51 protein-coding genes are annotated in these 57,671 nt (G+C 72.9%); 21 read left to right on the top strand and 30 right to left on the bottom strand.

Annotated elements, in window-relative coordinates:
• Positions 1–279 precede the first annotated feature (279 nt).
• From E4P39_RS17105 to E4P39_RS17090, 4 genes are all read left to right on the top strand, one after another.
• On the top strand, positions 280–1,791 hold the full coding sequence (locus E4P39_RS17105; RefSeq protein WP_167761912.1) for an alpha/beta hydrolase: 1,512 nt from the start codon (positions 280–282) through the stop codon (positions 1,789–1,791).
• A 96-nt stretch (positions 1,792–1,887) separates the two neighbouring features.
• Positions 1,888–2,391 carry an SRPBCC family protein gene (locus tag E4P39_RS17100; RefSeq protein ID WP_209306581.1) on the top strand — a complete coding sequence of 168 codons (504 nt, stop codon included), beginning with the start codon at positions 1,888–1,890 and terminating at the stop codon, positions 2,389–2,391.
• A gap of 314 nt (positions 2,392–2,705) precedes the next feature.
• Positions 2,706–3,029, top strand: a complete 324-nt coding sequence (locus tag E4P39_RS17095) for a hypothetical protein (protein ID WP_167761910.1) — start codon at positions 2,706–2,708, stop codon at positions 3,027–3,029.
• A 373-nt stretch (positions 3,030–3,402) separates the two neighbouring features.
• Entirely contained in the window at positions 3,403–3,843 is a 441-nt protein-coding gene (locus E4P39_RS17090) for a VOC family protein (protein WP_135137780.1), read from the top strand.
• Positions 3,844–4,263: 420 nt separating this feature from the next.
• Here E4P39_RS17090 and E4P39_RS17085 read toward each other — a convergent pair whose 3' ends face one another.
• The 4 genes from E4P39_RS17085 to E4P39_RS17070 all read right to left on the bottom strand — a co-directional run bounded on the left by E4P39_RS17085 (position 4,264) and on the right by E4P39_RS17070 (position 9,862).
• On the bottom strand, positions 4,264–7,143 hold the full coding sequence (locus E4P39_RS17085) for a vitamin B12-dependent ribonucleotide reductase (protein ID WP_135137779.1): 2,880 nt from the start codon (positions 7,141–7,143) through the stop codon (positions 4,264–4,266).
• Between the two features lie 93 nt (positions 7,144–7,236).
• Entirely contained in the window at positions 7,237–7,794 is a 558-nt protein-coding gene (nrdR, locus tag E4P39_RS17080) for a transcriptional regulator NrdR (protein WP_135137778.1), read from the bottom strand.
• A gap of 509 nt (positions 7,795–8,303) precedes the next feature.
• Positions 8,304–9,266: a hypothetical protein gene (locus E4P39_RS17075; RefSeq protein ID WP_135137777.1), complete on the bottom strand. Its 963-nt coding sequence runs from the start codon at positions 9,264–9,266 to the stop codon at positions 8,304–8,306.
• 200 nt (positions 9,267–9,466) lie between these two features.
• On the bottom strand, positions 9,467–9,862 hold the full coding sequence (locus E4P39_RS17070) for a LysM peptidoglycan-binding domain-containing protein (RefSeq protein WP_167761908.1): 396 nt from the start codon (positions 9,860–9,862) through the stop codon (positions 9,467–9,469).
• A gap of 508 nt (positions 9,863–10,370) precedes the next feature.
• On the opposite strand from E4P39_RS17070, the gene lexA reads away from it, so the two are divergent.
• A complete protein-coding gene (lexA, locus tag E4P39_RS17065) occupies positions 10,371–11,012 on the top strand; it encodes a transcriptional repressor LexA (RefSeq protein ID WP_348633823.1) in 642 nt (213 codons plus the stop codon).
• Between the two features lie 241 nt (positions 11,013–11,253).
• Here lexA and E4P39_RS17060 read toward each other — a convergent pair whose 3' ends face one another.
• The 3 genes from E4P39_RS17060 to hflX all read right to left on the bottom strand — a co-directional run bounded on the left by E4P39_RS17060 (position 11,254) and on the right by hflX (position 14,582).
• Positions 11,254–12,318 carry a hypothetical protein gene (locus tag E4P39_RS17060; RefSeq protein ID WP_245159911.1) on the bottom strand — a complete coding sequence of 355 codons (1,065 nt, stop codon included), beginning with the start codon at positions 12,316–12,318 and terminating at the stop codon, positions 11,254–11,256.
• Positions 12,290–13,012 (bottom strand): phosphatase PAP2 family protein, encoded by a 723-nt coding sequence (locus E4P39_RS17055; protein ID WP_245159910.1) that lies wholly within the window; start codon positions 13,010–13,012, stop codon positions 12,290–12,292. The genes E4P39_RS17060 and E4P39_RS17055 overlap by 29 nt, the downstream gene beginning before the upstream one ends.
• A gap of 61 nt (positions 13,013–13,073) precedes the next feature.
• Positions 13,074–14,582, bottom strand: a complete 1,509-nt coding sequence (gene hflX, locus E4P39_RS17050) for a GTPase HflX (protein WP_245159909.1) — start codon at positions 14,580–14,582, stop codon at positions 13,074–13,076.
• Positions 14,583–14,765: 183 nt separating this feature from the next.
• Here hflX and E4P39_RS17045 point away from each other — a divergent pair, with 183 nt between their 5' ends.
• Positions 14,766–14,996, top strand: coding sequence for a hypothetical protein (locus tag E4P39_RS17045; protein WP_135137773.1), 231 nt, complete (start codon positions 14,766–14,768; stop codon positions 14,994–14,996).
• Between the two features lie 19 nt (positions 14,997–15,015).
• Here E4P39_RS17045 and dapF read toward each other — a convergent pair whose 3' ends face one another.
• The 3 genes from dapF to E4P39_RS17030 are packed head-to-tail and all read right to left on the bottom strand — an operon-like array spanning position 15,016 to position 17,530.
• The gene (gene dapF / locus E4P39_RS17040) at positions 15,016–15,888 is read right to left on the bottom strand and encodes a diaminopimelate epimerase (RefSeq protein WP_135137772.1); all 873 of its coding nucleotides are present in this window, start codon (positions 15,886–15,888) and stop codon (positions 15,016–15,018) included.
• The gene (miaA, locus tag E4P39_RS17035) at positions 15,885–16,808 is read right to left on the bottom strand and encodes a tRNA (adenosine(37)-N6)-dimethylallyltransferase MiaA (RefSeq protein WP_135137771.1); all 924 of its coding nucleotides are present in this window, start codon (positions 16,806–16,808) and stop codon (positions 15,885–15,887) included. Before miaA ends, dapF begins: the two co-directional genes overlap by 4 nt.
• Positions 16,805–17,530, bottom strand: coding sequence for a hypothetical protein (locus E4P39_RS17030; RefSeq protein WP_135137770.1), 726 nt, complete (start codon positions 17,528–17,530; stop codon positions 16,805–16,807). Before E4P39_RS17030 ends, miaA begins: the two co-directional genes overlap by 4 nt.
• Before the next feature lie 40 nt (positions 17,531–17,570).
• Between E4P39_RS17030 and E4P39_RS17025 the strand changes: the two genes are divergently transcribed.
• Together E4P39_RS17025 and E4P39_RS17020 are read left to right on the top strand one after the other, a co-directional pair.
• Complete coding sequence (locus E4P39_RS17025) at positions 17,571–19,367, top strand: DUF349 domain-containing protein (protein WP_245159908.1); 1,797 nt, start codon at positions 17,571–17,573, stop codon at positions 19,365–19,367.
• A gap of 33 nt (positions 19,368–19,400) precedes the next feature.
• Entirely contained in the window at positions 19,401–20,105 is a 705-nt protein-coding gene (locus E4P39_RS17020; protein ID WP_135137769.1) for an alpha/beta hydrolase, read from the top strand.
• Between the two features lie 15 nt (positions 20,106–20,120).
• Here E4P39_RS17020 and miaB read toward each other — a convergent pair whose 3' ends face one another.
• Together miaB and E4P39_RS17010 are read right to left on the bottom strand one after the other, a co-directional pair.
• Positions 20,121–21,581, bottom strand: a complete 1,461-nt coding sequence (gene miaB / locus E4P39_RS17015; protein ID WP_135137768.1) for a tRNA (N6-isopentenyl adenosine(37)-C2)-methylthiotransferase MiaB — start codon at positions 21,579–21,581, stop codon at positions 20,121–20,123.
• A gap of 114 nt (positions 21,582–21,695) precedes the next feature.
• Entirely contained in the window at positions 21,696–22,442 is a 747-nt protein-coding gene (locus E4P39_RS17010) for an SRPBCC family protein (RefSeq protein ID WP_135137767.1), read from the bottom strand.
• Positions 22,443–22,605: 163 nt separating this feature from the next.
• On the opposite strand from E4P39_RS17010, the gene E4P39_RS17005 reads away from it, so the two are divergent.
• From E4P39_RS17005 to ctaD, 5 genes are all read left to right on the top strand, one after another.
• Complete coding sequence (locus E4P39_RS17005; protein ID WP_280790871.1) at positions 22,606–23,361, top strand: amino acid ABC transporter ATP-binding protein; 756 nt, start codon at positions 22,606–22,608, stop codon at positions 23,359–23,361.
• Positions 23,362–23,378: 17 nt separating this feature from the next.
• The gene (locus tag E4P39_RS17000) at positions 23,379–24,269 is read left to right on the top strand and encodes a glutamate ABC transporter substrate-binding protein (protein WP_135137765.1); all 891 of its coding nucleotides are present in this window, start codon (positions 23,379–23,381) and stop codon (positions 24,267–24,269) included.
• A 76-nt stretch (positions 24,270–24,345) separates the two neighbouring features.
• The gene (locus E4P39_RS16995; RefSeq protein ID WP_135137764.1) at positions 24,346–24,996 is read left to right on the top strand and encodes an amino acid ABC transporter permease; all 651 of its coding nucleotides are present in this window, start codon (positions 24,346–24,348) and stop codon (positions 24,994–24,996) included.
• On the top strand, positions 24,993–25,895 hold the full coding sequence (locus tag E4P39_RS16990) for an amino acid ABC transporter permease (RefSeq protein ID WP_135137763.1): 903 nt from the start codon (positions 24,993–24,995) through the stop codon (positions 25,893–25,895). Before E4P39_RS16995 ends, E4P39_RS16990 begins: the two co-directional genes overlap by 4 nt.
• A 269-nt stretch (positions 25,896–26,164) precedes the next feature.
• On the top strand, positions 26,165–27,922 hold the full coding sequence (gene ctaD, locus E4P39_RS16985) for a cytochrome c oxidase subunit I (protein ID WP_135137762.1): 1,758 nt from the start codon (positions 26,165–26,167) through the stop codon (positions 27,920–27,922).
• Positions 27,923–27,929: 7 nt separating this feature from the next.
• On the opposite strand, the gene E4P39_RS16980 is transcribed toward ctaD, so the two are convergent.
• The 5 genes from E4P39_RS16980 to E4P39_RS16960 all read right to left on the bottom strand — a co-directional run bounded on the left by E4P39_RS16980 (position 27,930) and on the right by E4P39_RS16960 (position 32,622).
• On the bottom strand, positions 27,930–28,583 hold the full coding sequence (locus E4P39_RS16980) for a regulatory protein RecX (protein ID WP_135137761.1): 654 nt from the start codon (positions 28,581–28,583) through the stop codon (positions 27,930–27,932).
• 8 nt (positions 28,584–28,591) lie between these two features.
• Complete coding sequence (gene recA / locus E4P39_RS16975; protein WP_135137760.1) at positions 28,592–29,623, bottom strand: recombinase RecA; 1,032 nt, start codon at positions 29,621–29,623, stop codon at positions 28,592–28,594.
• 173 nt (positions 29,624–29,796) lie between these two features.
• A complete protein-coding gene (locus E4P39_RS16970; RefSeq protein ID WP_135137759.1) occupies positions 29,797–29,991 on the bottom strand; it encodes a DUF3046 domain-containing protein in 195 nt (64 codons plus the stop codon).
• A 166-nt stretch (positions 29,992–30,157) separates the two neighbouring features.
• Positions 30,158–31,444, bottom strand: a complete 1,287-nt coding sequence (locus E4P39_RS16965) for an MFS transporter (RefSeq protein ID WP_135137758.1) — start codon at positions 31,442–31,444, stop codon at positions 30,158–30,160.
• 32 nt (positions 31,445–31,476) lie between these two features.
• Positions 31,477–32,622 carry an acyl-CoA dehydrogenase family protein gene (locus E4P39_RS16960; RefSeq protein ID WP_135137757.1) on the bottom strand — a complete coding sequence of 382 codons (1,146 nt, stop codon included), beginning with the start codon at positions 32,620–32,622 and terminating at the stop codon, positions 31,477–31,479.
• Positions 32,623–32,722: 100 nt separating this feature from the next.
• On the opposite strand from E4P39_RS16960, the gene E4P39_RS16955 reads away from it, so the two are divergent.
• Positions 32,723–37,303: an ATP-dependent helicase gene (locus E4P39_RS16955; protein WP_135137756.1), complete on the top strand. Its 4,581-nt coding sequence runs from the start codon at positions 32,723–32,725 to the stop codon at positions 37,301–37,303.
• Between the two features lie 54 nt (positions 37,304–37,357).
• On the opposite strand, the gene E4P39_RS16950 is transcribed toward E4P39_RS16955, so the two are convergent.
• On the bottom strand, positions 37,358–37,942 hold the full coding sequence (locus E4P39_RS16950) for an antibiotic biosynthesis monooxygenase (protein WP_245159907.1): 585 nt from the start codon (positions 37,940–37,942) through the stop codon (positions 37,358–37,360).
• A gap of 95 nt (positions 37,943–38,037) precedes the next feature.
• Between E4P39_RS16950 and E4P39_RS16945 the strand changes: the two genes are divergently transcribed.
• Positions 38,038–38,892, top strand: coding sequence for a DNA-formamidopyrimidine glycosylase family protein (locus E4P39_RS16945; RefSeq protein ID WP_135137754.1), 855 nt, complete (start codon positions 38,038–38,040; stop codon positions 38,890–38,892).
• A gap of 61 nt (positions 38,893–38,953) precedes the next feature.
• Here the strand turns inward: E4P39_RS16945 and E4P39_RS16940 are convergent, their stop codons facing one another.
• Entirely contained in the window at positions 38,954–39,802 is an 849-nt protein-coding gene (locus E4P39_RS16940) for a PspA/IM30 family protein (RefSeq protein WP_135137753.1), read from the bottom strand.
• Between the two features lie 122 nt (positions 39,803–39,924).
• On the opposite strand from E4P39_RS16940, the gene E4P39_RS16935 reads away from it, so the two are divergent.
• The gene (locus tag E4P39_RS16935) at positions 39,925–40,965 is read left to right on the top strand and encodes a PfkB family carbohydrate kinase (protein WP_245159906.1); all 1,041 of its coding nucleotides are present in this window, start codon (positions 39,925–39,927) and stop codon (positions 40,963–40,965) included.
• A complete protein-coding gene (locus E4P39_RS16930) occupies positions 40,962–41,453 on the top strand; it encodes a GNAT family N-acetyltransferase (RefSeq protein WP_135137752.1) in 492 nt (163 codons plus the stop codon). The genes E4P39_RS16935 and E4P39_RS16930 overlap by 4 nt, the downstream gene beginning before the upstream one ends.
• Here the strand turns inward: E4P39_RS16930 and E4P39_RS16925 are convergent.
• The 5 genes from E4P39_RS16925 to E4P39_RS16905 all read right to left on the bottom strand — a co-directional run bounded on the left by E4P39_RS16925 (position 41,428) and on the right by E4P39_RS16905 (position 47,261).
• Positions 41,428–41,955, bottom strand: coding sequence for a TetR family transcriptional regulator (locus tag E4P39_RS16925; RefSeq protein WP_135137751.1), 528 nt, complete (start codon positions 41,953–41,955; stop codon positions 41,428–41,430). The genes E4P39_RS16930 and E4P39_RS16925 overlap by 26 nt on opposite strands.
• 19 nt (positions 41,956–41,974) lie before the next feature.
• On the bottom strand, positions 41,975–42,403 hold the full coding sequence (locus E4P39_RS16920; protein ID WP_135137750.1) for a helix-turn-helix transcriptional regulator: 429 nt from the start codon (positions 42,401–42,403) through the stop codon (positions 41,975–41,977).
• A gap of 177 nt (positions 42,404–42,580) precedes the next feature.
• Positions 42,581–43,252: a CDP-diacylglycerol--glycerol-3-phosphate 3-phosphatidyltransferase gene (gene pgsA, locus E4P39_RS16915; RefSeq protein WP_245159905.1), complete on the bottom strand. Its 672-nt coding sequence runs from the start codon at positions 43,250–43,252 to the stop codon at positions 42,581–42,583.
• A 5-nt stretch (positions 43,253–43,257) separates the two neighbouring features.
• A complete protein-coding gene (locus E4P39_RS16910; RefSeq protein ID WP_135137748.1) occupies positions 43,258–44,724 on the bottom strand; it encodes a MiaB/RimO family radical SAM methylthiotransferase in 1,467 nt (488 codons plus the stop codon).
• 56 nt (positions 44,725–44,780) lie between these two features.
• Positions 44,781–47,261 carry a DNA translocase FtsK gene (locus tag E4P39_RS16905; RefSeq protein WP_135137747.1) on the bottom strand — a complete coding sequence of 827 codons (2,481 nt, stop codon included), beginning with the start codon at positions 47,259–47,261 and terminating at the stop codon, positions 44,781–44,783.
• Between the two features lie 89 nt (positions 47,262–47,350).
• Between E4P39_RS16905 and E4P39_RS16900 the strand changes: the two genes are divergently transcribed.
• A complete protein-coding gene (locus tag E4P39_RS16900) occupies positions 47,351–49,312 on the top strand; it encodes a S9 family peptidase (RefSeq protein WP_135137746.1) in 1,962 nt (653 codons plus the stop codon).
• A 159-nt stretch (positions 49,313–49,471) separates the two neighbouring features.
• On the opposite strand, the gene E4P39_RS16895 is transcribed toward E4P39_RS16900, so the two are convergent.
• From E4P39_RS16895 to thyX, 5 genes are all read right to left on the bottom strand, one after another.
• Positions 49,472–51,172 carry a ribonuclease J gene (locus E4P39_RS16895; RefSeq protein WP_135137745.1) on the bottom strand — a complete coding sequence of 567 codons (1,701 nt, stop codon included), beginning with the start codon at positions 51,170–51,172 and terminating at the stop codon, positions 49,472–49,474.
• 13 nt (positions 51,173–51,185) lie between these two features.
• Complete coding sequence (dapA, locus tag E4P39_RS16890) at positions 51,186–52,085, bottom strand: 4-hydroxy-tetrahydrodipicolinate synthase (RefSeq protein ID WP_209306580.1); 900 nt, start codon at positions 52,083–52,085, stop codon at positions 51,186–51,188.
• A 9-nt stretch (positions 52,086–52,094) separates the two neighbouring features.
• A complete protein-coding gene (locus tag E4P39_RS16885; RefSeq protein ID WP_135137743.1) occupies positions 52,095–52,619 on the bottom strand; it encodes a dihydrofolate reductase in 525 nt (174 codons plus the stop codon).
• Between the two features lie 73 nt (positions 52,620–52,692).
• Positions 52,693–53,496, bottom strand: coding sequence for a thymidylate synthase (locus tag E4P39_RS16880; RefSeq protein WP_245159904.1), 804 nt, complete (start codon positions 53,494–53,496; stop codon positions 52,693–52,695).
• 75 nt (positions 53,497–53,571) lie between these two features.
• Positions 53,572–54,324, bottom strand: coding sequence for an FAD-dependent thymidylate synthase (gene thyX, locus E4P39_RS16875; protein WP_135137741.1), 753 nt, complete (start codon positions 54,322–54,324; stop codon positions 53,572–53,574).
• 61 nt (positions 54,325–54,385) lie between these two features.
• Here thyX and E4P39_RS16870 point away from each other — a divergent pair, with 61 nt between their 5' ends.
• The gene (locus tag E4P39_RS16870) at positions 54,386–54,814 is read left to right on the top strand and encodes a DUF1232 domain-containing protein (RefSeq protein WP_245159903.1); all 429 of its coding nucleotides are present in this window, start codon (positions 54,386–54,388) and stop codon (positions 54,812–54,814) included.
• Here E4P39_RS16870 and E4P39_RS16865 read toward each other — a convergent pair.
• Positions 54,780–56,006 carry a crosslink repair DNA glycosylase YcaQ family protein gene (locus tag E4P39_RS16865; RefSeq protein WP_209306579.1) on the bottom strand — a complete coding sequence of 409 codons (1,227 nt, stop codon included), beginning with the start codon at positions 56,004–56,006 and terminating at the stop codon, positions 54,780–54,782. The two genes, E4P39_RS16870 and E4P39_RS16865, sit on opposite strands and share 35 nt — an antisense overlap.
• 66 nt (positions 56,007–56,072) lie before the next feature.
• Between E4P39_RS16865 and E4P39_RS16860 the strand changes: the two genes are divergently transcribed.
• A complete protein-coding gene (locus E4P39_RS16860) occupies positions 56,073–56,666 on the top strand; it encodes a GNAT family N-acetyltransferase (protein ID WP_135137740.1) in 594 nt (197 codons plus the stop codon).
• The gene (locus tag E4P39_RS16855) at positions 56,663–57,325 is read left to right on the top strand and encodes a DUF2461 domain-containing protein (protein WP_135137739.1); all 663 of its coding nucleotides are present in this window, start codon (positions 56,663–56,665) and stop codon (positions 57,323–57,325) included. Before E4P39_RS16860 ends, E4P39_RS16855 begins: the two co-directional genes overlap by 4 nt.
• The last annotated feature ends 346 nt before the right edge of the window (positions 57,326–57,671 follow it).

The following is a 57,671-nucleotide window of genomic DNA, read 5'->3' as shown; positions in this document are numbered from 1 at the left end:
GGTTCGAGCCCTCCTGCGGCCGAGGTGAGTTTCGGCAGCAGGCGCTGAGATCAGGCGTCCGAGTGGGTGCGCCGGCACCCGAACACCGCGGGGGTCCGCATGCTCCACTCAGCGCTGCCGCGCGTTCCCTTTCGCGCCGCACTCGCCACCATCGTGACCGCAGCACTGAGCGGAACTCTGCTCGCGCCCCCCGCCCACGCCACACCGCCCGCGAGCAGCACCGCCGCGGCCGCCGAGCCTCCCTGGTCGGACTGCCGGGACGGCTTCCGATGTGCCGAGGTGCCGGTCCCACTGGACTACGGCGACCCACAGGGCGAGCAGATCGGCATCTCGGTGATCCGGCTTCCTGCGGGCGACCCGAGTCAGCGTCTCGGCTCGTTGATGCTGAATCCGGGCGGCCCTGGCGGATCCGGCGTCGAGTTCGTCCGGTTCGTGGCCAAGGTCCTGCCGCTGGAGCTGCGGGCCCGGTTCGACATCGTCGGGTTCGACCCTCGCGGGATCAACCTCAGCACGCCGCTGCGCTGCTTCGACACCTTCGACGAGGCGCTCTCGATCCTCCCGCCGTTCGCGTTCCCGGTCACCCCCGCCGAGGAGGAGACCCTCCGGGAGTCCGACGACCAGCTGGCCGCCGCCTGCGCCGAACGCGGCGGCGCCATCCTCGACCACATGTCCACTGCCGATGTGGCCCGCGACATGGACCTGCTGCGCGGAGCGCTGGGGGACGAGAAGGTGAACTACGTCGGCAACTCCTACGGCTCGATCCTCGGTCAGAACTACGCGAACCTGTTCCCCTCGCGGGTCGGTGCCTTCGTCATCGACGGCGTGACGGACCCGATCGCGTGGACCACTGGGCAGGGTCAGGACGCCGAGACCACGCCGATCGGCACCCGGATCGGCAGCGCCGACGGGGCGCAACGCACCCTGGAGGAGTTCTTCCGGTTGTGCGACGCGGCCGGTCCCGACTGCGCTCTCGCCGGGGACTCGAGCGGTCGGTTCGCGGCACTGGCCGAGCGACTGCGCGGGGACCCGACGTCGATCACCGACCCGCTCACCGGCGACACCTTCACGGTGACCTACAACGACCTGATCGGCCTGACACTGGGCGCCCTGTACGCGCCGTTCATCTGGCCGGACCTCGCCTTCATCCTCGCCGACCTGGAGCAGCGGCTCTCTCCAGAGGTGCTCGGGCAACGCCTGGCCGCGATCCGCACCGAGCTCGGGTTGGCGGCCGCGCCACAGGAGGAGTACCCCAACTTCGTCGAGGGGCTTCCTGGAGTCGGTTGCTCGGACAGCATCAACCCGCGGTCCTTCGAGGCGTGGCAGTCGGCCGCGGACGCCGCCGAGGCCACGTACGGCTATTTCGGCCGGCTCTGGAACTGGGCTCTGAGCGCATGCCGCGCATGGCCGAGCACCGCCGGTGAGGACCGCTACCTGGGTCCATGGACGGCCCAGACGTCATCGCCCGTGCTGATCGTCGGCAACCAGTTCGACCCGGCAACCCCGTACCACGGCGCTGTGACGGCTTCGGAACTGCTGCCCAATGCGGCGCTGCTGACCTACGGCGGCTGGGGCCATACCGCCTACCTCAGCGCCGGCAACTTCTGTGTGGACAGTCACGTCACCCGGTATCTGCTGACCGGTGAGCTGCCCGAGGCGGGGACCGTGTGCCCGCCGGAGGGCTCACCGTTCGGACCGACATCGGCGGCGGCGCTGAGCACGGCTCAGGTCGGGGCTGCGGTGCACGCATCGACCCTGCCGGAGGCGGTCCGTCGCGCGTTGCGCGCCGAGTGATCCGTGCGCGGTGCTCGCGTCGGCCGAGCATGTCCGGGGCCGGTCCGTCCGGGACGCGGGACTGAGCGGGTCGTCCCTGTCGCCCCTGGTGGCAGGGTGACGGAGCCGCTGGACGGCGGCGCGGGGAAGCCGACGGAGCGAGGCAGCATGCAGGACGTGGAGGTCCGCCGGCACACGGCGGCACCGGTGCAGCGGGTGTGGGACGTGGCGACCGACCTCGCGGGCGCACCGCGGGTGATCCAGGGGATCGACGCCGTGGAGGTGCTCACGCCGGGGCCGTTCGGCGTCGGGACGCGCTGGCGGGAGACGCGCACCATGATGGGCCGGTCGGCGACCGAGGAGATGACGGTGACCGCGGTGGAACCGCAGCGGTCCTACACCGTCGAGGCGATGAGTTCGGGCGCCCACTACGTGTCGACCTTCGCGTTCGCGCCGGCCGCCGGCGGCGGCACCGACGTGACGACGACCTTCGGCGGCCGGCCGACCAGCACTGTGGCGCGGGTCCTCGCGGCGGTCACCGCACCCCTGGGCCGGCGCGTCGTGACCAAGGCGCTGGAGCAGGACCTGCGCGACATCGCGGATGCGGCTGAGCGGGGCTGACCCCGGTTCGACCCCGTGCGCTGTCCACGGTGGTGGCAGGGCGCGTGGGCCGGGTCCCCTCGTGATCAAGCTCTGGGCTCGCCGGCAGGGACTCATGTCGCAGCACGTGCTCCCGCGGCCTCGGTTCGGGGCGGACACTGACGCGTCCGGGGACGGCACGTGCAGAGGGAGGGGGCGCGGTCACGCTTGAGGCGTCAGCACGTGCCAAGGCCTGCCCGGCCTTCCGGTGCGGGCTCGGGCCAGGGCGACGGGGGCTCAGTTCCTGGCGCCGCGACTGAGCTCCCCCGTACTGTGATCTTGTGACGCCGACCCGGGTGAGCAGCACACCGGTGGGGCCGGTCGTGGCGCTCGCGTTGGCCGCAGGCGCGGCGGCCTCGTTCTCCGTCAGCGATGCGCTCGGATCCGTCGATCCGGGCACCGAGCAGCTGTTCGTCGGGACGTGGCTCCTGGGGTGGGTGCTCCTGTGCTGGGCATCGCTCGTGAGCGCAGCGTCCGCCGTTCCGCTCCTGCGAAGAGCGGTGACGCGGCAGCCCGTGTCGCGCTCCGGAGCCGGTCTCCTCGGCGCGACCCTCGCGCTCATCGTGGTCTTGGTGTCGACGCATCCGCTCTGGGGGTCGGGGTCGGGATACGGGGCCTGAACGAGCGCCGCTCCGCGCTGGGAACGCGGTGGGAGACGCGCCCGCGGGCGGACGCCATTGGATTCGTTGTCCGTGTCCGTGTCTGACCATTGCGGCACTGCTTCGGTGGCAGGGAGAAGTCAATTGCGCGCCGCGCCCCGCTTTCACCCGAGGTGGCCTCGGGGTTGGGCGCCCGTCGTACTTCACGCACGCATCTGCCGCTGATCGTGGGACCGCGTCGAGATGTGCGCACTGCACGCCGTGCCTGGAACCCGCTGACCAGGCTCGGACGAACGGTCGCGCCTGAAAGGGCTGCGGCTGCGGGCATGTCGAGAACGCTTCGGCAGCTTCGTCCCTGAAACGAGGACCGAGGAAGCGCCGGAGGTTGGCAGTCATGTCACAGATCAGGCAGTTGGACCATGTCGGAATCACCGTCGCCGACCTCGACTCGGTGACGGCGTTCTTCGTCGGCCTGGGTCTCGAGGTCGAGGGCCGCACGCTCGTGGAGGGCGAGTTCATCGACACGGTCATCGGCATCCCGGACTCGCGGACGGAGATCGTCATGCTGCGGCCGCCCGGCGGAGGAACCGGGATCGAGCTCGCCAGCTTCGTCAGGCCCGAGCACGAGCCCGGATCGCCCACTGCGATGGCCAACGAGCTGGGTCTGCGCAGCGTTTGCTTCGAGGTCGACGACCTCCGAGCGGCCGTTGACGGCCTTGCTGCGGACGGATACGGACTGGTCGGCGGTATCGGTCAGCACGAGAACACCTGGCGCATGGCGCACGTGCGCGGACCGGAGGGGATCGTCCTCTCGCTGACCGAGCGGATCGACTGACGCCGCGTCGTCGCCCGCTGCAATAGGTCTCCCGCAACGTGCGGCTCGACGTCGGCGACGACACGGAACGGCCAGGTGTTCCCGCCGCCGGCCCCCGCCAGGGCCGACGGCGCGTAGGCCGTGCCAGCGCCCCGGCCGCCGCTGCGGGCACGCCGCGGGTAGGCCGTCCGGGCGCTGGTGCCGGCGACCGCACGCGGCCGCCGCTGCGGTGAGCGGGGCTCCGTCACGCCCCTGTCCTTCTGGGTACATGCAGAGCCGCCCCGACCCTCCGAAGAGGGCCGGGGCGGCTGGGTGCCGTACACCAGGACACGAACTGGCACGAGCTCGGTATGTGGTGTCAGTGCGCGCCGCGCTGCCATTTCGGCAGGCCCGCCGGGACATCAGGCGAGAACCGCGCTGACATCCCGGCGAGCCTCGCCATCAGCTGCAGCCGCTGGTGGAACCGCAGCCCTCGCAGACGTAGCAGCTACCGGCCGGACGCATCTTCGTGCCGCAGGTCATGCACAGCGGTGCGTCGGTGGCGGTCCCGGTGACCAGCTCGAGCAGCTCGGCCGAGGAATGGGCCTCCTTGACCGACTTCGGGCCCTCCGGGGTGACCTTCTCCGCCACCTTGGCGGTCTCGATCGGCGCGGAGTTGCGCAGCTGCTCCAGGTCGACCTCCTCCTCCTCGGTGACCGCAGGGGTCGAGGCCGAGGTGCCGTAGGACCCGGCGACCTGGGCGGCCCGCTCCTCGGCGGTGAAGATGCCGAGGTTCGCCCGCTTGTCGACGGGCAGGTGGTCGAGCGCCAGACGCCGGAAGATGTAGTCCATCACCGACTGGGCGATCCGGATGTCCGGGTCGTCGGTCATGCCGGCCGGCTCGAACCGCATGTTCGTGAACTTCTGGATGTAGGTCTCCAGCGGAACACCGTGCTGCAGCGCGATCGACAGCGAGATCGAGAAGGCGTCCATGACACCGGCCAGGGTCGAGCCCTGCTTGCCCAGCTTCAGGAACACCTCACCGAGGCTGCCGTCCTCGTACATCCCGGCGGTCATGTAGCCCTCGGCGCCGGCGACGCTGAACGACGTCGTGACGCTCGTCCGCTTCTTGGGCAGCCGCTTGCGCACGGGGTGGGACATGGCGGCCGGTGCCGCGACCTCGGCCTTGACGTCGGCCTTGCCCTCGTTCTTGCCCTTGCCGCCGGACAGCGGCTGGCCGACCTTGCAGTTGTCCCGGTAGATGGCCAGCGCCTTCAGGCCGAGCTTCCAGCCCTCGAAGTAGATCTTCTCGACGTCCTCGATGGTCGCCGACTCCGGCATGTTGACCGTCTTGCTGATGGCGCCGGAGATGAACGGCTGGACCGCCGCCATCATCCGGACGTGGCCCATCGGGGAGATGGCCCGCTCGCCCATCGCGCAGTCGAAGACCTCGTAGTGCTCCGGCCGCAGGGTCGGCGCGTTGACCACGTGACCGTGCTCGGCGATGAACTCGACGATCGCCTCGATCTGCTCGTCCTGGTAGCCCAGGCTCTTCAGCGCCCGCGGCACCGTCTGGTTGACGATCTGCATGGAGCCGCCGCCGACCAGCTTCTTGAACTTGACCAGCGAGAAGTCCGGCTCGATGCCGGTCGTGTCGCAGTCCATCATGAAGCCGATCGTGCCGGTGGGGGCCAGCACCGAGGCCTGCGCGTTGCGCCAGCCGTTGTCGGCACCGATCTCCAGGCACTCCTGCCACTGGGCCGTGGCGGCCTTGAGCACGTCGGCGTCGTCGGCACCGACGGGACGGATCGCGTCGTTGGCCGCGGCGTGCTTGCGCATGACCCGGGCGTGGGCCGAGGCGTTGCGGGCGTAGCCGTCGTAGGCCCCGACGATGCCGGCCAGCTCGGCCGAGCGCCGGTAGGCGGTGCCGGTCATCAGGGAGGTGATGGCCGCGGCCAAGGTCTGACCGCCCCGCGAGTCGTAGGCGTGACCGGTGGCCATGAGCAGCGCGCCGAGGTTGGCGTAGCCGATGCCCAGCTGGCGGTAGGCCCGCGTGGTCTCGCCGATCGGGTCGGTCGGGAAGTCGGCGAAGCAGATCGAGATGTCCATCGCGGTGATGACCAGCTCGACGGACTTCACGAAGTTCCTCGTGTCGAACGTGCCGTCGCTCTTGAGGAACTTCATGAGGTTCAGCGACGCCAGGTTGCACGAGCTGTTGTCCAGGCTCATGTACTCCGAGCAGGGGTTGGACGCGTTGATCCGGCCCGTCTCGGGGTTGGTGTGCCAGTCGTTGATCGTGTCGTCGTACTGGATGCCGGGGTCGGCGCACTCCCACGCGGCCTGGGTGACCTTGCGGAAGAGGGTCTTTGCGTCGACGGTCTCGATGACCGAGCCGTCGAGACGGGCGCGCAGCCCGAACTCCTCGCCCTCCTCCACCGCGCGCATGAACTCGTCGGAGACGCGCACGGAGTTGTTGGCGTTCTGGTACTGGACGCTGGTGATGTCCTTGCCGCCGAGGTCCATGTCGTACCCGGCGTCGCGGAGCGCGCGGATCTTGTTCTCCTCGCGCGCCTTGGTCTCGATGAACTCCTCGATGTCGGGGTGGTCGATGTCGAGGACGACCATCTTGGCCGCGCGACGGGTGGCACCACCGGACTTGATGGTCCCGGCCGAGGCGTCGGCGCCACGCATGAAGCTGACCGGCCCCGAGGCGGTGCCGCCGGAGGACAACAGCTCCTTGGAGGAGCGGATGCGCGAGAGGTTGAGGCCGGCGCCGGAGCCGCCCTTGAAGATCAGGCCCTCCTCGCGGTACCAGTTGAGGATCGAGTCCATCTGGTCGTCGACGGCGAGGATGAAGCAGGCGCTGACCTGCTGCGGGGCGCTCGTGCCGACGTTGAACCAGACGGGGCTGTTGAAGCTGAACACCTGGTGCAGCAGCATCCAGGTCATCTCGTGCTCGAAGATCTCGGCGTCACCCTCGGTGGCGAAGTAGCCGTGCTCACGGCCGGCCGCGCCGTAGGTGAGCACGACCCGGTCGATGAGCTGACGCAGGCTGCTCTCCCGCTGCGGCTGGCCGACGGCCCCGCGGAAGTACTTCGTGGTGACGATGTTGGTGGCGTTGATGCTCCACTCGGAGGGGAACTCCACACCGCGCTGCTCGAAGTTGATCGAGCCGTCGCGCCAGTTCGTCATGACGACGTCGCGGCGCTCCCAGGTCACCTCGTCGTACGGGTGCACACCGGCGGTGGTGAAGACGCGCTTGATCTTCAGACCCTTCCCCCGCGTCGGCACCTTGGCGGCACGACGCGTACGGCCTGACAAGCGATCCTCGGTTTCGGTCACGGAGCTCTCCTTGGTGTCGTGACTCGGCGGCTGGGGAAGAGCCGCTTTCTGGTCGTGCGCTGGTTGTGTTGTAGCGGTAGGTACTGACAGTTCTCAGGTGCCGGAAGGGCCCGCGGCGGAGGCGGCCTGGCGGGGCGCGGGACCGCGCCGACGGACGAGCGGCGGGCTGTCCTGCATGCCTGGCAGCGGTGGGGTCCCCCCGCTGAGGTGGCGCGCCCGGAGCTCGGTGATCTCCTTCTCGAAGTCCTCGAGCGAGGTGAACGCGCGGTACACGCTCGCGAAGCGGAGGTAGGCCACCTCGTCGAGCTCGCGCAGCGGCCGGAGGATGGCCAGACCGACCTCGTTGCTCGGCACCTCGGCCGCACCGGTCGCACGGACGGCGTCCTCGACCTGCTGGGCCAGCAGCTGCAGCTGGTCCTCGTCGACGGGCCGGCCCTGGCAGGCACGTCGCACGCCGGCGACGACCTTGGACCGGTTGAAGGGCTCGCTGACGCCGCTGCGCTTGACGACGGCGAGGACCGCTTCCTCCACGGTGGTGAACCGGCGTCCGCACTGGGGGCACGAACGGCGGCGACGGGTGGTCGCGCCCTCGTCGGCCTCCCGCGAGTCGATGACCCGGCTGTCGGCGTTGTGGCAGAACGGACAACGCACCGGGGGTCACCTCCTTCCGGGATTCCGACCGCTCGTCCGGCCCTTCTGTGGACCCTCCTGGGGACATCCGGTGGATGTCCCGGGGAGAACCTGAGGACGGGCTTGTGGACGGGCTTACAACTCTGTAACTACTAGATGTAGGGGAACCCTAGGCCGAGCTACACAAGATATGCAAGCGATCGGCCGCCCGGCGTGTTCCGCCCAGACACTGCTGTCACCAGGGGGAACACCCCTCCCCACGCGTCACACGACACGCCGGAACGGCGCGCCGGAGATGTGGCCCGGAGCGCCCGACGACACCGTCCACCGGGATGCCGCTCGACCCGCCGGGCCCGCCCGGCGAGGCCTGAGCCGCCGGCGAAGCGTCGGACCCCTTGGATCCCCCGGCCCGGCCGAGTGGGTCACGGACACTGCGGCACGGGATGCCCTCGGCGAGGTCCGGACGATGGGCGGCGAGCGACGGGACCCCGACGACCGCGGGCAGCGGACCCGGGTTCCGCAAAGGTGGCTCAGGTGCTCCGGGGCGCGCCCCCGGGACGAGGACGCCGGGCGTGCGGAACGTGGTCGCTCAGCCGCATGGGCCGGGTCAGCAACTCGGATTCCAGGCCGCTGGGCGCTGACCACGTGCCCGAGGAACCGCTCACTGCGATGGCGGCCACCGTGGACGGGCCCGCCGACTCGACCGCCCGGCCGCGCGCGAGGGTCGCCGGTGCCGCGGGCGGGCGGCTGTTGCTGAGCGTCGTGGTCACGTCCGAGACGGCCGGGAACAGGCCGGTGTCGGCCGTGCGGTGCCGGCCGGCGTCGGCAGCAGCGGCCACCGGTGCCGGGACGCTGTGTCGCCCGAGCAGGGCTGCCGGCCCGGCGGGGCTCGACGTGGCACTCTCCGGCGCACGGCGCCGACCGGGGGCCGCAGCCGCCACGGACTCCTCGGGCGCGCGGCGACGACCCCCGCTGCCTGCGGCGGCCGGAGCCTCCGGAGCACGGCGCCGACCGCCGGAGGAAGCGCCCGCCGGCTCCTCGGGAGCCCGGCGGCGTCCGCCGGTCGAGGCCACAGCGGGCACCTCGGGCGCCCGGCGGCGACCTCCGGACGGGGCGACCGTCGCGTCCGCCACGACGGACAGGTCGCGCACCCGGGGCAGGCTGGCCGTGGTGGAGGCGTCGCCCTCGGCCCGGTGCTCGCGTCGGGAGGAGGGGTGGCGGGCCACCGACATCTCCCGCTGGGCCGCCTCGGCCGATGCCGGCTCCGGCGCCATGGCGAGATGGCGCTCAGGCAGGCGCAGGGTCTCGAGATCGGTCCAGGCCGTCTCCTCGGCGCCATCGAGGACCACCCGGACCCACACCTGGCAGGAGCCGTCGGCGGCGTGCCGCCAGCCCAGCAGCTCGCCGGACCACCAGGCCCCGGCCTGGTAGACCTCGACGGCCTGCGGCTTGCTGGTGAATACAGCTGCTCTGTTCTCCATGGCGCCTGACACCCGACGACCGTAAGCGTCCGTGTCACCACAGAGGGTGAACGCGCCCGCACGGAGGGTTGACGAAGTCGACCACGGACGTTGTGGACCTATTGCCTCGGCGTGGCAGATTGCGCCGTCGACCTGCCCGCGGCGCGCCTGTCCGCCGGCGCGCGAGGAACGATCCTCCACCCCGCCCGTAACGCTCCCGCGGCAGTCGCTGATCACGGGAGCTGCAGGACCTGACCGGGAACCAGCTCGGTCCCTTCGAGTCCGTTCAACTCCTGGATGCGGTCGACGACCATCCGGACGTCGTCCCCTCCGGCCACGGAGGCCGCGAGGGACCAGAGCGTGTCCCCCGACTGGACGACGACACTGCGCTCCCCCGCGAGCCGCAGTCCCTCGCCCCCGTCGCCCGCGAGGAACGGCCCCATCCAGGAGCCGAGCACCACGCCACCGCACAGCGCCAGCACGACCGCGAGCCGCCGGGCCCGGCGGGTGAGCCGGACCCGGGTCGACCGGGGCCGGGCAGCCGCGTCGAAGCCACCGATCTCCCCCGGGACGGGCCGGACGCCCCGCACGGCGCGTCGCCCGTCGGGGCGGGCAGGGCGATTCGGCACCGGCGCCCGGTCCACGGGAGGAACGGCCGGACGGCAGGCACCCACCCTCGACGAGCTCTGGCGGGACGACTGGCGCCTCAGCAGGGGAGCCGGCGGGGCGGCCACGTCAGGCGCCGACACGAGCCGGGGGCGCCAAGGCACCTGCACCTCCTCGTCGAACTCCAGCACGGCCTGCTGTACGCACCCCATCGATCTCTCCTCCCGTCCCGTCGATCCTGCGCCGCAATCGAACGTCTGTTCGATTCGGACGCGTGGGGGATGTCTACCGCACGCCTCCGACGAAAGCGACCGGACACTGCACGACTTCGAACATGTGTTTGATCGGAGGGCTCCGGCGCGCTACCGTTCGCCCGACGACCAGAAGTGCTGCGCGAGCAGCCGACGAGGAGGCGACGTGGTGGAGAAGAGTCGGACGTCCGGTAGCGGCGGGGCACCTGACGACGCCACCGCGGACACGGAGTCGGCCACCGTCCGCTCCTTTCCTGATCGTGGCGCCGACGGTGACGGCCTGACCCAGCGGCAGCGCCGGGTCCTGGAGGTCATCCGCGACTCGATCGAGCGCCGCGGTTACCCGCCCTCGGTGCGCGAGATCGGCGAGGCCGTGGGCCTCTCCTCCGCCTCGTCGGTCGCCCACCAGCTGTCGGTGCTGCAGAAGAAGGGCTGGCTGCGCCGCGACCCCAACCGGCCGCGCGCCCTCGACGTCCGGCTGCCCGGCGACTCGGTCCACGCCGCTCAGGCCGGACCGCGTGGGAGCGGTGACGACGTCGCGATGCCGGCACCCACGTACGTGCCCCTCGTCGGACGGATCGCCGCCGGTGGTCCCGTCCTGGCCGAGCAGGCGCTCGAGGACGTCTTCCCGCTCCCCCGCGAGCTCGTCGGCGAGGGCACCTTGTTCATGCTCAACGTGGTCGGCGACTCGATGGTGGAAGCCGCCATCTGCGACGGCGACTGGGTCGTCGTCCGGCAGCAGCCGACGGCGGAGAACGGCGAGATCGTCGCGGCGATGATCGACGGCGAGGCAACGGTAAAGACCTACAAGCGCCGCGACGGACACGTGTGGCTGCTTCCGCACAACCCGGCGTTCGAGCCGATCCCCGGGGATGACGCGACGATCCTCGGCCGCGTGGTCACCGTCCTGCGCCGCATCTGACCGGGCCTGCCCGGCCGGGTGCGCTGCGGGGGCGCGCCCGGCCGGGTTTCACGCATCTCGCCTCACGGTCAGGACGCGGCGGTCACGACCAGGCCGTCAGGTCCAGGCTGTTCAGGACCAGGCTGTTCAGGACCAGGCCGTCAGGACCAGGCTGTTCAGGACCAGGCTGTTCAGGACCAGGCTGACAAGGCCAGGCCGTCAGGCCGTCAGGCCCTCAGGCCGTCAGGCCGTCAGGCCAGGGTCAGGACCGGCGGCGTACCAGTCCGAGGATCCAGACCACGACGGTCGCCACGAGTGCGGCGATCACCGCCGAGGTGATGGGCGAGAGCCCGGAACGGGTCAGGTCGGTCAGGCTCGGGACGTCGCCCAGGGCCGGCGTCCCCGCCGCCACCACGGCCTGCGGGAGCGGGACCACGGTGAGGTCGCTCGGCAGGCCCTCACTGGCGACGAGGAGCTGCTGGTTGTCCCCCGTGAAGCTGATCGCCTCGCCCTGCGGTGACTCGGGCAGCGCTACCCGGACCGGGGCCGCGGCGAGGGCACCTGCGACGTCGGACCCGGAGAGTGGCCACACGTAGGCGTCGGTATAGGTCCGCAGGGCCAGGTGCGTGCCGTCGGCCGACACCGCTCCGCCCGTGATCATCAGCTGCCCCGCCCGGCCGACCGGTCCACCCGGCGTACCGGTCAGCGTGATGTTCACCGCGGCGACCTCGACGAGTCCGACCGTTCCGCCGTCGACGAGCGCGGACGCCGGGCGGTACACCGCGCTCGCGCCCAGCACCTCCTTGGTGACCAGGTAGGGGGTGCCGTCGGGCGCCAGCAGCAGCGCCTCGGCGTCGTGAGGTCCGTCCGGATACGCGAGCCGGTACACGCTGGTGGTGCCGTCGGTGCGCAACGCGAGGAGGGCCACCGTGGGCCGGTTCACGTTGTTGTCGCCCGTGTCGGCCAGCCAGACGGTGCCGTCCGGGCCGAGGGCCATGTCCTCGGGGTCGTAGGGATCGACCGCTGCGGTGTGCACGTCGACCACCTGGCAGGCGGCGTCCAGGAGATGGACCGCGACCTCGTCCCCGCCGTCGTTGACCGCGAGCACCTGGTCCCCGACCGCGACCAGCCCCGACAGCTCCGCGAGGCGGCCGTCGGAGATCTGGCAGCGGGTGCTGGGGGGCGCCTCGGCCGGCACGGGGACGGCGGCCTCCTCGGCGGACGCGGGCGCCACGGAACCGAGGACGAGGGCTGCGCCGAGGGTCATCCCCGCAGCCAGCACCCGCCCCCAAACGCCGCTACGCGGACGGCCGGCCTGCTCGGGCACGCACCCAGCGTGACAGAACCAATGCGTCCAGTGTGTGAACCACGCCCAACAGCAACACGCCCACGGCGGCGCCGACGACTGCGTCGGTGACCCAGTGGAAGTCCAGGGACACCATCGCGACGGCCGTCGCCACCGGCCCCGCGATGTGCAGCAGCCAGAAGGTGCGCTGGATCCGGACCGGCAGGTCGTACTCCACGGCCTGCCATCGGGCCACGCCCCACATGAGGACGGCGTTGGCCACGTGCCCGGACGGGAAGGACGCGCCGTCCGCATGGAAGAAGAAGGAACCCGGGAACGCGGGCGCCGTCCGGCCGATGCCGTGCTTCAGTGCGTAGACCGCGAAGGTCAGCAACGCCAGCGCGACCAGGACGCGCACCAGTGGCAGCCACGTCCGCCGCCGCCAGGCGAGGTGCCCGACCAGTACGGCGAGGACGACGAGGATCGTTCCCCGCCCGCCGAGCTGGGTCACGATCCACACGACGGGATAGGCGACCGAGGCCTCGAGGTCCCAGTCGCTGACGATCTCGGAGACCCAGAGGTCCATCCGCTCCAGGGCACCCCGCGTCAGCAGGTCGAGCGTGACCAGGGAGCCCGCGACCAGCGCCACCAGAAGCAGCCACCAGGGAGGCCGGCCGGCCGAGACGACGCGGGAGTCGTGGGGCAGCTCGGCCGCCCGGACCACGCCGCTCGTCACGGCCTCACCGTACCGGGCCGTGACCGGACTGTGATCCGGGCGAGGAAGTGCTGCCCCGAGCTCACCCCGCTGGGGCAGCGAACCCCTCCAGCGTGGCCGCCAGTGCGCCGTCCACCCGGGCGGTCAGCCGGGTGCCCGACTCCTCGTGCTTCTCGCTCAGCACCTCGCCGTCCCGGTGCATCCGCGCGACGAGGTCGCCACGGTCGTAGGGGACCAGCACGTCGACGTCCACCTCCGGGTGCGGCAGCCGGGCGGCGATCAGCTCGCGCAGCGCGTCGATGCCGGCGCCGGTCCGCGCGGACACCCAGACGGCGCCGGGCAGCGCCCGCCGGAGCGTGAGGATGTCCTCCTCGCTCATGGCGTCCACCTTGTTCACCACGATGACCTCCGGCACGGCGAGGGCGTCGATCTCGCCCAGGACCACGCGGACCGCATCGATCTGGCCGAGCGGGTCGGGGTCGGAACCGTCCACGATGTGCAGGAGCAGGTCGGCGGCGGCGACCTCCTCGAGGGTCGAGCGGAACGCGTCCACCAGCTGGTGCGGCAGGTGCCGCACGAAGCCGACGGTGTCGGTGAGCGTGTACTCCCGGCCGTCCGGGGACTCCGCGCGCCGGACCGTCGGGTCCAGGGTGGCGAACAGGGCGTTCTCCACCAGCACGCCGGCACCGGTGAGTGCGTTGAGCAGGCTGGACTTGCCGGCGTTGGTGTACCCGGCGATGGCCACGCTCGGCACCGCGTTGCGGTCGCGGCTCGACCGCTGGGTCGCCCGGGCGGTCGCCATGCCGGCGATCTCCCGGCGCAGCTTGCTGACCCGGGACCGGATCCGCCGCCGGTCGGTCTCGATCTTGGTCTCACCGGGGCCACGCGTACCGATGCCGCCACCACCGGCGACCCGGCCACCGGCCTGCCGGGACAGCGACTCACCCCAGCCGCGCAGGCGCGGCAGCATGTACTGCATCTGGGCCAGCTCGACCTGCGCCTTGCCCTCCCGGCTGCTGGCGTGCTGGGCGAAGATGTCCAGGATCAGCGCGGTCCGGTCGACGACCTTGACCTTGAGCACCTTCTCCAGCTGGGTGAGCTGGCCGGGGGTCAGCTCACCGTCGCAGATGACGGTGTCGGCGCCACTGGCGGCGACGAGGTCGCGGATCTCGATGGCCTTGCCGGAGCCCACGTAGGTGGCGGCGTCCGGCCGGTCGCGCCGCTGGCTGACCGCCTCGAGGACCTCGGAGCCGGCGGTCTCGGCGAGGGCGGCGAGCTCGGCCAGCGACCGGTCGGCGTCGGCCTGCGTCCCCTCGGTCCACACGCCGACGAGGACGACGCGCTCGAGGCGCAGCTGCCGGTACTCGACCTCGGTGACGTCGGCGAGCTCGGTGGAGAGTCCGGCGACCCGGCGGAGGGCCCCGCGCGCCTCGAGGTCGTAGGAGCCGGCCGACTCGTCGGGCTCGTCCCACTGCCCGGCGGGAGCGGGCCAGTCCTCGACGGCTGAGTCAGCGGCCGTCGGCGTCGGGTCGGCGTAGGTCGCGTCGGCAGCGGTGTGGTCCGGGGAAGCGGAGTGCGGGGCGGTCGTCATCGTCTCCAGCGTGGCACGCCCCGCACGGCGGGGCACCTGAGTTGTCATCACCGCGTACAACGCATCCCACGTCCGGGTGCATCCCGCGCGGAGCGACCAATCAGCCGGGATTCCCCGCGCGTGAGCCACGGGCTCCCGGGTAGGGCCGACGCACGGACGACGCACCGACGCGAGGAGTGCCAGATGAGCGGGACCGGGTCCAGCAGCCTGGGTTCGAACAGCGAGACCGAGGACCCCGGGCGGGAGCCCAGGGGCCTCGGAGGTCCGCCGCGCAACCCGCTCGGCGGCGGGCCCGACCAGGACAGCGGCCGCGGGGAGCCGGCCGGCAGCCCCGGGACCGCGGGCGAGTCGATGATGCCGGAGGCGCCCGGCGGCGGGACGGACAACGCCCGTACCGACGCCGACAACGGCTGAGGCTTCGCGCGGAAGCGGCTCAGCCGGTCAGCCACTCCGGGCACAGCACGCCGGCCGACACGAGGAGGGCGGGGCCGGTCAGCACCGTCGTCGACGCGCCGACCTGCACCGACAGTCGGCCACCGGGGACGTCGACGAGCACCGTCCCCTCGGCCAGGTCCTCGGCGGCGAGGGCGGCGTAGGCAGCGGCGCAGGCCCCGGTGCCGCACGAGCGGGTCTCCCCCACACCACGCTCGAACACGCGCAGGCGGATGTGCGCGCCCGCCTCGAGCACGTTGATCAGCTCGACGTTCACACCATCGGGGAAGAGGCCGGGATCGAAGCCGGGCGCGTCCGCCAGGTCCAGCGTCCCGACGGGGACGTCGGTGAGGCAGGCCAGGTGCGGGTTCCCCATCGACACGGCCAGACCGGGGAACGCCTGCCCGGACAGGGTTGCCTCCGAGGAGCCGAAAGGCCGGGCCGGGCCCATGTCCACCCAGTAGTCGCCGTCGGGGGTGGCGCCCACGCGGCGCGGGCCGCCCCGGGTACCGACCAGCACGCCGGCCTCGCACGAGGCGCGGTCGAGCAGCCCCTCACTGACCAGCACGTGCAGGAACAGCCGGATGCCGTTGCCGCACATCTCGGCGTGCGTGCCGTCGGCGTTGCGGTGATCCATGAACCACTGGCAGCGCTCCACCTCGCTCCCGAGCACCGCCGGCGCATCGGGCACGTGGGCGGTGCGGACCACCCGGAGGACGCCGTCGCCGCCGAGACCCGCGCGGCGGTCGCACAGCCTGCGCACCATCGCGGCGTCGAGCCGGTCCTCGGGCCAGACCGTGCCGTCGGGGTCGGGGAGCACCACGAAGTCGTTCTCGGTGCCGTGCCCGAGGAGCACCCGGGGAGACTCGTTCACCGCTCGATCCTAGGGGCGGCGATCGTGGCGACGACCGCCTCGACCAGATCGGGACGGGCGGCGTCGAACCAGGTGGTGGCGGGGTCGCGGCGGAACCACGACCGCTGGCGGCGAACGAAGCGACGGGTGGTGAGGACGGTCCGCTCGCGTGCCTCGTCCGGGGACAGCTCGCCGTCGAGCTGCGCCAGGACCTGCGCGTACCCGAGCGCACGGGACGCCGTCGGCCCCTCGCGCAGTCCCTCCGCCGCCAGGCCCTCGACCTCGGCGACGAACCCGGCGGCCCACATGCGGTCCACCCGGACGGCGATCCGCGCGTCGAGGTCCGCCGCCTCCCGGTCGATGCCGACGACGACCGCCGGGTAGTGCGGCCGCGGCTCGGGCAGGGAGGCGCGGAAAGGGCCGCCGGTCAGCTCGATCACCTCGAGCGCACGCACGATGCGGCGTCCGTTGCTGGGCAGGATCGTGTCCGCCGCAGCGGCGTCGAGCGCGGCCAGGCGCTGGTGCAGGACGGCAGCGCCGACCGTGGCCAGCTCTCCCTCCAGCCGGGCCCGGAGAACGGGGTCCGTGCCGGGGAAGTCGAGTTCGTCGAGGACGGCGCGGACGTAGAGCCCCGAGCCGCCGACCAGCAACGGGACGACGCCGTCGCCGCGCAACCGGTCGATCTCCGCCCGCGCCTGCTGCCGGTACTCCGCGACGGACGCCGGCTGCCGCACGTGCCAGAGGTCCAGCAGGTGATGAGGCACGCCCCCGCGCTCGGCCACGGAGGGCTTGGCGGTGCCGATGTCCATGCCGCGGTAGAGCTGCATCGAGTCGGCATTGACCACCTCGCCGCCCAGCCGGTGCGCCAGCGCCACGGCCAGAGCCGTCTTGCCCGTGGCCGTCGGGCCGACCACGGCCACCACCGGAGGGAGCCGGCTCATGCCGCCAGCCAGTCGGCCACCAGGTAGCCGACGCCGAAGGGCGCCTCGTCGTAGTGCAGTCGCGCGGTGACGCCACGGCCCGCGAGCGCCGTGCCGACCGCCCGCCAGGCCGGCACGCCGGCGGCGAGGAGCCGTCGTCCCTCCTCGGGGTCGAGCGCGGCGAGCGCGTCCGCGTCCCCGGCGCTGAGGGCGGACGCGACCGCGGCGTCGAAGGCGCCGGCGGAGGGGTCGAGGTAGCCCGGTGCCTTGACCGAGCGGCGGGCGGACCCGTCCCCCATCGCGAGGACGCCGACCGGGCCGGGCAGGTCGCGCAGCAGCTGCTGCACGTCGGCCGGGGACACGCCGACCCGCACCCCGGGGAAGCGGGCCTCGTGCAACAGCCACGCCCCCACCGTGTGCGCCAGCGGCAGCCGCCGTCCCCCCGGTCGCACGCGCCCGTCGAAGGGCAGCTCGAGCTCGACGCCGAAGCCGCGCAGGTCGCCCGCGTCGCCGGGTCCGAACCGGACGCCGGGCGGCCCGCCGTCGCCCACGACGACGACTACCTCGGGGGAGGCCGCGAGCATGGCCGTGACCGCCTCGGCGCACGCGCGGCGCAGCGCGGCCGTCTCTGCTGCAGCTCGACCCTCGACGGCCGGCAGGAGCAGCGGCGGCGCGGGACAGAACGCGACCGCGACGGTCGCGCGGGGCGCGCGGGCGGCAGGCCCTGCGGGGTCGACGGTCACGCCCTCAGTCTCCCGGATGCGACGTGGGACACTGCCGGACGTGTCGAGCACGGACAACCCCGGCAACGGGGCGCAGCAGGACTCCCCGCCGCATGCGGAGAACCCGGAAGCGATGAACCCCGAGGCGGTGAACGAGGCGGACACCGCCGCCGAGGCGGTCACCCCCGAGATCGCGGTGCCCGCCGCGGGCCCACCCGAGGCCGAGGCGCCCACCGGCGAACCGGCCCTCCCGGAGGCACCGGCTACGTCGGCAGTGACCGCCGACGCGGGCACCCCCGCGGCCCCGTCCCCGGCGGACGCCGCCGTCGCCGACCCCACCACGGACGAGCCGACGCTCGTCGCGACGCCGGAGATCGACGCCCCGGCCGGGGCGGTCGAGGCCGCGCCCATCGAGGCGCAGGTCGACGACGCACCGGCGCCCGACGCACCGGCGCCCGACGCCCCGGCGACCGAGGCGACGGCGACCGAGGCGACGGCGACCGAGGCGACGGCGACCGAGAGCACCCCGCGGGCGGTGCCCAAGCCGGCGCCGCCGCGGGCCGGTGCACCGAAGCCACACCCCGTTCCCGCCCCGGCAGCGGCGCCCGCCGCTGCTGCGCCCGTCGAGCCGGTCGCCGCTCCCGCCAGCGACCCCAGCGAGTGGGGGCGGGTCGACGAGGACGGCACGGTGTACGTGCGCACCGCCGACGGCGAACGCCCCGTCGGCTCGTGGCAAGCCGGCGAACCGGCAGCAGGCCTCGCCCACTACGGCCGCCGCTACGACGACCTCGCCACCGAGGTCGCGCTGCTGGAGGCGCGACTGAAGGCGCACACCGGCAACCCCGGCGAGATCAAGAACAAGGCGCAGGGTCTGGCCGACACCATCCCGACCGCCGCCGCCGTCGGAGACCTCGAGGGGCTGGCCGAGCGAGCCCGGGCGATGGTGGGCACCGCCGACTCCGCAGCCGCCGAGTCCCGGGCCGAGAAGCAGGCTGCGCGTGCCGCCCAGATCGCGCGCAAGGAGGCACTCGCCGCAGAGGCCGAGCAGATCGCCGCCGAGTCGACGGCATGGAAGGCCTCCGGCGACCGCCTCAAGGCCATCGTCGAGGAGTGGAAGTCGATCCGCGGCATCGACCGCAAGACCGACGAGGCCCTGTGGACCCGCTTCGCGGCGGCCCGCGACGCGTTCGGCCGCCGGCGGGGCACGCACTTCGCCGCACTCGACGCCCAGCGGGGCGAGGCGCGGGCCGCCAAGCAGGAGCTGATCAACGAGGCCGAGCGCCTCGCCGCCTCCACCGACTGGGGCCCGACCAGCGCCGCGATGCGCACCCTCATGGACCGCTGGAAGGCGGTGCCGCGCACCGGTCGCGAGGGTGACGACGACCTGTGGAAGAAGTTCCGGGCCGCGCAGGACGTCTTCTTCAACGCCCGGGCCGAGTCGGACAAGCAGCGCACCGGCGAGGAGACGGCCAACCAGCAGCTCAAGGAAGAGCTGCTCGCCGAGGCCGAGAAGCTCGACCCGTCCAGCGACCTGCGCGGGGCGCAGAACGCGCTGCGCAAGATCCAGGAGCGCTACGACGCGATCGGCCACGTGCCCCGTGGCGCGATGCGTTCCCTGGAGGACCGGATGCAGGCCGTCGAGCAGAAGGTCCGCGGCGCCGCCGACTCCACCCGCGCCCGCACCGCCCCGGAGAATCCGATGGTGACCTCGATGCGGGCCGCCGTCAGCAAGGCCGAGGAGCAGCTGGCCAAGGCCGAGGCGGCCGGCGACAAGAAGCGCGTCGAGGAGGCCCGGGCCAACCTGGCCACGCGCCGCGAGTGGCTGGCCGAGGCCGAGAAGAGCGCCGGCCGCCGCTGAGGCGAGGCACCTCACCACCCGGGAGGAAGCCCGATGGCCACGTTCGTCCTGGTGCACGGCGCCTGGGGAGGAGCCCACGGGTTCCGGCACGTCCGGTCGGCGCTGCGGACGGAAGGCCACGAGGTCTTCACGCCCAGCCTGACCGGCATCGGCGAGCGCGTGCACCTGATCAGCCCGCAGGTCGGTCTGACCACGCACGTCACGGACGTGGTCAACACCGTCCTGTACGAGGACCTCGACGGCATCGTCCTGCTCGGGTTCTCGTACGGGGGCATGGTCGTGTCCGGGGCGCTGGAGCACATCGGGGGGCGGGTCGCCGCCCTGGTCTACCTGGACGCGTTCGTGCCTGCCGACGGCGACACGGTCGAGCGGCTGCGGGGGCAGCCCCTCGACGGTCCGCCGGGCGTCGGCCGGCCGTGGTCGGTCGACGGCCCTGCACGGGCCTACGACGACCCCGCCGAGGCGGCGTTCTCCGTGCCTCGCCGCTCCGCACAGCCGATCCGGTCGTTCACCGAGCCGGTTCGGCTCCCCCGGCCACCGGAGGACTTCCCGTTCTCCCGTACCTACATCCGGGCCACCGTGCCGGATCCCGGGGTACCGGTGAACCCGGCGTTCGAGTCCGCGGCCGCGAGAGCGCGCGACTCGCCGGCCTGGCACTACCACGAGATCGCGACGACCCACCTGGTGCCGCAGAACCGGCCCGCGGAGCTGGCGGGCCTCCTTCTCGACCTGGCCTGACGCGTCGGGCGCGGGTCAGCAGCCGCCGACGGGCACCGGCTCGGCAGGAGCGCCGATGCGCGGCATCCCGAGCAGGATGCCCGGCGTCGACGGCCTGATGCCTGCCTCGGCGGCGTCCCCCGCTCGGGTCCGCCGGTGGGCGAGCAGGACCCCGTCCGCGACGAGGAAGTGCGGCTTGGCCTGGGTCACCACCGTCTCGACGACGTCACCGGGACGGACGCCGTCCGCCGCCGTGAAGTGCACGAGCCGGCCGTCGCGGGCGCGGCCGGAGAGGCGGCCGGTCGCCGCGTCCTTGCTCCCCTCCCCCGCCGCGACCAGCAGCTCGACCCTCCGGCCGACCAGCGCCTGGTTCTCCGACCAGCTGATCTCGTCCTGCAGCGCGGTCAGCCGGAGGAAGCGCTCCTGGACGACGTCCTTCGGCAGCTGACCGTCCATCTCGGCCGCCGGCGTGCCCGGGCGCTTGGAGTACTGGAAGGTGAACGCGCTGGCGAAACGGGCCGCGCGGACGACGTCGAGGGTCTGCTGGAAGTCGGCCTCCGTCTCGCCCGGGAAGCCCACGATGATGTCGGTGGTGATCGCCGCGTCGGGCATCGCCGCCCGGACCCGGTCGATGATCCCGAGGTAGCGCTCCTGCCGGTAGCCGCGGCGCATCCGCCGCAGGACGTCGTCGGAGCCGGACTGCAGCGGCATGTGCAGCTGGTGGCACACCGCCGGCGTCTCGGCCATCGCGGCGATGACGTCGTCGGTGAACTCGCGCGGGTGCGGGCTGGTGAACCGCACCCGCTCGAGGCCCTCGATGGCGCCGGCGGCGCGGAGCAGGTCGGCGAAGGCACCGCGGTCGCGGAACTCGACGCCGTAGGCGTTCACGTTCTGGCCGAGAAGCGTCACCTCGAGCACGCCCTGGTCGACCAGCGCCTGCACCTCGGCCAGGATCTCGCCGGGCCGGCGGTCCTTCTCGGAACCGCGCAGCGACGGGACGATGCAGAACGTGCAGGTGTTGTTGCAGCCGACGCTGATCGAGACCCAGCCGGAGTAGGCGGAGTCCCGCTTGGCCGGCAGCGTGGACGGGAAGACCTCGAGGGACTCGACGATCTCGACCTGCGCCTCGGCGTTGTGCCGGGCCCGGTCCAGCAGCGCCGGCAGCGAGCCGACGTTGTGCGTGCCGAAGACGACGTCCACCCACGGCGCGCGCTTCACGATCTCGCCGCGGTCCTTCTGCGCCAGGCAGCCGCCGACGGCGATCTGCATACCCGGGTGCGCGTCCTTGACCGGGCGCAGGTGACCGAGGTTCCCGTACAGCCGGTTGTCCGCGTTCTCCCGGACGGCGCAGGTGTTGAGCACGACGACGTCGGCGTCGGTCCCCTCGGGGGCGGCCTCGTAGCCGGCCTCCTCGAGCAGGCCGGACAGCCGCTCGGAGTCGTGCACGTTCATCTGGCACCCGTAGGTGCGCACCCGGTAGGTCCTGCCCTGGTTCACACCCGCATCGTACGGAGCGTCCCGTCGCGCACCGGCGCCGTCGGCCGGCCCGGCCGGACGTCCCGGAGCCGGGGCGGACGGAAGGTCCGCCCCGGCTCCGAGCACCTGCTGCTGCTAGTCCTCGCCCCACTCGTCCATCGGCTGGTTGGTCTCGACCACCTCGACCGTGTCGACGACGTGCAGCTGCTCGGTCGAGCCCGACGGCTCCGCCACCACGGTCGCCGACGGGACGGGCGTGGTCTCCTGTGCGGTGCCTCCCGAGGACTTCACCGCCGCGGCGGCCGCGACCGCGACACCGGCCGCCGCCGCGACGCCGGCCGCGACCGCCGTGCCGGACACCCCCGCCTTGCCGCTGTCCCCCTGGGAGGACGCCGCGGACGACACGCCGGGGGTCCCGATACCGACGCCCTCGTTGACCCCGCCGCGCCAGGCGCCGCTGGCGTAGCCCTGGTCCTCGACGAGCTTCTTGAACCGCTCGAGATCCGACTGCACCTGGCGCTCGACGATGCCGAGCTTGTCGCCGACCTGCTCGATCACGCCCTCGGGCTCGTACTCCAGCGTCAGCGAGACGACCGTGGCGGTCGGCCCGGCGGCCGCGAAACGGACGGCGCCGGCGTTCGTGGCACCGGCGGTGGCGGCCCAGGCGATCTTCTGGTCCGGCACCTGCTCCAGGATCGAGGCCTCCCACTCCCGGCGCACGCCGGCGATCTCCGCCACCCAGTGCAGGCGCCGGTCGTCGAGCTGACGGACCTCCTTGACGCCGCCCATGAAGTACGGGAAGTCCTCGAACTGCGTCCACTGGTTGTAGACGGTGGTCAGCGGCACCTCGACCTGGATGGACCGTTCGACCTTGGTGGTCATCTCGTCAGCCTCCGTGGTTGCAGGATGGGGTTCCTGAACGGGAGCGCTACCCCCGGGACGGCCTGCTGACGCCCGGGCAGGCGACCTCCGTCGGGCCGCTTCGTTACGCCTTCGTGATCGTCCGGTTCGTTCGCTGTCCCCGAGCGCCCTTACGGTGACCAGCGTGACCAGCCCTGCGATCGGAGAACCTCTCGTCCGCCTGTCCGGCGTCAACAAGTGGTTCGGCGACCTGCACGTCCTGCAGGACGTCGACCTCGCGATCGACCGTGGCGAGGTCGTCGTCGTCATCGGCCCGTCCGGCTCGGGCAAGTCGACGCTGTGCCGCACGATCAACCGTCTCGAGTCCATCGAGAAGGGCGAGATCTCGATCGACGGCGTGAAGCTGCCGGACGAGGGCAAGCAGCTCGCCCGCCTGCGCAGCGACGTCGGCATGGTGTTCCAGAGCTTCAACCTCTTCGCGCACAAGACCATCCTCGAGAACGTGACGCTCGGGCCGATCAAGGTCCGCGGGAAGTCGAAGGCCGACGCCGAGAAGCGCGCCCGCCAGCTGCTGGAGCGGGTGGGCGTGAGCGCGCAGGCGGACAAGTACCCGGCGCAGCTCTCCGGCGGTCAGCAGCAGCGCGTCGCGATCGCCCGCGCCCTGGCCATGGACCCCAAGGTCATGCTCTTCGACGAGCCGACCTCGGCCCTGGACCCGGAGATGATCAACGAGGTCCTCGATGTGATGATCTCGCTGGCCCGGGACGGCATGACGATGATCGTCGTCACCCACGAGATGGGCTTCGCCCGCAAGGCGGCCAACCGGGTCGTGTTCATGGACGGCGGACGCATCGTCGAGTCCTCGGACCCCGAGACCTTCTTCACGAATCCGACGTCCGACCGGGCGAAGGACTTCCTGTCCAAGATCCTCAACCACTGAATCCGAAGGGATCACCCATGCGCATCACCCGTTGTGCCGCCACCCTGGCGGCGTTCGGCCTCGTGCTGACCGGCTGCGCCAGCGAGGCGGGCCAGCAGGCCGAGGAGGCCGCGGAGAACACCGCCGAGGTCCAGGAGGACGTCCAGTTCGAGGCCGGCACCACCATGGCCGAGCTCAACAAGGCCGGCGCGGTCACCGTCGGCACGAAGTTCGACCAGCCCGGCTTCGGCCTGCTGAACCCGAGCGGCGACCCCGAGGGCTTCGACGTCGAGATCGCCAAGATCATCGCCGCGGAGCTCGGGATCGACGCGGAGAACATCGAGTTCGTCGAGACCGTGTCCGCCAACCGCGAGCCGTTCATCCAGAACGGGCAGGTGGACTTCGTCGTGGCGACCTACACGATCAACGACACCCGCAAGCAGGTCGTCGACTTCGCCGGGCCGTACTACGAGGCGGGCCAGGACATCATGGTCGCGAAGGGCAACCCCGAGGGCATCGAGGGCCCGGACGACCTGGCCGGCAAGACGGTCTGCTCGGTGGAGGGCTCGACCCCCGCGGAGAAGATCCGCACCGAGTACCCGGAGGCCCAGCTGGTCACCTACGACGTGTACTCCAAGTGCGCCGACGACCTGAAGAACGGCAACGTCATGGCCGTCACGACCGACAACGTGATCCTGACCGGCCTGGTCGCCGGTAGCCCCGACGACTTCGAACTGGTCGGCAACCCCTTCACGGAGGAGCCGTACGGGGTCGGCCTGGCCAAGGGCGACGACGAGTTCCGGACGTTCATCAACGACGTGCTCGAGAAGTCCTTCGACGACGGCTCCTGGGCCGAGGCGTGGGACCGGACCGCCGGCGCCATCTCGGGCACCGAGGCCCCCGAGCCGCCCGCCATCAACCGCTACTGATCCCTCGCGGCTGCGGGGCCGGGTACACGCCCGGCCCCGCAGCCGCTGCCCACCCGACGATCGAGAGAGGCGGACCGTGCAGTTCCTGGCGGACAACTTCCCGCTCCTGCGGGACGCCTTCCTCACCACGCTGAGCCTGGCGGTCATCAGCGGCATCTGCGCCCTCGTCCTGGGCACGATCCTGGTCGCCATGCGGGTGAGCCCCGTCGGCCCGCTCCGCGCGCTGGCCACCTTCTACGTCGAGGTCTTCCGGAACACCCCGCTCACGGTGGTCTTCTTCTTCCTCGCCTTCGGCATCTACGAGATCGACCTGCAGTTCCCGAGCCGCTTCATCACGGCGGTCGCGGCGCTGTCCTCCTACACCGCGGCGTTCGTCTGCGAAGCGCTGCGGTCGGGCATCAACGCCGTTCCGCCGGGGCAGGCCGAGGCCGCGCGGGCACTGGGCCTCGACTTCGGTCAGACGCTGCGCACCGTCGTCCTGCCGCAGGCGTTCCGCACCGTCGTGCCGCCGCTGGGCAACGTCTGGATCGCGCTGGCGAAGAACACCTCCATCGCCGCGGGCTTCGCCGTCACCGACCTGACGGCGGCGCTGCAGCGGCTGAGCAACGCCAACGCCGACCAGCTGCTGCTCGTCTTCGCGGCCATCGTGGTCGGTTACCTGGTCATCACACTGCCGTCAGCGGCGCTGATCCGGATCATCGAGCGACGGGTGGCGATCATCCGATGAGCGCCACCGTCCTGTTCGACGTCCCCGGGCCGCGTGCCCGCCGGCGTCAGCGCATCGGAACCGCCGTCGGTGCGGTCGTCGTCCTCGCGCTGCTGGGGCTGGGGCTCTGGCGGCTGGCCATCAACGGGCAGCTGGATCCCGCCCGCTGGGCGATCCTGTTCGACCCCAACACCAACGTGCCGCAGGCGCTCGGCGAGGCGCTGGTCAACACCCTCCAGGTCGCCGCCGTGGGGATGATCGCGGCAACCGTGCTCGGCGCCTTCCTCGCCGTGGGCCGGCTGTCGGACCACGCATGGGTGCGGGTGCCGGTGATCGCCGTGATCGAGTTCTTCCGCGCGGTGCCGCTGCTGGTGCTGATCCTGTTCTGCCTGCTCTTCCTGCCCACGGTCGGCATCCCGATGACGGCGTTCCGGGCGCTCGCACTCGGCCTGACGCTCTACAACATGGCGGTGCTCGCCGAGATCTTCCGGGCGGGGATCCTGTCGGTGGACCGCGGGCAGAGCGAGGCCGCGTTCGCCCTGGGGATGCGCAAGACGCAGGTCATGACCACGGTGCTGCTGCCGCAGGCGGTGCGGCGGATGCTGCCGGTCCTCGTGGCCCAGCTGGTCGTGCTGCTGAAGGACTCGTCCCTGGGGTTCATCGTCAGCTACCTGGAGCTGCTGCGGCAGGCCCGGAGCCTGGTCGAGTTCTTCAACTCGCGGTTCGGCGACCTGTACACCTTCCAGATCTACGTCGCCGCGGCGCTGATCTACATCGTCGTGAACGTGCTGCTGTCGCAGGTGGCGCGCTCGATCGAGAAGCGCACCCGGCGCAGCGCGAAGGCGGCGGCCACCGAGGACGTCGAGCTGCCCGCCGACGTGCAGATGGGTGGCGGCGGGGGTGCCGTCCCCCACGTCTGACCGGAGCTCGCCGGGGCGATCCCCCGCCGGCCCCCGCGGCTCGCGGGCAGCGGGGAGCGCCCTGGCTGACGACGGCGCATCGAAGGCGCCGTCGAGCGGGTTCCCCCACCCGTGCTGATGCGCGACGATGACTGGGCCGCTCCACCCCGCGAGCGACGTGCCGACTGCGTGCTCGCAGCGAGCGCGCGAGGATCCGTGGGGGGACCCATGTGCCGGATCGTCGAAGCTCCCCAGCGGAGGACCACGCGGCCCGGTCCGGGGACGCCGTCATGACCGCGATCGCGCCGCAGCCGATCATCAGCCGCCCGAGCCCCGCGCACATCCCGGTGAAGGGCTCCCGGCTGTCCAACATCCTCCGGACGACGGACCACAAGACGATCGGTCTGATGTACCTGGTCGCGTCGTTCGTGTTCTTCATCCTCGGCGGCCTGATGGCCATGCTCATGCGCGGGGAGCTGGCCCGCCCAGGCCTGCAGTTCCTCTCCCCGGAGCAGTACAACCAGCTGTTCACGATGCACGGCACCGTGATGCTGCTGATGTTCGCGACGCCGCTGTTCTTCGCGTTCGGCAACCTGATCATGCCGCTGCAGATCGGCGCGCCCGACGTGGCGTTCCCGCGGCTGAACGCCTTCTCGTTCTGGCTGTTCCTCTTCGGCAGCACGATCGCGATGTCGGGCTTCCTGACCCCCACCGGCCCGGCCGACTTCGGTTGGTACGCCTACGCGCCCCTGACCAACGCCGTGAACTCACCGGGCGCCGGCGCGAACCTGTGGTTCGCCGGCCTGGCCGTCAGCGGCCTGGGCACCATCCTGGGGGCGGTCAACTTCATCGCCACGATCATCTGTCTCCGCGCACCGGGCATGACGATGTTCCGGATGCCGATCTTCGTCTGGAACGCGATGGTGACGAGCCTGCTCGTCCTCGCCGCCTTCCCGATCCTGACCGCCGCCATCTTCGGGATGCTGGCCGACCGCAACGTCGGGGCGCTCATCTACTCGCGGGAGAACGGCGGCCCGATGCTGTGGCAGCACCTGTTCTGGTTCTTCGGCCACCCCGAGGTCTACATCATCGCGCTGCCGTTCTTCGGCATCGTCACCGAGATCATCCCGGTTTTCAGCCGGAAACCCCTGTTCGGCTACAAGGGGATGATCGGGGCCACGCTGGCGATCGGGTTCCTGTCACTGGCGGTGTGGGCGCACCACATGTTCGCCACCGGCGCGGTGCTGCTGCCGTTCTTCGCCTTCCTGACCTACCTCATCGCCGTGCCGACGGGGCTGAAGTTCTTCAACTGGATCGGCACGATGTGGCGGGGGCAGCTGACGTTCGAGACGCCGATGCTGTGGTCGGTCGGGTTCATGGTCACGTTCCTGCTCGGCGGCCTGACCGGTGTGCTGCTGGCCAGCCCGCCGCTGGACTTCCACGTGAACGACTCGTACTTCGTCGTCGCCCACTTCCACTACGTCGTCTTCGGCACCGTCGTGTTCGCGGCCAACGCCGGCGTCGCGTTCTGGTTCCCCAAGATGTGCGGCCGGATGATGGACGAGCGGCTGGGCAAGCTGCAGTTCTGGATGACGTTCATCGGCTTCCACGGCACGTTCCTCATCCAGCACTGGCTGGGCAACGAGGGCATGCCGCGCCGCTACGTCGACTACCTGGAAACCGACACGTTCACGATCCTGAACACGGTCTCGACGATCTTCTCGTTCATCCTGGGCGCCTCGATCATCCCGTTCCTCTACAACGTGGTGAAGTCGTGGAAGTACGGGAAGCTCGCGCTCCGGGACGACCCCTGGGGCCACGGCAACTCGCTGGAGTGGGCAACCTCGTCCCCGCCGCCGCGGCACAACTTCGTGGCGATCCCGCGCATCCGGTCGGAGCGCCCCGCCTTCGAGGCCCACTACCCGCACATGCTCGAGCGGCTGCAGGTCGAGGCACACGCGGGCAAGGGACACACGCCCTACACCGACAATCTGGTCGACGACCAGTCCGGACCGCGGCAGGGACCCAGGGACCCCGACCCCACCTGACCGGCGGTCAGGGGAGCAGGACGTCCTCGTCGAGGGCCTCGAGGCCGTCGCCGTGGGGGTCACCGACCCCGTCGTCGTCGAGCGCCTCGCGGACGACCGCTGCCGCAAGGCCGCCGTTGTAGCCCTTGCGGGCCAGCATGCCGACGAGCCGCCGGGTGGCCGTGGCGCGGTCCAGGCGACGCATCCCGGCCACCCGCCGGGCGACGAGTCGCTGGGCCGCGGCCCGCTCGTCGTCGTCGTCGACCGCCTCGACCGCCTCCGCAGCCACCTCGGCGTCGACGCCCTTGGCCCGCAGCTCGGCGGAGAGCGCTCGCCGGGCCAGCCCACGGCCAGCCTGGCGCGAGCTCACCCACGCACGAGCGAAGGCGGCGTCGTCGATCAGGCCGACCTCGGTGAACCGGTCCAGCACGGTCTCCGCCGCGTCGTCCGGGATGTCCCGGGCGGCGAGCAGATCGGCCAGCTGGGACCGGGTCTTGGGCGCCCCCGTCAGCGCACGCAGACAGATGCCGCGGGCGGCCGACACGGGGTCACCGGGATCGTCCTCCGGCGGGCCGGGAACGACGTCCGGGTTCAGGGGATCGCCGCCCGCGGTCTCGTCCTGCCGCCGCCCACCTCGACGCCCGTCGAGGCCGCGGCGGCGCGAGGACTGCCAACCGGTCACCGGACGGCTCAGAAGTCGACGGGGGCGGCCGCCGGGGCGTTGAGCTGCGGGCCGATGCCCAGCTTCTCCTTGATCTTCTTCTCGATCTCGTCGGCGAGGTCGGGGTTGTCCTTCAAGAAGTTGCGGGAGTTCTCCTTGCCCTGACCGAGCTGATCGCCCTCGTACGTGTACCAGGCGCCGGACTTCTTCACGAAGCCCTGCTCGACGCCGACGTCGATGAGCCCACCCTCGCGGCTGAACCCCTGGCCCCAGAGGATGTCGAGCTCCGCCTGCTTGAACGGCGCGGCGACCTTGTTCTTGACGACCTTGATGCGCGTGCGGCTGCCGACCGCGTCGGTGCCCTGCTTGAGGGTCTCGATGCGCCGGACGTCGAGGCGGACCGACGAGTAGAACTTCAGCGCGCGGCCACCGGTGGTGACCTCGGGCGAGCCGTAGACGACGCCGACCTTCTCGCGCAGCTGGTTGATGAAGATCATCGTGGTGCCGGAGTTGCTCAGCGCGCCGGTGATCTTGCGCAGCGCCTGGCTCATCAGACGGGCCTGCAGGCCGACGTGGCTGTCACCCATCTCGCCCTCGATCTCGGCGCGGGGCACGAGAGCCGCCACCGAGTCGACGACGATGAGGTCGAGCGCACCGGAACGGATCAGCATGTCGGCGATCTCGAGCGCCTGCTCACCGGTGTCGGGCTGGCTGACCAGCAACGCGTCGGTGTCGACGCCGATGGCGCGGGAGTAGTCGGGGTCGAGCGCGTGCTCGGCGTCGATGAACGCGCAGATGCCGCCGGCGGCCTGTGCGTTGGCCACCGCGTGCAGTGCCACCGTCGTCTTACCGGAGGACTCCGGCCCGTAGACCTCGACGACCCGGCCACGCGGCAGGCCGCCGATGCCCAGTGCGATGTCGAGGGCGATGGAGCCGGTCGGGATGACCTTCATGGCCACCTCGGGGCTGTCGCCCAGGCGCATGACGGAGCCCTTGCCGAACTGCTTGTCGATCTGGGCGAGGGCCATGTCGAGGGCCTTGTCGCGGTCGAGCGTTGCCATGGTGCTCACCTTCGGTTCGCGGGGAAGCGGGTCGGGACCGACGCTAGGACGAGGCACCGACAGTTTGTGGGCTGCGGCGGATCTGTGGAGAGCCGGCGGGCCTGTGGACGCCACTGTAGGACGAACACCTGTTCGAGTGCCAGGGCGACACGCCGCTCCGCGACAGGGCCCGCTCAGCGCTCCTTCGGAGGCACCTCGTACTCCTCGCAGACGGCCAGCCAGACCTTGCGCACGGGCAGCCCCGCCTCGATCGCGTCCACCGCGTTCCGCCCACCGAGCGCCGCGAACACGTGGTCCCGGGCGACGCTCTGGGCGCGCATCGAGCCGAACTGACGATCGAGACGGGACCAGAACTCCTGCAGGCGCACCCCCCGACGCTAACCCGCGCCCGGATGCCGGCGCTGCCACGACGCAACCGGGGCGCCGCAGCGGCCTACCCTCGGCCCATGCTTCCCGGCACGGGCTCGGGCGCCCTGGACACCGTCCTGCAGATCGGCATCGCCCTGGCGCTGCTCGTCAGCATCGTCCTGCTGATCAGGAACTACCGGGGCCGCTGAGCCCCGGTCGGGCACTCGTGATCCACACCGCGATCAGCGGCAGCACCAGCGCCCCGGACACGGCGGCGACCAGACCGAACCCGCCGACGGCCAGCAGCGGGCCGCCGACGACACCCGCCAGTGCCGCACCGAGCCCCATCAGCAGGTCGGTCCCGCCCTGCGCCGTCGGCCGCACCTCCGGCCCCACCGATTCGGTCACCAGGGTGGAGCCCGCGATCAGGCCGCAGGACCAGCCCAGGCCGAGCAGGAGCAGCCCGATCCCCAACTGGACGGCCGCCCCCGGCGCTGCCGTGCCGGCCAGCGCAGCCGCGGCGAGGAGCAGGACGCCGCCGAGGGCGACCGTGGCCGCCCGCCCCACCCGGTCGGCGAGGAGCCCGACGAGGGGAGAGAACAGGTACATGCCCGCCACGTGCACGCTGATGACCAGTCCGATGATCCGCAGCGTCGTCCCCTCGGAGCCGCCGGCGTGGCCCATGTGCACCGGCGTCATGACCATCACGCCGACCATGACCGAGTGCGAGATGACCACCGAGGTGAGTCCCAGGCGCCCGCCCGGTGAGGCCCACACCGCGCGGACGGCGGTCAGGGTCGCCCGGCGCGGGCGCACGGCGGGGGCGCCGCTCCCGCCACCCTGGCGACGCGCGAGCAGCAGCGGATCGGGGCGGAGGAGCAGGTAGAGGCCGAACGCCACGACCGCGAAGACGACCAGGGCGACCACGAATCCGCCGCTCAGTGCGGGCAGGCCCAGTGCCCGGCCGAGGTCGGCGCCCGGCCCGGCCAGGTTGGGCCCCAGCACCGAGCCCACGGTGGTGGCCCACACCACGAGGGCGAGCGCGCTCCCCCGCCGCTCCGGGACGGCCAGGTCCGCCGCCGCGTAGCGCGCCTGCAGACCGCAGGCAGTGGCCGCGCCGAAGGCGAAGAGCCCGACCAGCAGCAGCGTCAGCGACGACAGCACCGCGGCCCAGACGGTGAGCGCCGAGCCCAGGACGGCGACGGCGTAGCCGGTCGCCAGCCCTGCCCGCCGTCCCGACCGGTCGCTGATCCGGGCCAGGGGCACGGCGAGGACCGCCGAGCCGAGGACGGCGGCGGTCTGCCCGAGCCCGGCCGCCGTGTCGGTGCCGGCCACGTCCCGGGCCAGGAGGCCCCCGACGGTGATCCCGACCGTCACCCCGATGCCGCTCAGCGCCACGGCTCCGCTGAGCACACCGAGAGTGCGACGCTGCACCTGGACGACGTCCGACGCGGCCTGCGCCTGCACGGTCATGGTCCCAGTGTGGCGCTTCCGGCTCCTCGGCGTCACAGGCCCAGGGAGCGGCCGATGATCTCCTTCATGATCTCGTTCGTGCCGCCGTAGATCGACTGCACGCGCGAGTCCCGCCACGCCTTCGACACGGGGTACTCGTCCATGTAGCCGTAGCCGCCGTGCAGCTGGAGGCACCGGTCGGCGGTCTTGTTCTGCAGCTCCGTCGTCCACCACTTCGCCATGGCCGCGTCGGTGGCGGTCAGCTCACCGGTGTTCAGCTGGCGGACGCACTCGTCGACGAACGTGCGCGCGATCGTCGCCTCGGTCTGCAGCTCGGCCAGTACGAAGCGGGTGTTCTGGAAGCTGCCGACCGGGCGGCCGAACGCCTTGCGGGACGTCACGTACTCGATCGTCAGGGACAGGACGCGCTCGACGGCCGCGACCGCGCCCACCGCGATGGAGAGGCGCTCCTGCGGCAGGTTCTCCATCAGGTGCAGGAAGCCCCGGTGCTTCCCGCCCAGCAGGTTCTCGGCCGGTAGGCGCACGTCGTCGAAGAACAGCTCGGCGGTGTCCTGCGCCTTGAGCCCGACCTTCTCCAGGTTCCGCCCGCGGGAGAAGCCGGGCATGTCCCGCTCCACCACGAGCAGGCTGAGGCCCTTCGCCCCCGTGGCCTCCGGGTCGGTCTTCGCGACGACGATGACCAGGTCGGCGTTGATCCCGTTGGTGATGAACGTCTTCGAGCCGCTCAGGACCCAGCCGTCGCCGTCCCCGCGCGCGGTGGTCTGCAGGCCCTGGAGGTCGCTCCCGGCGCCCGGCTCGGTCATCGCGATCGCGGTGATGAGCTCCCCGCGGCAGAACCCCGGCAGCCAGCGCTCCTTCTGCTCCGCGGTGGCGAGGTCGCGGAGGTAGGGACCGACCACGTCGTTGTGCAGGCCGAAGCCCACGCCGCTGGCCCCGATCCGCACCAGCTCCTCGTCGACGACCGCGTTGTAGCGGAAGTCGTGGACGCCGCCCCCGCCGTACTGCTCCTCCATGTCGAGGCCGAGCAGCCCCTGCTTCCCCCCGGCCAGCCACACGTCGCGCGGCACGATGCCGTCCTTCTCCCACTGCGCGTGGAAGGGCGCGATCGTCTTCTCCGCCCAGGCACGGACCATGTCGCGGAACTCGTCGTGCTCGGCCTCGTACAGCGAGTGGCGCATGCCGTGAGTCTGCCGGAGCCGGTTACCGGCGAGTACCCGGGGGAGACGGCGCCGCGACGCTCGACGGCGGACTGTCGTACCCGCGTGGACACTGGTCGACGTGTCCGCTCTCGACCGGTTCAGCGAGCCCACCCGGGCGTGGTTCACCGGTGCGTTCGTGGAGCCGACCGCAGCGCAGGACGGCGCCTGGGACGCGATCAGCAGCGGGGAGCACGCCCTCGTCGTCGCGCCCACCGGCTCGGGCAAGACCCTGGCGGCGTTCCTCTGGTCGCTGGACCGGCTGGCCGGCGCCCCGCCGGTCGACGAGAAGACCGCCTGCCGCGTCCTCTACGTCTCCCCGCTCAAGGCCCTCGCCGTCGACGTCGAGCGCAACCTGCGGGCCCCCCTGGCCGGGATCGGGCAGGCGGCCGCCCGGCTGGGCCTGCCGCGCCCGGAGATCCGCGTCGGCATCCGCTCCGGGGACACTCCGGCCGACGAGCGACGGGCCTTCACCCGGCGGCCGACCGACATCCTGATCACCACGCCGGAGTCGCTGTTCCTGCTGCTGACCAGCGCCGCACGGGAGGCGCTGCGCGGGGTGGAGACGGTGATCGTCGACGAGGTGCACGCGGTGGCGGGCACCAAGCGCGGCGCTCATCTCGCGGTGTCCCTCGACCGGCTGGACGAGCTGCTCGACCGCCCGGCGCAGCGGATCGGCCTGTCGGCGACGGTGCGGCCGATCGAGGAGGTCGCGACGTTCCTGGCCGGTGGCCGCCCCGTGCAGGTGGTCGCGCCCCCGTCGACCAAGGAGTGGGACCTCTCCGTCGTGGTCCCCATCGAGGACATGAGCCAGCTGGGGCAGCCCACCGGCGAGCTCGAGGGGTCGGCCGCAGGCAACCAGCCGCGGAACTCGATCTGGCCCGCCGTCGAGGAGCGGGTGCTCGACCTGGTGCAGGCCCACCGCAGCACGATCGTGTTCGCCAACTCCCGGCGCCTGGCCGAACGCCTCACCAGCCGGCTCAACGAGCTGGCGTACGAGCGCACCACCGGCGAGACCGTGCCGCCCGGCACGAACGCCGCCGCGCTGATGGCCCAGGCCGGCGCCGGCGGCGGCGTGCCGGAGGGCATCCAGCCGGTCGCGGCCGCGCACCACGGATCGGTGTCCCGGGAGCAGCGCGCGATCGTCGAGGAGGCGCTGAAGTCGGGCCGGCTGCCCGCCGTGGTCGCCACCTCCAGTCTCGAGCTCGGCATCGACATGGGCGCGGTCGACCTCGTGGTGCAGGTGGAGTCGCCGCCGACGGTCGCCTCCGGCCTGCAGCGGGTCGGGCGCGCCGGGCACCAGGTGGGGGCGGTCAGCCGCGGGGTCCTGTTCCCGAAGTACCGGGGCGACCTGGTGCAGTGCGCCCTGGTCGCCGAGCGGATGAAGTCCGGCGCGATCGAGTCGCTGCGCTACCTGCGCAACCCGCTGGACGTGCTGGCGCAGCAGATCGTCGCGATGGTCTCGGAACGGCCTCGCACGGTCGACGACGTCGCCGGGGTCCTGCGCCGGTCGGCGGCGTTCGCCTCGCTGCCCGACTCCGCGCTGCACGCCGTCCTCGACATGCTGGCCGGGCGGTACCCCTCCGACGCCTTCGCCGAGCTGCGGCCGCGGCTCACCTGGGACCGCGTCACCGACACCCTCACCGCGCGTGCCGGCGCCCAGCGGCTGGCCGTCACCAGCGGCGGGACGATCCCCGACCGCGGCCTGTTCGGCGTCTTCCTGGTGGGTGCCGAGGGAACGGGTGGACGGCGGGTCGGCGAGCTCGACGAGGAGATGGTCTACGAGTCCCGCGTCGGCGACGTCTTCCTCCTCGGGTCCTCCTCCTGGCGGATCGAGGACATCACCCACGACCGCGTCCTGGTCACGCCGGCGCCCGGGCAGCCGGGCAAGATGCCGTTCTGGCACGGCGACGCCATGGGCCGCCCGCTGGAGCTCGGCCGGGCGCTCGGTGCGTTCCTCCGCGAGGTCGGCTCCGCCACGCCCGAGGACGGTCTGGCCCGCGCGCGGGCCGCCGGTCTGGACGCGTGGGGGGCGGCCAACCTGGCCGCCTATCTCACCGAGCAGAAGCAGGCCACCGGCCACCTCCCCGACGACCGCACGCTGCTGGTCGAGCGGTTCCGCGACGAGCTGGGCGACTGGCGGCTGGTCGTCCACTCGCCGTTCGGCGCGCAGGTCAACGCCCCGTGGTCCCTGGTCCTCGCCGCCCGGCTGCGCGAGCGGTACGGGGCCGACGTCGCCGCGATGCACTCCGACGACGGCATCGTGCTGCGCCTGCCCGACACCACCGGAGAGCCGCCCGAGGCCGACCTCGCCGTCCTCGACCCGGACGACGTCGAGCGCGAGGTGACCGCGGAGGTCGGCAACTCCGCCCTGTTCGCCAGCCGCTTCCGGGAGTGCGCCGCCCGCGCCCTCCTCCTGCCCCGCCGCGACCCGCGCCGCCGCACCCCGCTCTGGCAGCAGCGCCAGCGGGCCGCGCAGCTGCTGGCGGTGGCCAGCGAGTTCGCCTCCTTCCCGATCACCCTGGAGGCGGCCCGCGAGGTGCTTCAGGACGTCTACGACGTCCCCGGGCTGGTCGAGCTGATGCGCGACGTCCGGGCGCGGCGCGTCCGCGTGGTGGACGTGCAGACCGACTCCGCGTCACCCTTCGCGCAGTCCCTCCTGTTCGGCTACGTCGGCCAGTTCATCTACGAGGGCGACGCCCCGCTGGCCGAGCGGCGGGCGCAGGCGCTCGCCCTCGACACCGGCCTGCTCGCCGAGCTGCTCGGCCGCACGGAGCTGCGCGAGCTGCTGGACGCCGAGGCGATGGCCGAGATCGAGGCCGAGCTGCAGCGGCTGCCCGCTGAGCGGCATCCGCGGGACCTGGACGGCGGGGCCGACCTGCTGCGCGTGGTCGGCGACCTGACGACCGCGGAGGCCACCGTCCGGGGCGTGTCCCAGGCCTGGCTGGACGAGCTCGTCGCCGCCCGCCGGGCACTGCAGGTGCGGATCGCGGGCCAGGAGCGGTACGTCGCGATCGAGGACGCGGGCCGGCTGCGCGACGCGCTCGGCACCGCGCTGCCCGTCGGGGTGCCCGAGGTCTTCACCGAGCCGGTCGCCGATCCGCTCGGTGACCTGATCGGCCGCTACGCCCGCACCCACGGTCCGTTCCAGCCGATCGAGGCCGCTGCCCGGTTGGGGCTGGGCGTCGCCGTCGTCACCGCCACGGTGCAGCGGCTCACCGGCACCGGACGGCTGGTGACCGGCGAGTTCCGGCCGGGCGGCAGCGGCCAGGAGTGGTGCGACGCCGACGTGCTGCGGTCGATCCGCCGCCGCAGCCTCGCCAAGCTGCGCCAGGAGGTGGAGCCCGTCCCGATCGACACCCTGGCCCGGTTCACCCCCTCCTGGCAGTCGGTCGGCGGACGGCTGCGCGGTGCGGACGGCGTGCTGGCGGTCGTCGAGCAGCTCGCGGGGGCCCTGGTCCCCGCCAGCGCCCTGGAGTCGCTGGTGCTCCCGGCCCGGGTGCGCGACTACTCCCCCGCCATGCTCGACGAGCTGACCAGCGCGGGCGAGGTCCTGTGGGCGGGCGCGGGCGGCCTGCCGGGCGGCGACGGCTGGATCAGCCTGGTCCCCGCCGACCTGGCGCCGCTGCTGCTCCCGGAGCCGCTGGAGATCCCCGGCGAGGGCGAGCCGCTGCTCGACCTGCTGGCCGGCGGGCAGGCGATGTTCTTCCGCGGGTTGTCCGACGCGGTCGGCGCGACCGACGACACCGCGCTCGCCGATCTGGTCTGGGACCTCGTCTGGGCGGGCGCCCTCACCAACGACACCCTGGCGCCGTTGCGCACGCGGCTGGGCGGGGGCGGCACCCACCGCAGCAGGCCCGCCGCTCCCCGCGCCCGCATCGACCGCGGCCGTGGTGGTCGCGCCCGGCTCGGGCGGCCCGCGATGCCCACGCGCACCGGTCCGCCCACGGTGGCCGGCCGCTGGTCCCGGCTCCCCGACCGCGAGGCCAGCGTCACGAAACGGACGACGGCGCGGACGGAGGCGCTCCTGGAACGGCACGGGGTGCTCACCCGTGGGGCGGTCATGGCCGAGCAGGTGACCGGCGGCTTCTCGGCGGTCTACCCGGTGCTGCGCGCGTTCGAGGAGAACGGGCGGGCCCGTCGCGGATACTTCGTCGAGACGCTCGGCGCCGCGCAGTTCGGCACCCCGGGATCGGTCGACCGGCTGCGCAGCTTCGCCGCGCCCGACCGGGTTCCCGCGGGCGCCGTGGTCCTGGCAGCCACCGATCCGGCCAACGTGTACGGGGCGGCGCTGCCGTGGCCGGATCGGGGGCCGGCGAACGATCCCGACGCGGTGGACGTCGGCGAGGGCACCGGCGCACGCAAGACGCCGAGCGGCCACCGGGCCGGCCGGAAGGCGGGCGCGCTCGTGGTCCTGGTCGATGGCGACCTGGTGCTCTACGTCGAGCGCGGAGGGAAGACCCTGCTGTCCTGGACGGAGGACGAGCACGAGCTCAAGGAGGCGGCCACCGCGCTCAGCGGCGCGGTGTCGGCCGGCGCGCTGGGCCGCATGGTGGTGCAGAAGGCCGACGGCGCCTCGGTGCACGAGGCAACGCCGCTGTCGGCCGCTCTGCAGGCCGCCGGCTTCGCGGCCACCCCGAGAGGCCTCCGCCTGCGCGGCTGAGCCAGGCGACGGAGCACTGGTGCGGACGCACGCCCAGGTGCGGACCCCGGTGCGTCAGTCGCGCGGAGGGTGCAGCCAGCCGGCGAACAACCGGGTGAGCGCCGGCATCAGCACGTGGCCCAGGAGCAGCACCACGACGACCGCCGACCCGAGCAGGCGCAGACCCCACGGGACGGCGTCCAGGTGCGGCATGACGAACAGCTGCAGCATCGAGGTGATCGCGAAGACCGCAGCGATGGTCAGCAGCGTCATCCGCCAGCGCGGCCCGGGCCTGGCGGGGCGGGTGAAGAAGCTCTCGAGTCCGGCGACGCGCGCATAGCGCTCGTCGTCAACCATGTCCTCGACGTGGGCCAGCGCCGACCGCCGCTCCGACGACCGCTCCCAGGCGGCCAGCGACTCGTCGTCCTCGAAGCGGTACACGAGGTGGTACTCGGAGCTGCCCGGTCCCGGGTGCAGCAGGGAGGCACCGAGATTCCCGGGGAAGCGCGATGCCATTCCCAGCACGTCCTCGGCCCACCGCTCGAAGGCCTCGCGCTTCTCGGGGCGGACGACGCGGGCCACGGTCACGGTCACGGGCTCCGCATTCGGGGTCGACGGGTCGCCACCGAACACGGCACGCAGTCGCAGGGGAACGCTCACGGGTGGAACAGCGCAGCGGGGCCCGCCGGCCATTCCGGGTTGTCAGGGGTCTCACACCAGGTGAGGAGGCCGCCCGGAGCGGGGACACTGGGACGGTGCCCGAGGGAGACACCGTGTGGCTGGCCGCGCAGCGCATGCAGACCGCGCTGGCGGGGGCGGTGCTGCGCCGCGGCGAGTTCCGCATTCCCCAGCTGGCCACCGTCGACCTCACCGGCGCCACCGTCCGCGAGGTGCTCCCCCGCGGCAAGCACCTGCTGGTCCGCCTCGGGGACGGCCGGACGCTGCGCACGCACTTCCGGATGGACGGCAGCTGGCACATCTACCGGCCGGGCACGAAGTGGCACGGCGGCCCGGCCTACGACATCCGGATGATCCTGAGCACCGACGAGTGGGAGTGCGTGGGCTACCGGCTGCACGACATCGAGCTGGTCGAGACCTCCGAGGAGGACCGGCTGGTCGGTCACCTCGGACCCGACGTCCTCGGCCCCGACTGGGACCTCGACGAGGCGCTGCGCCGGCTCCGCGCGAGCCCCGACGAGCAGGTCGGGGTCGCCATCCTGGACCAGCGCAACCTGGCCGGGATCGGCAACCTCTACAAGGTGGAGACGTTGTTCCTGTGCGGGGTGCACCCGTGGGCGCGGGTGGCGGACGTGGGCAACCTCGAGGCCGTGGTGACCCGCGCGCGCACGCTCATGCTGGCCAACCGGCACCATCCCGAGCAGAGCACCACGGGGATCGCGCGCCGCGGCCAGGACCACTGGGTGGCCGGCCGCAAGGGACGCCCGTGCCGGCGGTGCGGAACGGCCATCCTGCTCGGCGAGCAGGGGCCACCCACGCAGGAACGGGTGACCTGGTGGTGCCCGTCCTGCCAGGCGGCGACCAGCCCCATCGACCCGCAGGCCCGCACCGGCGAGCCCGGCCGGCCCCCGCCGGTGACGCTCTACCGCTGAGTCCGCACGGCGCCGGGAGTGGAGGGGGCCGGGTCGAGTTCCCGGACCCGCCTCCGCCCGCTCAGGCCTGCTGGTCGGGGCGCTCGGCCGGCTGGGCCTCGCGCTCGGCTGCGGCGGGCTGCCCCACCTGGGGTGCGCCCTGCTCGATCGCCGCGGCGGGCGAGCTGCCCTCGACCGCCGTCTGACCCGAGCCACCCATCGAGGCGCGGATCTGGTCGAGCCGCGAGGACCCGGCGACGTCCAGGGTCGCCTTCTGCACCTCGAGCATCCGGCCCTCGACCGAGGTCTGGGCCAGCTCGGCCTGGCCGAGCGCGTTGGCGTACCGCGCCTCGATCTTGTCGCGGACCTCCGAGAGGCTCGGGGTGTTCCCCGGCGCGGAGAGCTCGTTGACCTGCTTGAGCGACGCGGCCACGTGCTCCTGCATCTTGGCCTGCTCCAGCTGCGACATCAGCTTGGTGCGCTCGGCCAGCGTCGTCTGCAGCCGCATCCGGCTCTGCTCGACCGCACCGCGGGCCTGCTCGGCGGCCTGCAGCGCCTCGTCGTGGCTGCGCTTGAGGTCCTCCATCGCCTGCTCGGCGGCGACCAGCTGGGTAGCGAAGGCCTGCGCGGCGTTCTCGTACTCCGCGGCCTTGTTCGCGTCCCCGGCGGCGCGGGTCTTGTCGGCCAGCACCAGCGCCTGGCGGGCGGAGGCCTGCAGCTTCTCGACCTCCCCGAGGTTCCGGTTGAGCCGCATCTCCAGCTGCCGCTGGTTGCCCAGCACGGCCGCGGCCTGGTTGGCGAGCTGCTGATGGCGCTGCTGCTCCGCCTCGATCGCCTGGGCGATCTGGATCTTCGGGTCGGCCCGCTGGTCGATCTGGGCGTTGGCGGAGGCCGTGAGGTACTTCCACAGCTTCACGAGGGGATTGGGCACTGGTCCTCCTGCTCCGGCGCGAAGGCCGGCCTGGCGATGCACGTCGCTCCCCATCGTCCCAGGTGACCACCCCCCGGAGCCAACGCGGGCGGAACTCCCACGTCCGCGGCTAGGGTTCGCCCGTGCGCAGCGGCGATGCAGGGCCCGGCGGCGACTCCCAGCTCTGTGTGCTCGGCGAGCTGGTCGTCGACATGCTCCCCGTCCCCACGGCCGGGGCCGGCCCCGAGGGCACGGCGCCGCAGTTCGTCGCGAGACCCGGCGGCAACGCGCTCAACGTCGCCGTCGCCGCCGGTCGGCTCGGCACCCCGGTCCGGCTGCTCGCCCGCCTGGGCACCGGCCCCCTGGGAGCGAACCTGCGCCGGCACGCCGAGCTCTCCGGGGTGGACGGCGCCGGGTTCGTCCCTGCCGAGGAGCCGGTCAGCCTCGCCGTCATCGGGCTGAACCCGGACGGCTCCCCCGACTACGGGTTCCACGTCCTCGGCGCCGCCGACTGGCAGTGGACCGACGCCGAGCTGGCGGGCGTCCTCCCCGAGCGGACGGCGATCCTGCACGTCGGCTCCATCTCCAGCTGGACGGCGCCCGGCTGCGACGCGATCGCCCGCCTCGTCGAACGCGTCGCGGGCAGCGCGCTGATCAGCGTCGACCCGAACATCCGTCCGCCGCTCGCCGACGGTCCGGTCGGCGCCAGCCTGGGCAACACCGCGCCCGTCGTCCGCGAGCGGCTCGACCGGCTGATCAGCCGGGCCGACGTCGTCAAGGTGAGCGCCGAGGACCTCGAGTGGCTGGAACCGGACGTGCACGGCAGGGACGGGCTGGACGACGCCGCGCAGCGGTGGGCGGACCGCGGCCCGGCCCTGCTGCTGCTCACCGACGGGGGGAGCCCGCTGCGGATCGCCCGACCGGGACGCCCGGTCCTGCACCGCGAGCCCGTCCGCGTGACGGTGGCCGACACCGTCGGCGCCGGCGACTCGCTGGCCGCCGGACTGCTCTGCGGGCTGCTCGATGCAGGGGTCACCACCCGGCGCGCGCTCGAGGCGCTCCCGGACGAGGACCTGCTGCGCGTGGTGGACGACGCCGCGTTGGTCGCCGCGCTGAACTGCACCCGTGTCGGCGCCGACCCGCCCACCCGGGCGGAGCTGGACGCCGCCCGCGCGACGCGGTGAGCGACGCGCCTCGCCTGGTCGGCTTCGAGGAACTGTCCGCGGCGGCCGTCCGGGACAGGCTGGTCGCCCGCCGGGCCGAGTTCTGGGCCGGCTCGATGCTCGGCGAGGACGCCGTCCTGGCGCTGCACGACCCGATCTTCTTCCACCAGCTGGGCGGGTTCGGCGCGGTCGCGCTGACCGGCACCGGCACCGGCACCGATGCCGGCTACCTGCTCGGTGTCGTGAGCGCCGACCGCCTCGCCGTCGTCCACGCCCTGGCGGTGCACCCCGACCAGCGGCGGCGCGGGCTGGCCACCCGCCTGCTCACCCGGTTCGCCACCCTGGCGTCGGAGGTGGGCGCCCGCGTCCTCCAGGGGGTCGCCCATCCTGGCGACGACGCCGTCCACGGGCTCGCCGGGCGTCTCGGTGCGCACGCCGCCGTCTCCCCCGGCCATGCCGGCCCGGGCGAGGACCGCGTGCTGTTCACCCGCTCGCTGCCCCTGGACTGACCGGGGCGACCGGGGCGACAGGGGCGGCTCCGAGCACGGCGCTCAGCCTCGCGGCGTGCCGGTGCCGGGTCGTCGACCGGCCGGGCTGGAGGACGACGCCGAGCAGCCAGCGCCCCGCCAGCTCGGCGGCGTCCGCGTCGATCCGGAGAGCCGCGGCCAGCCGGCCGGTCAGCTCGGCCCAGCGATCCGTGGTGAGCAGCGCGGTGAGCACCTCGGGCTCGGTCTCGGCCAGCCGGCGGAGCACGGGATGCGCACCGAGCTCGTCGGAGAGCGTGCTCAGCGCCTGCTCGGTCGGCAGGGCCCATGCCGTGGCGCTCAGCCGGTCCAGCTCGAGCGCGAGCAGTGCGCGGGCGACCTCGTCCTTGGTCCGGAAGTGGTTGTAGAGGGTGGCCTTCGCGACGCCCGCAGCCACGGCCACCGACTGCATGGTGCTGCGGCGCAGCCCGTGGTCGGCGAAGGCCCGCGCGGCGCCGGCGAGCAGGCCGGCCCTGGTGCGGTTCATCGCGCCGGATGCGGACCGCTCAGGCGGCGAGGAACACCGTCTCGCCGCGGCGCAGCGTGCCCCGGCCGGGCTGGCCGGCCCCCACCAGGGCGAGCGCGGGCTCGCCGGCCGGCGAGGCAGCGACGGGCTGCTCCTCCGCGGCCGGGGCGTCGTCGGCCGCGGTCTCGGGCGGCGACAGGGGGCGGACCTCTCCGGCCGCTTCGGCGGCGCCGACCCGGACGCCGCGCAGTTCGAGGCTGACCTCGGCGAGCAGGTCGGCGAGCTCCAGGTCGAGGGCGTCGCAGATCGAGGCCAGCAACTCCGAGGAGGCTTCCTTCTGCCCGCGCTCGACCTCGGACAGATAGCCCAGGCTCACCCGGGCCACGCCGGAGACGTCGCGCAGTGTCCGGCGCTGGCTCTGCCGGTGGCCACGCAAGGTGTTCCCGAGCTGGGTGCGCAGCAGCGTCATGGCCGTCTCCTGTCCTGCGAGCGGGGGAAGCGACGGCCCCCCGGAGGAGGCCGTGTGCTCACGGTACGCGGCGCCCGGCACCAGGGCGGGAGGGACCGGGGCGCGTCCGCTGATGGCGTAACGCTGTGGCCCTGACGGGCGTTCCCCGGAGGGCGCCGGGCCCGGCGCCGCACCGGGTCAGGCGGCGGTGTCCGAGCGCGCGCCGCTCGCCCCGCTGGGGCCGGCCGCGCGACGGGCGGCCGCGGCCTTCATCGCCCGGGCGCTGGTCTGACGCAGGGTCAGGGCCCGGTACACGTAGTCCAGGCCGGTGAGCACGGTGAGCACCAGCGCCGCGGCCATCACCCACCAGCGACCGCTGGCCAGCAGGCCGGTGAGAGGCAGGATGTAGAGCCCGATCGCGAAGGCCTGGACGACGGTCTTGAGCTTCCCTCCGCGGCTGGCGGCGATCACGCCGTGCCGGATGACCCAGAACCGCAGCAGGGTCACCCCGACCTCGCGCACCAGGATCACCACGGTCACCCACCACGGCAGCAGCGCCAGGATCGACAGCCCGATCAGGGCGGTGCCGGTGAGCGCCTTGTCCGCGATCGGGTCGGCGAGCTTGCCGAACTCGGTCACCTGACCGGTGCGCCGGGCGATCATGCCGTCGTAGCGGTCGGTGATGATCGCGAGGACGAAGACCAGCGTGGCCCAGTACCGGCCGGCGTCGTCCAGCCCGGAGTCCTGCAGCAGCAGCGCCGCGAACAGCGGGACGACGGCGAGGCGCAGGACCGTCAGCGCGTTCGGCAGGTTGACCAGCTTGACCGACTGCGGGGGTGTCGCGGCCGGGTCCGGGGCAACGTCGGTCACGGCGGTCACCGCCCGGCCGGTGCGACCGCGGGGACCAGGACCCGGGCGATCAGGTCCACGCCCTCGGTGCCGACGACCTCGGCGGCTACCAACTCCCCCGCGACGGCGCCTCCAGGTACGCCCGCGACCGTCGTCGTCCCGTCGGCGTCGGGATCCTGGTGGGCGGCGTGGCCCAGCCAGACTCCGGGACCCTCGGTGTCCGCGAGATCCTCGGTGAGCAGGACCTCGACGCGCTCGCCGATCCGGTCCTCGGCCCGCTGCGCGGTCAGCTCCTCCACCAGGTCGGTGATCCGGCGGACGCGCGCGTCGATCTCGGCCTGGTCGAGTTTGCCGGTCAGCCGCGCCCCCTCCGTGCCCTCCTCGTCGGAGTAGCCGAAGACCCCGACCGCGTCCAGGCGGCCCTCGGTGAGGAAGCGCTCCAGCTCGGCGACGTCGTCCTCGGTCTCGCCGGGGAAGCCGAGGATGACGTTGGTGCGGAAGCCGGCGGTCGGCGCCAGCGAGCGGGCCCGCTCGATCAGCGCCAGGAAGTCGTCGGTGCCGCCGAACCGGCGCATCCGGCGCAGCAGGGTCGGCGAAGAGTGCTGGAACGACAGGTCGAAGTAGGGCGCGATCCGCTCGGTCCCGGCGATCACCTCGAGCAGTCCCGGCCGCAGCTCGGCGGGCTGGAGGTAGGCCACCCGCACCCGCACGAGGCCCTCGACGGCGGCCAGCTGCGGCAGCAGCTTCTCGAGGGACCGGAGGTCGCCGAGGTCCTTGCCGTAGGAGGTGGAGTTCTCGCTGACCAGCACCAGCTCGGTCACACCCTGGGAGGCCAGCCACTGCGCCTCGCCGAGCACCTCCGCCGGGGGGCGCGAGACGAAGGCGCCGCGGAAGGTCGGGATGGCGCAGAAGGCGCACCGGCGGTCGCAGCCCGAGGCCAGCTTGAGTGCGGCCGTCGGGCCGGAGGCCAGCCGCTTGCGACGCAGCCAGTCGTGCCCGGGGATCGCGGGCGAGTCCGGGGCCGCGGTGACGGCGGTCCGGTCGACGGGGCTGATCGGCAGCAGGGTGCGGCGGTCGCGCGGGGTGTGCGGAACGAGGGGGCGGCCGGCGAGGACGTCGTCCAGGCGGTCGCCGATCGCGCCGTAGTCGTCGAAGCCGAGGACGGTCGCCTCCGGCAGGGCGCCGGCGAGCTCGGAGCCGTACCGCTCGGCCATGCAGCCGACGGCGACCACGGAGGCGCCGGAGTCGGTGGCGGCCAGGATCGCGTCGACCGAGTCCTTCTTCGCCGTCTCGATGAACCCGCAGGTGTTGACCAGGACGGCGTCCGCGCCCTCGGCGTCGTCCACCAGCTGGTAGCCCTCGGCGGACAGCCGTCCCGCGAGCTCCTCCGAGTCGACCTCGTTCCGGGCGCATCCGAGGGTCACGACCGCCACGCGCCGCCCGGTGGGGAGCTGCCCGTCCGACGTGGGGGCAGGGCGGGGCACAGCTGTCACCGGGCCATCGTAGTTGCCCCGCCGCCCGGGGCCGACCGAGAAACGGGGAAGACCGGTCAGGCCTCGCCGCCGCTGCCGCCGCGGAGGACGAACAGGGTCGACTCGAGCTCGTCCGGCTTGATGAGCACGTCGCGCGCCTTGGAGCCCTCGGAGGGCCCGACGATGCCGCGGCTCTCCATGAGGTCCATCAGCCGGCCGGCCTTGGCGAAGCCGACGCGGAGCTTGCGCTGCAGCATCGACGTCGACCCGAACTGGCTGGTCACGATCAGCTCCACGGCCTGGAGGAGCAGGTCGAGGTCGCCGCCGATGTCCTCGTCGACCTCCTTCTTCTCGCCCTGCGCGACCGAGAAGACCTCCTCGAGGTACTCCGGCTCGGCCTGCTTCTTGCTGAACCCGACGACCGCCTCGATCTCGGCATCGGAGACGAAGGCGCCCTGCACGCGCATCGGCTTGCCGGCGCCGATCGGCAGGAAGAGCGCGTCACCCATGCCGATGAGCTTCTCCGCGCCCGGCTGGTCGAGGATGACCCGGCTGTCGGTGAGGCTCGAGGTGGAGAACGCCAGCCGGGACGGCACGTTGGCCTTGATCAGGCCGGTGACGACGTCGACGGACGGGCGCTGGGTGGCCAGCAGCAGGTGGATGCCGGCGGCGCGGGCCTTCTGGGTGATCCGGACGATCGAGTCCTCGACGTCGCGCGGGGCGACCATCATCAGGTCGGCGAGCTCGTCGACGATCGTGAGGATGTAGGGGTAGGGGCGGTAGACCCGCTCGCTGCCGGGCGGGGTGGTGATCTCGCCCTTCTCCACCTTGCGGTTGAAGTCGTCGATGTGCCGCACACCCGTGGACTTCATGTCCTGGTAGCGCTGCTCCATCTCCTCGACCAGCCAGGCCAGCGCGGTCGCGGCCTTCTTCGGGTCGGTGATGATCGGCGTGATCAGGTGCGGGATGCCGTCGTAGGGCGTCAGCTCGACCATCTTCGGGTCGATCAGGATCATCCGGAGCTGGTCGGGGGTGGCCCGCAGCAGCAGCGAGGTCAGCACCGAGTTGATGCAGCTGGACTTGCCGGCGCCGGTGGCACCCGCGACCAGCAGGTGCGGCATCTTGGCCAGGTTGGCGCAGACGAAGCCGCCCTCGATGTCCTTGCCCAGGCCGACCAGCATCGGGTGCGGGTCCTGCTTGGCCGCCGTGGAGCGGAGGACGTCGCCGAGGCTGACCTTCTCGCGGTCGGTGTTGGGCACCTCGATGCCGACGGCGGACTTCCCCGGGATCGGCGCCAGGATCCGGATGTTGTCGTTGGCGACGGCGTAGGCGAGGTTGCGGGTGAGCGCGGTGATCTTCTCGACCTTCACCGCGGGGCCGAGCTCGACCTCGTAGCGGGTGACGGTCGGGCCGCGCGTGAATCCGGTGACCGCGGCGTCGACGTTGAACTGCTCGAGCACGCCGGTGATCGCCTCGATGGCGACGTCGTTGGCCTTGGAGCGGGCCCGCGGCGGGTCGCCGGGGCGCAGGTTGGTCAGCGAGGGCAGCACGTAGTTGCCGGCGACCGGCTGGATGGTCAGCTGCTCCGGCTCGGTGATCGGCGGGAGGTCCTCCGCCGGTGCGGTGCGGTCGACGACCGCGGGCCGCAGCTGGGTGTGCACGGGCGGGGTCGTGATCGCCGCATCGGCGGCCGCGTCGAGCGCACCGAGGTCGACCGGGCCGGTGGTGAGGAGGTCCTCCGAGAGCGACTTCCGGCGGAAGCGGCGGCCCGTCGGCTCGTCCGTCTCCTCGTCCTCGTCCTCGTCGTCGTATTCGTCGTCGTCGTAGTCGCCGCGGCCCAGCACGCGGTCACCGAGCTCGCGGAGCCGCTCGGGGATCTGGTGCACGGGCGTCGCGGTGATGACGAGCAGCCCGAAGAAGGCCAGCAGGGCGAGGAGGACGACGGTGACGATGGTGCCGATCCCGGCCGTCAGCGGGGTGCCGACGGCCCAGCCGAGCAGCCCGCCGGAGCCGTGCTCCCCGTTCCGGGGGTCGGCCGGGGTGCCCAGGATCTGCGCGATGCCCAGCACGGAGGCGATGCTGCAGAGCCAGCCGATCGCCAGCCGGCCCCGCGACTCCGGGTGCGGGCCGCTGCGAAGGAGGCGCAGGGCCGCGAAGAACAGCACGACCGGCAGGACCATCACCATCGAGCCGACGATCCAGCGGACGCCGTCGGCGAGACCCACGCCGACCGGGCCGATGCTGTTGCTCCACGCTGCGGCGCCGAGCACGATCGACAGCCCCAGGACGGCGAGGCCGACGCCGTCGCGGCGGTGCTCGGGGGCCAGCGGTTCGGCCTCCTCCGGCTTGGCGACCGAGCGGGCGAGACCGCCGGCCCCGCGCGCGAGCAGGTTCCAGCCCCCGCTGATGACCCCCCAGAGCCCGGGTGAGGTCTTCTTCTTGGCGGCCGGACGGCGGGTACCGGACCGCTTCGCCGGCGGCCGCTTCCGCGAAGCCGTCGAGCCGGACCGGCCGCGCGAGGCGGCCGGCCGGCGGGTCGACGTGGTGCGGGCAGGCATGCGCCGACCGTAATCGCCAGGACAGCGTTGACGGGGCAAGCGGAGGGACGTGTCCCGCACTGTCGGTACCGGGCCCTAACGTCACAGCCATGGCGAACCCGTCCTCCCGAGGCTCCTTCCCCCACGGCGGCTGGCCGACCCCGATCACCTCCGAGCTCGTGGTCCGCGCCGGCGCCCGGCTCGGCGAGGTGGTCGTGGACGGGGAGGACGTGTGGTGGTCGGAGTCGCGGCCCGCGGAGGGCGGCCGGTCGGTCGTCGTCCGCCGGTCCGCCGACGGCACCGTCACCGACGCGCTCCCCGCCCCGTGGAACGCCCGCACGCGGGTGCACGAGTACGGCGGCGGCGCCTGGACGGTCTCGGACGGGACGCTGTGGTTCACCGAGTTCACCGACCAGCGGCTGTACCGGCTGCCCGCCGGCGCGACGACGCCGGAGGCGGTCACCCCCGAGGCGCCGGTGCGGGCCGGCGTGCGGCACGCCGACCTCACCGTCCTCCCCGAGGGCGGGGTGCTCGCGGTCCGGGAGACGCATCCGTCGGAGCACGGGTCGGCGGCCGACGTCGTCAACGAGATCGTCCGGATCGCACCGGACGGGTCGACGTCGGTCCTGGTCAGCGGTCCGGACTTCGTGGCCGACCCGCGGCCGGCACCGGACGGTGTCACGCTCGCCCATCTCCGGTGGGACCACCCGCACATGCCCTGGGACACCGCCCAGCTCGTCGTACGGGCCGCGGACGGCACCGACCACGTCATCGCCGGCGGACCGGGCGAGTCCGTCGTCCAGCCGGTCTGGGGCGAGGACCTGGCGCTGTGGTGGCTCAGCGATCGGACCGATGTGTGGTCGCTGTACCGCCGTCGTCCGCACGGGGAGGCCGAACTGGTCGTCGACGTGGGCAGCGACATCGCCGGGCCGCAGTGGGTGTTCGGGCAGCGCCGCTTCGCCCTGCTCGCCGACGGCCGGGTCGTGCTCGCCTACGGTCGCGACGGCGCCGATCGGCTCGCCGTGCTGGATCGGGACGGCGGCCTGCGCGAACTCGACCTGCCCTACGCGGTGTTCCGCTACGTCACCGCCCAGGGGACGGCGGTCGTGTGCGTCGCGGGTGGCCCCGCCGCCGAGCCGGTGGTCCTGCGGGTGGACGTCGACAGCGGGGAACCGGAGGTCCTGCGCCCGGCGCGCGACCTCGGGCTGGACCCGGCGTGGTTCGCCCGCCCCGAGCACGTGACGTTCCCGACGGAGGAGCGCGGCACCGGCATCGCCGAGGCGCACGCGTTCGTCTACCCGCCGGCCAACCCCAACGTCGCCCCGCCCGAGGGGGCGCTGCCGCCGCTGATGGTCGTCGTGCACGGTGGCCCCACCGCCGGGGCGGTGCCGGTGCTCAACCTGGAGGTCCAGTACTGGACGTCCCGCGGCTTCTGCGTCGCGGACGTCGACTACCGCGGCTCCACCGGTTACGGCCGGCGTTACCGGGACGCCCTGCAGGGTCGCTGGGGCGTGGTGGACCTCGACGACGTCGTCGCCTGCGCGCGGTTCCTCGCCGATGCCGGCCGGGTCGACCCGGCCCGGATGGCGATCCGCGGCGGCTCGGCCGGTGGGTACACGACCCTCGCCGCGCTGACCATGCGCCCCGGCGTCTTCACCGCCGGCGCCAGCCACTACGGCGTCGCCGATCTCGGCGCGCTGGCGGCCGAGACGCACAAGTTCGAGTCGCGCTACCTCGACGGACTGGTCGCCCCGTGGCCGGAGGGCGCCGACGTGTACGCGGAGCGCTCGCCGATCAACCACGTCGACGCCCTCGACACCCCGCTCGCGGTGTTCCAGGGCGAGGAGGACGAGGTGGTGCCGCCCGCCCAGGCGGAGGCGATCGTCGCCGCACTCCGGAGGAAGGGCGTGCCGCACGCCTACCTGCTGTTCCCCGGCGAGCAGCACGGGTTCCGGAAGGCGGAGAACATCCGCGCGGCGCTGGACGGCGAGCTGTCCTTCTACGCGCAGGTGTGGGGCTTCGGGCTGCCCGAGAGCGAGAACATCCGCCCCATCGAGGTGGTGCGGCCATGACATCGTCGCCCTCCGGACGACACCGCGCCCAGGACATCGTCGTCCTCCGGACGACACCGCGGCCAGGAGCGGTCCCCTGCTGCGTTGAGCCGTTGCGTCGCGCCTGCGCGGACCCCCTCCGGGGGCCCACCGGCACGACAACGGAGCGCCGTCCCCGGCTCAGACCTCGAGGACGGTGGGGATGATCATCGGCCTGCGGCGGTAGGTGTCGGAGACCCATTTGCCGACCGTCCGGCGGATCGTCTGCGAGAGCCGGTGGGGGTCGACCTCGCCGTCCTCCAGCGCCCGCCGGAGGTTGTCCTCGACCAGGTGCAGCGCCCCGTCGAAGGCGGCCGGGTCGTCGGAGAACCCGCGCGTGGACAGGTGCACCGGCCGCACGATCGTGCGCGTCGAGGGCTCGATGACGACGGTCAGCGCCACGAAGCCCTCGTCGCCGAGGATCCGCCGCGCCTGCAGCGACTCCTCCCCCACGTCGCCGACGTTGAGCCCGTCGACGTAGACGTTGCCGATCGGCACGCTGCCCACGATCGAGGCCTTGCCGTCGACGAGGTCCACCACGACGCCGTCCTCGGCGAGGATCACCCGGTCGCGGCGCATGCCGGTCTCCTCGGCCAGCGCGGCGTGGGCGCGCAGGTGGCGCCACTCGCCGTGCACCGGCATCAGGTACCGCGGCCTCGCCACATTGAGCAGCGTCCGCAGCTCGCCGGCGGGGGCGTGCCCGGAGACGTGCACGCGGGCGGTCTCCTTGTGCACCACGGTCGCGCCGAGGCGGGCCAGCCCGTTGATCACCTTGTAGACGGCGGTCTCGTTCCCGGGCACCAGGGAGGAGGCGAGGACGACGGTGTCGCCGGCCTCGATCGTGACCTGGTGGTGCTCCCCGCGCGCCATCCGGCCCAGCGCCGAGAGCGGCTCCCCCTGCGAGCCGGTCGACACGAGCACGACCTGCTCGGGGGGCATGGCCGCGGCGTCGTCGAGGGAGACCATCAGGCCGGGAGCGACCCGCAGCAGGCCGAGATCCCGGGCTACGCCCATGTTGCGGACCATCGAGCGGCCGACGAAGGCGACCTTGCGATGGTGGGTCTCGGCGCAGTCGAGGACCTGCTGGATGCGGTGCACGTGGCTGGCGAAGCTGGAGACGATCAGCCGCTGCGTGGCCCGCGCGAACACGTCGTCCAGGACCGGCCCGATGCTCCGCTCGGGGGTGACGAACCCGGGGATCTCCGCGTTGGTGGAGTCCGAGAGCAGCAGGTCGATGCCCGTGGCGCCGAGCCGCGCGAATGCGCCCAGGTCGGTGAGGACGCCGTCCAGCGGGAGCTGGTCCATCTTGAAGTCGCCGGTGTGCAGCAGTACCCCGGCCGATGTGTGGACCGCGACGGCGAGGGCGTCCGGGATGGAGTGGTTAACCGAGATGAACTCGCAGTGGAACGGCCCGGCCACGTGGTCGTCGCCCGCGGCCACCTCGACCAGGACCGGCTCGATCCGGTGCTCGCGGAGCTTTGCGCCGACCAGCGCCAAGGTGAACCGGGAGCCGACCAGCGGGATGTCGGCCCTCATCCGCAGCAGGTACGGGACGGCGCCGATGTGGTCCTCGTGGCCGTGGGTCAGGACGAGCGCGTCGATGTCGTCGAGCCGGTGCTCGATGACGCCGAAGTCGGGCAGGATCAGGTCGATGCCGGGCTGCTCGGCCTCCGGGAAGAGGACGCCGCAGTCGATCACCAGCAGCCGGCCCTCGAACTCCAGCACGGCCATGTTCCGACCGATCTCCCCGAGGCCGCCCAGCGCCATGACGCGCAGCCCGCCCTCGGGCAGCGGTGGCGGGGCCTTGAGGTCGAGGTGCGGCTGGGTGACCTGCCCGCTCACCAGGCGGCACCGCTCACAGCGAGAGTCCCCCGGCGGCGAGGTCCACGCGCAGCTTGGCGACCTGCTCGGGCGTGGCGTCGACGAGCGGCGGCCGGACCGGGCCTGCGGGCAGGCCCAGCTCCCGCAGCGCCGCCTTGATCATCATGGCTCCCTGGCCGCCGCCCATCACCCCCGAGTAGACCGGCAGCAGGCTCTCGTTCACGGCGCGTGCCTTGACCAGGTCACCGGACTCGACGGCAGCGACGAGCTCGGCCAGGCGGGGCCCGACGAGATGCCCGACCACGCTCACCACGCCGACGGCGCCGAGCGCGAGCAGCGGGAAGTTCAGCATGTCCTCGCCGCTGTAGTAGGCGAGGTCGGTGCGCGCGAGGGTCCAGGCGACGTCGCCGAGATTTCCCTTCGCGTCCTTGACCGCGACGATCCGCGGGTGCTCCGCGAGCCGCACGAGCGTCTCCACCTCGATCGGCACGATCGACCGCGGCGGGATGTCGTAGAGCATCACCGGCAGGTCGGTGGCGTCCGCGACCGCGGTGAAGTGGCGGAGCAGACCGGCCTGGGAGGGCCGGTTGTAGTACGGGGTCACGACCAGCAGGCCGTGGACGCCGAGCCGCTCGGCCGACCGCGCGTTCTCGATGGAGTGCGCCGTGTCGTTCGTCCCCACCCCGGCGACGACGACGGCGCGGTCACCGACCGCGTCGAGCACGGCCTCGAGCAGGGTCTTCTGCTCGGCGTCGTCGACCGTCGGCGACTCCCCCGTCGTCCCGAGGACGACCAGCCCGTCGTGGGACTGCCGGTCGACCAGGTGCGCGGCCAGTTCCTGGGCCCCGGCGAGGTCGACCGAGCCGTCCTCGGTGAACGGGGTCACCATCGCCGTGAGGACGCGCCCGAACGGCCGGGCGGGGTCGGTGGTCATGGGAGGAATCTACCGAGCCTCGCCACCGGCGCCCGCTCCGCCCGCATCGGAGCGCACGTACTCCGACACCGCGTAGCGCAGCCCCGCCGGCATCGACACCGACCATCCCTCGGCCGGGGTCCTGGACGTCCGGACCCAGCCGTCGAGCGAAGGCGCCCACGTGTCGCCCTCGACGAGGACGTCGACGTCGGTGACCACCAGCCGATCGGCGTGCGGCAGGAAGGCCGCGTAGACGGCCCCGCCGCCGATGACCCAGCAGGAGGCGTGCTCGGCGAGCACCTGCTCCACCGACGCCGCCGGCCGGGCCCCGTCCGCGGACCAGCGCCCGTCCGACGTCAGGACGACGTTGGTCCGCCCCGGGAGGGGCCGGAAACGGTCGGGCAGCGAGTCCCAGGTGCGGCGGCCCATCACGACCGTCGAACCCATGGTGAGCCGGCGGAACAGCGCCAGGTCCTCGGGCAGGTGCCAGGGCAACCCGCCACCCGCGCCGATGACCCCGTCGCGCGCCTGGGCCCAGATCAGCCCGACGCTCACGTGCCCGCCCCGTCGGTGCTCGTCGGCCCCGTTCGCGAGGCTGCCGCGGCCTCCGGTGACCTGGCGAGCTCGGTCACACCGCCACGGCTGCCCGGATCGCCGGGTGGGGGTCGTAGTCGCGGACCGTGAAGTGCTCGTAGGTGTAGTCGAACAGCGACGGTGCGGTGGCCAGCTCCAGGGTCGGGAACGGCCGCACCTCGCGGGAGAGCTGCTCGGTGACCTGCGCGGTGTGGTTGCGGTAGATGTGGCAGTCGCCGCCGACCCAGATGAAGTCGCCCGGGGCGAGCCCCACCTGGTCGGCCACCATCCGCGTGAGCAGGGCGTAGCTGGCGATGTTGAACGGCACGCCCAGGAACATGTCGGCACTGCGCTGGTAGAGCTGGCACGACAGCTTGCCGTCGGCGACGTAGAACTGGAACAGCGCGTGGCAGGGCGCCAGCGCCATGTCCGGGAGCGCGGCCACGTTCCAGGCCGAGACGATCATCCGGCGGGAGTCGGGGTCGGAGCGCAGCGTCGAGAGGATCGACGAGATCTGGTCGATCTGGTCACCGGCCGGCGTCGGCCACGACCGCCACTGGACGCCGTAGACCGGCCCCAGCTCACCCTCGGGCGAGGCCCACTCGTCCCAGATGGTGACGCCGTTCTCGCGCAGCCAGCCGACATTGCTGTCGCCGCGGAGGAACCACAGCAGCTCCACGGCGATCGACCTGAAGTGCACCTTCTTCGTCGTCACCAGGGGGAAGCTCTCGGACAGGTCGTACCGGAGCCGCTCGCCGAACAGGCTGACCGTGCCGGTGCCGGTCCGGTCCTCCTTCGGCGTCCCCTGCTCGAGGATGCGCCGCAGGAGGTCTTCGTACTGGGTGTCGATCGCTGCCACGGGCCTCAGACTACGGGCGGCCGCTGACTGTTCGGCAGTGCTGCGACCCATCCGCACCACGGGCCTCCGGAGGGCTCAGCCCTCGGTCACGAACGGGCTGGCGGCGACCTCCGTGCCGTCGGCCAGCGCGCTGATCCGGAAGTCGCCGAACACGTTGCCGGCGACCCGCTGCAGCTCGCGAAGGCAGGCGATGGCGAGCTGGCGGATCTCGACGTCGGCGTGCTCGCTGGCCCGCATGGCGACGAAATGCCGCCAGGCGCGGTAGTTGCCCGTGACGACGATGCGCGTCTCGGTGGCATTGGGCAGCACCGCGCGGGCCGCCTGGCGGGCCTGCTTCCGTCGCAGCGTGGCGTTCGGGACGTCGGCGGAACGCTGCTCCAGGGCGCTGAGCAGCTCGGTGTAGGCCGCGACCGCGGCGCCGGTGGCGGCGAGGAACCGCTCGTGCAGCTCGGGATCCTCGGCGATGACGGCCGGCTCGACGATCGCGGCGTCCCGCTCGGGCACGTACCGCTGGGACAGCTGGCTGTAGGAGAAGTGCCGGTGCCGGATCAGCTCGTGGGTGAGCGACCTGGAGACGCCGGTGAGATACATGCTGACGGTGCCGTGCTCGAGAACCGAGAGGTGGCCGACCTCGAGGATGTGCCGCAGGTAGCCGGCGTTGGTGGCCGTGGCCGGGTTCGGCTTGTCCCACGACTCATAGCAGGCCCGCCCGGCGAACTCGGCGAGCGCCTGGCCGCCGTCGGCGTCGGTCTCCCACGGCACGTCGGCCGGCGGGGTGAACTGCGTCTGCGCGATCACCTGGACCTGGAGCGGCACGATCTCTGGCACGCCGGCGAGCGTACGGCGGCCGACGAGCCGCCTCGGCGCGGACGCCGGGCAGACTGGCGCCGTGGACCTGCTGGGACCGGTGCTCGCCGTCGTCGGCGGCCTGGTGGTGCTCTGGCTGCTGCTGCTGGCGCTGCTGTGGCGGGCCCGGCCCGACGAGCTCGGCGCGCGGGAGGCGCTGCGGCTGCTCCCGGACGTCGTCCGCCTCGTGCGGCGCCTGGCGGCGGACCGCACGCTCCCCCGCGCCGTCCGGATCCGGCTGTGGCTGCTGCTCGCCTACCTGCTCTCCCCGGTCGACCTCGTGCCGGACGTCGTGCCCGTGCTCGGCTACGCGGACGACGTCGTCGTCGTCGCCTGGGCGCTGCGGTCCGTCGTGCGCCGCTCCGGCGCGGAGGCCCTCGCCCGGCACTGGCCCGGGCAGCCGGCCGGGCTGGCGGTCGTCCACCGGCTGGCGGGCCTCACCCCGCGAGCCGGCGGCCCACCACCCGGCTGAGCTCGGGTGCGAGGTCGCCCCTCTCGGCCACGGCGACGTCCGCCAGCCCGAGCCAGTCGGCCATCAGCCCCAGCTCCTCGGTCAGCGCCGCGGCGACGAGCGGACGGTCCGCGCCCTCCTCGGCGTGGGCCGCCTGGACGCGGAGCACGCCGGCCTGCCGGTCGGCCTTGAGGTCGACCCGCGCCACGAGCTGGTCGCCGAGCAGGAACGGCAGCACGTAGTACCCGTGAACGCGCTTCGCCGCGGGCGTGTAGATCTCCAGCCGGTAGCGGAACCCGAAGATCCGCTCCACGCGCGGCCGTTGCCACACCAGGGAGTCGAAGGGGCTCAGCAACGCCCGCGCGCGGATGCGCCGGGGTTGCCGGGCCGCAGGGTCCAGCCAGGCCGGGCCGCCCCAGCCGGGCACGTCGACGGGCAGCAGCTCCCCGGCGTCGGCGAGCTCGTCGACCGCGGTCCGGGCCGCGGCGGGCCGGAGCCGGAAGTAGTCGCGCAGGTCCCGCTCGGTGGCCACCCCCAGCGCCCGGGCGGCGGTGCGGACCAGCTCGCGGACGGCGTCGGCCGAATCCGGCGTCGGGATCCGCAGGACGTCGGCGGGGAGCACCCGTTCGGTGAGGTCGTAGACCTTCTCGAAGCTGGTCGTGCGGTGGGTCGCGGTGATCTCGCCGGTGAAGAAGAGCCACTCGAGCGCGACCTTGCCGGGGTGCCAGTTCCACATCGTCCCCGGCCGGTCGGGCTTGGGCTCGGCGATGTCGCCGGCCTTCAGCGGACCGTCGGCGCGCACCCGCTCCAGGACCTCGGCCACGTACCCGGGTTGCTCCCGCTGGAGGCGGACCATGTTGCCCCAGGCGTGCTCCTCGGCCGCCGCCATCCGCCAGCGCAGGAACGGCTGCAGCCGCACGGGCAGGAACGACGCCTCGTGCGCCCAGTACTCGAAGACCGCATGGCGGCGGGCGGTGAGCTCGTCGAGCGCCGCCCGCGGGTAGCTCCCCAGCCGGCTGAACGCCGGCAGGTAGTGCGAGCGGGACAGCACGTTCACCGAGTCGATCTGCACCACCGCCAGCCGGTCGGTCATCCGCCGCAGCTGTCGGGTGCCGACGGATCCGCTCGGGCGCGGCTCGGCGAACCCCTGGGCGGCCAGCGCGATGCGCCGCGCCAGCCCGGCGGGCAGCCGTTCGGCGGCGGGAGCACTCACGGGCGCCGATCCTGCCTGCCCGGTACGACGTTCGTCGTCCCTGGGCGGTCCGCTTACGCTGCCCGGGTGAACCCCGAGGCGACGTTCCCGCGCATCACAGGCACGGCGGACGTCTCCGTGCGGCCGGCGCGACCGGAGGATGCCGCCGAGATCGCCCGGGTCCAGGTCGTCACCTGGCGGACGGCGTACCGGGCCCTCCTTCCCACGGCGGTGCTCGACGACTGGGACGCCGAGGCCGCGACCGCCTCCTGGCGCGCGGCCGTCGCAGCTCCGCCCACGCCGGGCCACGGCGTGCTGGCGGCGCTGGAGCGGAACAGCGTCGTCGGCTTCGCGGCCTTCGGTCCCGCCGAGCTGGCGGCAGGCGAGGCGAGCGACCCCGCCGGACCGACGGCCGAGCTGTCCACGCTCCTGGTGGAGCCCCGCTGGGGACGCCGGGGGCACGGCAGCCGCCTGCTGGCCGCGGTGGCCGACGTCGCCCGGAGTGGCGGCGCCGCCCGGCTCCAGGTCTGGCTGCCGGAGGCCGACGCCGTCTCGGCCGGCTTCTACGCCTCGGCCGGCTGGGCGCCCGACGGGTGGGCGCGCACCCTGGACACCGGCGGCGCCGAGCCGCTGCGCGAGATCCGCTGGCACGCCCTGCTGGACGACGAGGGCCCGGCGTGAGCTTCGAGGGGTTCCCCGACGAGGGGCTGGTCTTCTACGAGGGCCTGGAGGCCGACAACTCCAAGACCTACTGGCAGCGCAACAAGTCCGCCTACGAGACGCACGTCCGGGCGCCGCTGCTGGCCCTGCTGTCGGAGCTCGCCGCCGAGTTCGGTCCGGCCAAGGTCTTCCGTCCCTACCGCGACGTGCGCTTCAGCCACGACAAGACCCCCTACAAGACGCACCAGGGCGCCGTGATCACCCCGGAGGGCCGGGGGGCCGGCTCCTGGTACGTCCAGATCTCCGCCGACGGCCTCACCGTGTCGGGCGGGTGCTGGCGACTCGAATCGGATCAGGTCGCCCGCTACCGGCGCGCGGTCGCCGATCCGGTCCAGGGGCCGCGGCTCGAGCAGGAGGTGGCCCGGCTCGCGCGCGGCAGCTGGTCCATCGAGGGTGAGCGGCTGACCCGGGTGCCGACCGGGTACGCGGCCGACGCCGAGCGACTCGAGCTGCTGAAGCACAAGTCCCTGCACGCCACGAAGAGCTGGGAACCGCAGGACTGGCTGCACGAGCGGCGTGCCCTGGACGAGGTGCGGACCGCCTGGCGCGATCTGCAGACGCTCAACGCCTGGATGGCCGACAATGTCGGGGCGACGACGAAAGAGATCCGCCGCCGCTGAAGCACCCGCTTTCGGTACCGAAAGCGGAGGGGTGGGGAATTTCCGCGCGGAGAGCCCCTTCGGCGGGCCTGGTCCGGGGGACGCCGGGGCTTCCGCTTTCGGTACCGAAAGCGGAGGGTGGGGTCTTTCCGCGCGGAGAGTCCCGCCGGGGCGCCCCGGAGAGTCCTGCGTGGGGCCCGGGGGGGATTCCCGGGAAGTTCCGTCGGGGTGCCGTGGTCCGGGCATGCCGGAAGGGGCCCCAGCACAGTGTGCTGGGGCCCCTTCGGGAATGGTTGTCCGGCGGTGTCCTACTCTCCCACCCCGTCTCCAGGGCAGTACCATCGGCGCTGAGAGGCTTAGCTTCCGG

The sequence above is a fragment of the Blastococcus sp. CT_GayMR19 genome, assembly GCF_004570385.1.
Classification (GTDB): domain Bacteria; phylum Actinomycetota; class Actinomycetes; order Mycobacteriales; family Geodermatophilaceae; genus Blastococcus_B.
The sequence above is the reverse complement of the archived record's forward strand: the minus strand, read 5'-3'. Positions and strand labels throughout refer to the sequence as shown.

Bases quoted from the DNA above. Each gene is read 5' to 3' on its own strand.
- E4P39_RS17090 (WP_135137780.1), top strand. From the start codon at position 3,403: ATGTCACAGATCAGGCAGTTGGACCATGTCGGAATCACCGTCGCCGAC.
- hflX (WP_245159909.1), bottom strand. From the start codon at position 14,582: ATGACGACCGCCCCGCACTCCGCTTCCCCGGACCACACCGCTGCCGAC.
- E4P39_RS17045 (WP_135137773.1), top strand. From the start codon at position 14,766: ATGAGCGGGACCGGGTCCAGCAGCCTGGGTTCGAACAGCGAGACCGAG.
- miaA (WP_135137771.1), bottom strand. From the start codon at position 16,808: ATGAGCCGGCTCCCTCCGGTGGTGGCCGTGGTCGGCCCGACGGCCACG.
- E4P39_RS17020 (WP_135137769.1), top strand. From the start codon at position 19,401: ATGGCCACGTTCGTCCTGGTGCACGGCGCCTGGGGAGGAGCCCACGGG.
- E4P39_RS17010 (WP_135137767.1), bottom strand. From the start codon at position 22,442: ATGACCACCAAGGTCGAACGGTCCATCCAGGTCGAGGTGCCGCTGACC.
- E4P39_RS17000 (WP_135137765.1), top strand. From the start codon at position 23,379: ATGCGCATCACCCGTTGTGCCGCCACCCTGGCGGCGTTCGGCCTCGTG.
- E4P39_RS16990 (WP_135137763.1), top strand. From the start codon at position 24,993: ATGAGCGCCACCGTCCTGTTCGACGTCCCCGGGCCGCGTGCCCGCCGG.
- ctaD (WP_135137762.1), top strand. From the start codon at position 26,165: ATGACCGCGATCGCGCCGCAGCCGATCATCAGCCGCCCGAGCCCCGCG.
- recA (WP_135137760.1), bottom strand. From the start codon at position 29,623: ATGGCAACGCTCGACCGCGACAAGGCCCTCGACATGGCCCTCGCCCAG.
- E4P39_RS16965 (WP_135137758.1), bottom strand. From the start codon at position 31,444: ATGACCGTGCAGGCGCAGGCCGCGTCGGACGTCGTCCAGGTGCAGCGT.
- E4P39_RS16960 (WP_135137757.1), bottom strand. From the start codon at position 32,622: ATGCGCCACTCGCTGTACGAGGCCGAGCACGACGAGTTCCGCGACATG.
- E4P39_RS16925 (WP_135137751.1), bottom strand. From the start codon at position 41,955: ATGAACCGCACCAGGGCCGGCCTGCTCGCCGGCGCCGCGCGGGCCTTC.
- E4P39_RS16920 (WP_135137750.1), bottom strand. From the start codon at position 42,403: ATGACGCTGCTGCGCACCCAGCTCGGGAACACCTTGCGTGGCCACCGG.
- E4P39_RS16905 (WP_135137747.1), bottom strand. From the start codon at position 47,261: ATGCCTGCCCGCACCACGTCGACCCGCCGGCCGGCCGCCTCGCGCGGC.
- E4P39_RS16900 (WP_135137746.1), top strand. From the start codon at position 47,351: ATGGCGAACCCGTCCTCCCGAGGCTCCTTCCCCCACGGCGGCTGGCCG.
- dapA (WP_209306580.1), bottom strand. From the start codon at position 52,085: ATGACCACCGACCCCGCCCGGCCGTTCGGGCGCGTCCTCACGGCGATG.